Annotated in this window: 44 protein-coding genes (1 of these 44 cut by a window edge); 27 read left to right on the plus strand and 17 right to left on the minus strand. The window is 45.3% G+C overall.

The window, feature by feature from the left end:
• Nucleotides 1–329: 329 nt before the first annotated feature.
• Nucleotides 330–1,637 (plus strand): RNA polymerase factor sigma-54, encoded by a 1,308-nt coding sequence (gene rpoN, locus M3636_RS19285; protein WP_251383655.1) that lies wholly within the window; start codon nt 330–332, stop codon nt 1,635–1,637.
• A gap of 172 nt (nt 1,638–1,809) precedes the next feature.
• On the opposite strand, the gene M3636_RS19290 is transcribed toward rpoN, so the two are convergent.
• Nucleotides 1,810–3,231 carry an aspartate ammonia-lyase gene (locus M3636_RS19290; RefSeq protein WP_235540455.1) on the minus strand — a complete coding sequence of 474 codons (1,422 nt, stop codon included), beginning with the start codon at nt 3,229–3,231 and terminating at the stop codon, nt 1,810–1,812.
• A gap of 362 nt (nt 3,232–3,593) precedes the next feature.
• Here M3636_RS19290 and M3636_RS19295 point away from each other — a divergent pair, with 362 nt between their 5' ends.
• The 3 genes from M3636_RS19295 to M3636_RS19305 all read left to right on the plus strand — a co-directional run bounded on the left by M3636_RS19295 (nt 3,594) and on the right by M3636_RS19305 (nt 6,847).
• Nucleotides 3,594–4,871 (plus strand): methyl-accepting chemotaxis protein, encoded by a 1,278-nt coding sequence (locus tag M3636_RS19295; RefSeq protein WP_251383656.1) that lies wholly within the window; start codon nt 3,594–3,596, stop codon nt 4,869–4,871.
• Between the two features lie 201 nt (nt 4,872–5,072).
• Complete coding sequence (locus tag M3636_RS19300; protein WP_251383657.1) at nt 5,073–5,921, plus strand: hypothetical protein; 849 nt, start codon at nt 5,073–5,075, stop codon at nt 5,919–5,921.
• A gap of 218 nt (nt 5,922–6,139) precedes the next feature.
• Nucleotides 6,140–6,847, plus strand: coding sequence for a stalk domain-containing protein (locus M3636_RS19305; RefSeq protein WP_128100608.1), 708 nt, complete (start codon nt 6,140–6,142; stop codon nt 6,845–6,847).
• Nucleotides 6,848–6,999: 152 nt separating this feature from the next.
• On the opposite strand, the gene M3636_RS19310 is transcribed toward M3636_RS19305, so the two are convergent.
• Complete coding sequence (locus M3636_RS19310) at nt 7,000–7,974, minus strand: ring-cleaving dioxygenase (protein ID WP_251383658.1); 975 nt, start codon at nt 7,972–7,974, stop codon at nt 7,000–7,002.
• Between the two features lie 300 nt (nt 7,975–8,274).
• Between M3636_RS19310 and M3636_RS19315 the strand changes: the two genes are divergently transcribed.
• The gene (locus M3636_RS19315; protein WP_251383659.1) at nt 8,275–9,036 is read left to right on the plus strand and encodes a YwaF family protein; all 762 of its coding nucleotides are present in this window, start codon (nt 8,275–8,277) and stop codon (nt 9,034–9,036) included.
• Nucleotides 9,037–9,309: 273 nt separating this feature from the next.
• Here the strand turns inward: M3636_RS19315 and M3636_RS19320 are convergent, their stop codons facing one another.
• From M3636_RS19320 to M3636_RS19330, 3 genes are all read right to left on the minus strand, one after another.
• Complete coding sequence (locus M3636_RS19320) at nt 9,310–10,104, minus strand: SDR family oxidoreductase (protein WP_251383660.1); 795 nt, start codon at nt 10,102–10,104, stop codon at nt 9,310–9,312.
• A gap of 257 nt (nt 10,105–10,361) precedes the next feature.
• Nucleotides 10,362–10,619: a YqkE family protein gene (locus tag M3636_RS19325; protein WP_128104333.1), complete on the minus strand. Its 258-nt coding sequence runs from the start codon at nt 10,617–10,619 to the stop codon at nt 10,362–10,364.
• Nucleotides 10,620–11,140: 521 nt separating this feature from the next.
• Entirely contained in the window at nt 11,141–11,782 is a 642-nt protein-coding gene (locus M3636_RS19330; protein ID WP_145407305.1) for a peptidylprolyl isomerase, read from the minus strand.
• Between the two features lie 468 nt (nt 11,783–12,250).
• Between M3636_RS19330 and M3636_RS19335 the strand changes: the two genes are divergently transcribed.
• The gene (locus tag M3636_RS19335) at nt 12,251–13,471 is read left to right on the plus strand and encodes an MFS transporter (protein WP_251383661.1); all 1,221 of its coding nucleotides are present in this window, start codon (nt 12,251–12,253) and stop codon (nt 13,469–13,471) included.
• Between the two features lie 187 nt (nt 13,472–13,658).
• Here M3636_RS19335 and M3636_RS19340 read toward each other — a convergent pair whose 3' ends face one another.
• The 3 genes from M3636_RS19340 to M3636_RS19350 all read right to left on the minus strand — a co-directional run bounded on the left by M3636_RS19340 (nt 13,659) and on the right by M3636_RS19350 (nt 14,618).
• Nucleotides 13,659–13,847, minus strand: a complete 189-nt coding sequence (locus M3636_RS19340; RefSeq protein ID WP_251383662.1) for a hypothetical protein — start codon at nt 13,845–13,847, stop codon at nt 13,659–13,661.
• A gap of 67 nt (nt 13,848–13,914) precedes the next feature.
• Nucleotides 13,915–14,289 (minus strand): hypothetical protein, encoded by a 375-nt coding sequence (locus tag M3636_RS19345; RefSeq protein ID WP_251383663.1) that lies wholly within the window; start codon nt 14,287–14,289, stop codon nt 13,915–13,917.
• A 167-nt stretch (nt 14,290–14,456) separates the two neighbouring features.
• The gene (locus M3636_RS19350; RefSeq protein ID WP_186323339.1) at nt 14,457–14,618 is read right to left on the minus strand and encodes a hypothetical protein; all 162 of its coding nucleotides are present in this window, start codon (nt 14,616–14,618) and stop codon (nt 14,457–14,459) included.
• A gap of 145 nt (nt 14,619–14,763) precedes the next feature.
• Between M3636_RS19350 and M3636_RS19355 the strand changes: the two genes are divergently transcribed.
• From M3636_RS19355 to M3636_RS19365, 3 genes are all read left to right on the plus strand, one after another.
• Nucleotides 14,764–15,045 carry a hypothetical protein gene (locus M3636_RS19355; RefSeq protein ID WP_251383664.1) on the plus strand — a complete coding sequence of 94 codons (282 nt, stop codon included), beginning with the start codon at nt 14,764–14,766 and terminating at the stop codon, nt 15,043–15,045.
• A 174-nt stretch (nt 15,046–15,219) separates the two neighbouring features.
• Complete coding sequence (locus tag M3636_RS19360; protein WP_251383665.1) at nt 15,220–17,121, plus strand: sensor histidine kinase; 1,902 nt, start codon at nt 15,220–15,222, stop codon at nt 17,119–17,121.
• Between the two features lie 155 nt (nt 17,122–17,276).
• Nucleotides 17,277–18,011, plus strand: a complete 735-nt coding sequence (locus M3636_RS19365; RefSeq protein ID WP_128100617.1) for a hypothetical protein — start codon at nt 17,277–17,279, stop codon at nt 18,009–18,011.
• 125 nt (nt 18,012–18,136) lie between these two features.
• Here the strand turns inward: M3636_RS19365 and M3636_RS19370 are convergent, their stop codons facing one another.
• Together M3636_RS19370 and M3636_RS19375 are read right to left on the minus strand one after the other, a co-directional pair.
• Nucleotides 18,137–19,399, minus strand: coding sequence for an acyltransferase (locus M3636_RS19370; RefSeq protein WP_251383666.1), 1,263 nt, complete (start codon nt 19,397–19,399; stop codon nt 18,137–18,139).
• 127 nt (nt 19,400–19,526) lie between these two features.
• The gene (locus M3636_RS19375; RefSeq protein WP_251383667.1) at nt 19,527–20,531 is read right to left on the minus strand and encodes an LCP family protein; all 1,005 of its coding nucleotides are present in this window, start codon (nt 20,529–20,531) and stop codon (nt 19,527–19,529) included.
• A gap of 181 nt (nt 20,532–20,712) precedes the next feature.
• On the opposite strand from M3636_RS19375, the gene M3636_RS19380 reads away from it, so the two are divergent.
• The 12 genes from M3636_RS19380 to M3636_RS19435 all read left to right on the plus strand — a co-directional run bounded on the left by M3636_RS19380 (nt 20,713) and on the right by M3636_RS19435 (nt 41,428).
• Nucleotides 20,713–21,264 (plus strand): undecaprenyl-diphosphatase, encoded by a 552-nt coding sequence (locus tag M3636_RS19380; protein ID WP_251383668.1) that lies wholly within the window; start codon nt 20,713–20,715, stop codon nt 21,262–21,264.
• A gap of 252 nt (nt 21,265–21,516) precedes the next feature.
• Nucleotides 21,517–23,256 (plus strand): methyl-accepting chemotaxis protein, encoded by a 1,740-nt coding sequence (locus M3636_RS19385; protein ID WP_251383669.1) that lies wholly within the window; start codon nt 21,517–21,519, stop codon nt 23,254–23,256.
• Between the two features lie 332 nt (nt 23,257–23,588).
• Nucleotides 23,589–26,582 carry a glycoside hydrolase family 9 protein gene (locus tag M3636_RS19390; RefSeq protein ID WP_251383763.1) on the plus strand — a complete coding sequence of 998 codons (2,994 nt, stop codon included), beginning with the start codon at nt 23,589–23,591 and terminating at the stop codon, nt 26,580–26,582.
• A gap of 153 nt (nt 26,583–26,735) precedes the next feature.
• The gene (locus M3636_RS19395; protein WP_251383670.1) at nt 26,736–30,011 is read left to right on the plus strand and encodes a glycoside hydrolase family 48 protein; all 3,276 of its coding nucleotides are present in this window, start codon (nt 26,736–26,738) and stop codon (nt 30,009–30,011) included.
• Nucleotides 30,012–30,487: 476 nt separating this feature from the next.
• Entirely contained in the window at nt 30,488–31,282 is a 795-nt protein-coding gene (locus tag M3636_RS19400; protein WP_251383671.1) for a C40 family peptidase, read from the plus strand.
• 811 nt (nt 31,283–32,093) lie between these two features.
• Nucleotides 32,094–33,401 (plus strand): hypothetical protein, encoded by a 1,308-nt coding sequence (locus M3636_RS19405; protein ID WP_251383672.1) that lies wholly within the window; start codon nt 32,094–32,096, stop codon nt 33,399–33,401.
• 30 nt (nt 33,402–33,431) lie between these two features.
• Nucleotides 33,432–34,577: a hypothetical protein gene (locus M3636_RS19410; RefSeq protein WP_251383673.1), complete on the plus strand. Its 1,146-nt coding sequence runs from the start codon at nt 33,432–33,434 to the stop codon at nt 34,575–34,577.
• Nucleotides 34,578–34,593: 16 nt separating this feature from the next.
• The gene (locus M3636_RS19415) at nt 34,594–36,927 is read left to right on the plus strand and encodes a dynamin family protein (RefSeq protein ID WP_251383674.1); all 2,334 of its coding nucleotides are present in this window, start codon (nt 34,594–34,596) and stop codon (nt 36,925–36,927) included.
• Nucleotides 36,900–39,221 (plus strand): dynamin family protein, encoded by a 2,322-nt coding sequence (locus tag M3636_RS19420; protein WP_251383675.1) that lies wholly within the window; start codon nt 36,900–36,902, stop codon nt 39,219–39,221. The genes M3636_RS19415 and M3636_RS19420 overlap by 28 nt, the downstream gene beginning before the upstream one ends.
• Nucleotides 39,222–39,243: 22 nt before the next feature.
• Nucleotides 39,244–40,308, plus strand: a complete 1,065-nt coding sequence (locus tag M3636_RS19425) for a hypothetical protein (RefSeq protein WP_251383676.1) — start codon at nt 39,244–39,246, stop codon at nt 40,306–40,308.
• Complete coding sequence (locus M3636_RS19430; protein WP_251383677.1) at nt 40,305–41,138, plus strand: transcription initiation factor TFIID subunit 7 family protein; 834 nt, start codon at nt 40,305–40,307, stop codon at nt 41,136–41,138. The genes M3636_RS19425 and M3636_RS19430 overlap by 4 nt, the downstream gene beginning before the upstream one ends.
• Complete coding sequence (locus tag M3636_RS19435; protein WP_251383678.1) at nt 41,135–41,428, plus strand: hypothetical protein; 294 nt, start codon at nt 41,135–41,137, stop codon at nt 41,426–41,428. The genes M3636_RS19430 and M3636_RS19435 overlap by 4 nt, the downstream gene beginning before the upstream one ends.
• 588 nt (nt 41,429–42,016) lie before the next feature.
• Here M3636_RS19435 and M3636_RS19440 read toward each other — a convergent pair.
• Nucleotides 42,017–42,925, minus strand: a complete 909-nt coding sequence (locus M3636_RS19440) for an ArsR/SmtB family transcription factor (RefSeq protein ID WP_251383679.1) — start codon at nt 42,923–42,925, stop codon at nt 42,017–42,019.
• 178 nt (nt 42,926–43,103) lie between these two features.
• On the opposite strand from M3636_RS19440, the gene arfA reads away from it, so the two are divergent.
• Complete coding sequence (arfA, locus tag M3636_RS19445) at nt 43,104–44,609, plus strand: arabinosylfuranosidase ArfA (RefSeq protein ID WP_251383680.1); 1,506 nt, start codon at nt 43,104–43,106, stop codon at nt 44,607–44,609.
• Nucleotides 44,610–45,058: 449 nt separating this feature from the next.
• Here the strand turns inward: arfA and M3636_RS19450 are convergent, their stop codons facing one another.
• A complete protein-coding gene (locus M3636_RS19450) occupies nt 45,059–45,811 on the minus strand; it encodes an MBL fold metallo-hydrolase (protein ID WP_251383681.1) in 753 nt (250 codons plus the stop codon).
• A gap of 132 nt (nt 45,812–45,943) precedes the next feature.
• On the opposite strand from M3636_RS19450, the gene M3636_RS19455 reads away from it, so the two are divergent.
• The gene (locus M3636_RS19455; protein ID WP_251383682.1) at nt 45,944–46,369 is read left to right on the plus strand and encodes an Lrp/AsnC family transcriptional regulator; all 426 of its coding nucleotides are present in this window, start codon (nt 45,944–45,946) and stop codon (nt 46,367–46,369) included.
• Between the two features lie 71 nt (nt 46,370–46,440).
• On the opposite strand, the gene M3636_RS19460 is transcribed toward M3636_RS19455, so the two are convergent.
• The 3 genes from M3636_RS19460 to M3636_RS19470 form a co-directional block, all read right to left on the minus strand.
• Nucleotides 46,441–46,956, minus strand: a complete 516-nt coding sequence (locus tag M3636_RS19460; RefSeq protein ID WP_251383683.1) for a hypothetical protein — start codon at nt 46,954–46,956, stop codon at nt 46,441–46,443.
• Nucleotides 46,957–47,036: 80 nt separating this feature from the next.
• Nucleotides 47,037–48,785 carry an ABC transporter ATP-binding protein gene (locus M3636_RS19465; protein WP_251383764.1) on the minus strand — a complete coding sequence of 583 codons (1,749 nt, stop codon included), beginning with the start codon at nt 48,783–48,785 and terminating at the stop codon, nt 47,037–47,039.
• A gap of 85 nt (nt 48,786–48,870) precedes the next feature.
• Nucleotides 48,871–50,613, minus strand: coding sequence for an ABC transporter ATP-binding protein (locus tag M3636_RS19470; RefSeq protein ID WP_251383684.1), 1,743 nt, complete (start codon nt 50,611–50,613; stop codon nt 48,871–48,873).
• 383 nt (nt 50,614–50,996) lie between these two features.
• Here M3636_RS19470 and M3636_RS19475 point away from each other — a divergent pair, with 383 nt between their 5' ends.
• From M3636_RS19475 to M3636_RS19485, 3 genes are all read left to right on the plus strand, one after another.
• Complete coding sequence (locus M3636_RS19475) at nt 50,997–51,923, plus strand: S-layer homology domain-containing protein (RefSeq protein ID WP_251383685.1); 927 nt, start codon at nt 50,997–50,999, stop codon at nt 51,921–51,923.
• 202 nt (nt 51,924–52,125) lie between these two features.
• Nucleotides 52,126–52,455 carry an ArsR/SmtB family transcription factor gene (locus M3636_RS19480; protein ID WP_056694052.1) on the plus strand — a complete coding sequence of 110 codons (330 nt, stop codon included), beginning with the start codon at nt 52,126–52,128 and terminating at the stop codon, nt 52,453–52,455.
• A gap of 197 nt (nt 52,456–52,652) precedes the next feature.
• Nucleotides 52,653–54,428, plus strand: coding sequence for a SulP family inorganic anion transporter (locus M3636_RS19485; RefSeq protein WP_251383686.1), 1,776 nt, complete (start codon nt 52,653–52,655; stop codon nt 54,426–54,428).
• 110 nt (nt 54,429–54,538) lie between these two features.
• Here the strand turns inward: M3636_RS19485 and M3636_RS19490 are convergent, their stop codons facing one another.
• A complete protein-coding gene (locus M3636_RS19490; protein ID WP_251383687.1) occupies nt 54,539–56,059 on the minus strand; it encodes a glycoside hydrolase family 43 protein in 1,521 nt (506 codons plus the stop codon).
• 204 nt (nt 56,060–56,263) lie between these two features.
• Here M3636_RS19490 and M3636_RS19495 point away from each other — a divergent pair, with 204 nt between their 5' ends.
• On the plus strand, nt 56,264–57,130 hold the full coding sequence (locus M3636_RS19495) for a helix-turn-helix domain-containing protein (protein ID WP_251383688.1): 867 nt from the start codon (nt 56,264–56,266) through the stop codon (nt 57,128–57,130).
• A 76-nt stretch (nt 57,131–57,206) separates the two neighbouring features.
• Here M3636_RS19495 and M3636_RS19500 read toward each other — a convergent pair whose 3' ends face one another.
• On the minus strand, nt 57,207–57,671 hold the 3' portion of the coding sequence (locus M3636_RS19500; protein WP_251383689.1) for a YdeI/OmpD-associated family protein. The gene runs 138 nt beyond the window's last position; 465 of the gene's 603 nt are visible here — the last part of the coding sequence; its start codon lies off the right edge, out of view — the gene reads right to left on this strand; the stop codon is at nt 57,207–57,209.

A 57,671-nucleotide genomic window follows, 5' to 3' on the forward strand; every position in this document is an offset into this window, starting at 1 on the left:
TAAAGTGCGTGTTCAAAAAGGTCGGTTTTCAGTACCGAGAAGATGGGATGAAGATAGAAATGGAGTAGCGGAGCGTAGATTAAGCTACGTGAGCAACGGACATTTCGGCTGAATCCCATATTCGAAGCTAAGATGCCGTCAGGCATCCTTCGTAATCAAAAGCGGACTTTTTGAACAACCTCTTAAAGTTTAATGAAGAGCACACGCCCTAGATTGTTGTGTTATGATGTGCTCAAAATATGTACTCAATATGTACTCAATGTGTGTTCAACATGTATGTGTTCGTGCTTCGATACAAGTTCTCAGACTGCCGCTAAGGAGGGAGACGGATGCTTGGAATGCAGTTGGTGCAAGAGCAACGTGTACGACTGTCCATTACACCAGAGATGAAACAATCCATTCATGTATTAACGTTGTCCAGCCAGGATTTGGCTCGTTATCTTCAGGATGCAGCAGCAGACAATCCCGTTCTAGAGATTGAAGAAACCACGGCACAAGTAGCTCGGCTCCCTGCGCGGCAGAATCATGGTAGAGGAGGCTCCTTGTACGATCCGTTTCTCCGGATCAAAGGGGCTGAACCTACGCTTGAACAGTGGCTGGCGTCACAGATTCGTGTACTCGCACTGCCTTCACAGCGGAGAGCAATTGCTATTTATTTGGCTGGCTGTGTTAATGAAGATGGTTATCTCGCGGTTGATCTCACCGAGGTGCCTTCGTTACTCGGCATATCTATGGATGAGGCGATGGCAGGACTGGATGTACTGCAATCGCTCGAACCAGCGGGTGTTGGCGCACGTAGTTTATGCGAGTGTTTGCTCTTGCAGATGAAGCGTGACCCAGCGGCTGCTCCTTTTGCGGAACAGATGGTGGAGGCAGGGCTGGAAGCGTTAGTTCCGTTCCATCCAGGCCGAGCAGGTGCACGGTTAGCGATCACTTCTCAACAAGCGCAGAAGGCTTATGATTACATTTCGAGTTTGAACCCTAAGCCCTGTCGATCTATTGGCTCCAAGGAATCTCCACACTACATCATTCCCGATGTGGCTGTAGCTGTTCGAAACGGAGTGACTTGTATTCGACTGTGCTCAGCAGGTATCCCGCGAGTATCAATTAACGAAGAATACGCTCATTGGTTCAGAGATCCTTCTACGGATGAGTCTTGGCTGGCACGTACAGCAGAAGCTAGGGCGATCATTCGAAGTGTATACTTACGGCGGGGCACATTAATGCGTGTGGTGGCAGCGGTACTGGAGGAGCAGGAGCGGTTTATGTCTGAGGGGCCGTCTGGATTAAAATCCCTGAGCATGGCGGCCGTTGCTGACAAGATCGGCATGCATGAGTCAACCGTAAGTCGTGCCGTCCACGGGAAGTACGTTCAAACGCCGCATGGTGTATTGGAATTGAAGGCCTTCTTCACTTCAGGCATTGCAACAACACAGGGAGAGCAGATGTCGGCATCTGCAGTAAAGTTGAGGTTAAAAGCATTGATTGCTACGGAACGTGCGGATCGCCCGTTCTCCGACAGTGCCTTAGCCACATTGCTGCAAAAAGAAGGCATCATCCTTTCGCGTAGAACGGTCGCTAAGTACAGGGAAGAGCTTCAGATCTTATCATCGCTTGAACGCAAGCGGTGGGGATAAACAAGCAACAGACATTATTACAGTGATCCGTTATCTCTAACTGAATCATAACGATAAACAGCCCCCATGAACCGAGTGTTATCGGTCTAGAGGGGCTGTTATTTTTTTTGTTTTGTTATGTGTGGTGTGTCTGGATGGTGGTTCTTTTTAACGGTTATAGCGAAAAAGCGAATTATTGTTCCATGTTAAGCAGGAAACGCTCGCCAGCAATACCTGGCGTCGTCATCTGTTCTGGATGCAAAATTTCCTCAAGCTCTTCTGGTGTCAACAGACCACGCTCCAGAATGATTTCCTGCAGAGAAGCACCTGTCTTCAATGCCTCTTTCACGATTGAAGCGGCCACATCATAACCGAGATGTGGATTGAGAGCTGTGATGACACTGAAGCTCTGCTTCATAATGATTTCACAACGCTCCCGGTTTGCTTCCATCTCTTCGACGGCATAACGGGTAAATACGTCGATACCATTATTCATGATTTTCAACGATTGTAACAAGTTAAATGCAATGACAGGACCCATGACGTTCAGTTCGAATTGACCTGCTTCACAAGCCATGCAGATGGTATGGTCATTACCCATGACCTGGAAGGATACCTGGTTAATGACTTCCGCCATAACAGGATTCACTTTACCCGGCATAATGGATGAGCCTGGTTGACGCGGTGGTAGGCGCAATTCATTGAAGCCTGCACGCGGACCTGAAGCCATCATACGAATGTCGTTACAGATTTTGGAGAGATTCACTGCACATACTTTTAGCGCAGCGGACAGTTCCATGTAAGCATCTGTATTCTGAGTCGCATCTACGAGATCCTCTGCCGTTTGCAGCTTCAATCCCGTAATATCTGCCAGATGCTCTGTAACCTTAACGATGTATTCGGGCTTGGCATTCAGACCCGTACCTACAGCTGTAGCACCAAGGTTGATGGTCAACAGACGGCGATTAGCAAAATCGAGACGTTCCATGTCACGACCAAGCACCCGTGCATATGCGCCGAATTCTTGTCCAAGTCGAATGGGCACCGCATCCTGAAGGTGGGTACGTCCTACTTTGACGACATCGTCGAATTCCTGCTCCTTCTTACGGAAGGCATCCTGCAGTCGTTGCATCGTTTTCAGCAAGGTTTCCGACAGGTGATATGCTGCGATACGAAGGGCTGTAGGAATGACATCGTTCGTGGATTGGGACATATTCACATGATTGTTGGGATTACAGTGGAAGTAGTCTCCTTTGTTCTGCAGCAGTAGCTCCAGCCCACGATTGGCAAGAATTTCGTTCATATTCATATTCATGGAGGTGCCTGCACCACCTTGAATGGAGTCTACAATAAAATGATCAATATGATGGCCCTTCATCATTTCTTCAGCGGCCATGACGATGACATCGCCGATTTTGCGTGGCAGCATTTTGAGTTCCATATTCGTGACTGCCGCTGCTTTCTTAACAGCAGCCAGAGCCGTGATTAGTTCGCGGTGCACGGGAACGCCGGTAATGGGGAAGTTTTCTACTGCCCGTACCGTCTGTATTCCGTAGTACGCATAGTCAGGAATTTCTTTTTCACCGATAAAGTCTTTCTCAGTCCTTGTGGACATTTCGTTCGCCTCCAGTGGCATCCAAAAATAGGTCAACTCTGGCATAGCCAAAGCGCACTCAGTATATCATTTAAGCAAAATGGATGCCAAGCTAAATCATTTGACCCTAAATTCCGATAAATAATTTAAATTAGATATATTACCCGACGTTGAAGCCACCATGAGATGATTTTATTGTTATTAAAATTCGATACGGACGGATGTAACTGTTTTGTGCACGGAGTTGAAGGGGGAATCTTTTCTTATAAATTATGCGCTATAAGGTTGAGAAGGTATTCATAATAGCGTTTTCAGTGATGAATATCACATGTATTTTGGAAAAGTATTGGTAAAATAGGAAAAAAGGACTATGAGGTGCGAAGATGAAATGGACTTTAGGCGCAAAGACAGTCGCAGGTCTGGTATTGATTTCAATTATTACATATGGAACTAGCGGCTTTTTTATATTTTTTCTCCAGGATTGGTTCTCATTTGACATCCCAAGCTGGTTATACATTTCAATCGTTCTGGTGATGGGGGTATGCTGGAACGGGATCCTCGGTTATTTTGCATCACGGTGGTTAACGCGTCCAATCGTACGTCTGGCCAAAGCGGCTCAGCAAGTTTCATCGGGCGACCTGACTACGGAGATTCCACAGCGTCGTACCGCTGATGAGCTTACGGTTCTGTACGATGCATTTCGGGCGATGGTGACGAATCTACGTGGCATTGTGAATGATATCGCGGATAGCACCCGGACAACTTCGCAGAATGCCCAGTCCCTGAGTGAAGCCATTACCCAGGCAGCTGAGCAGATTGAGATGATGTCAGATGCAGTAGATCACATTGCTGTCGGCGTAGAGGAGCAGAAAGTGACATCACAGCATTCATTAGTGACTGCCGACGAGATGCTTGGTGATTTTCAACGGATGCAGAATCAGTCCATGGGCATGGCTGAAATGTCCGGGCAAATGGAACGTTCGGTAGAGCATACGAAGCAGACTTTCTCTTCCTTGATGAAAGGGATGGACGAGCTGGCGGTATCGCATAACCGTTCTCGTGACATTATGGTTCTGCTTGAGAAGGAAGCTTCGGATATCGAAGCAATCACACAATCCGTTAAGAATATCGCAGAAGAGACGGGACTGCTTGCCCTTAATGCATCCATAGAGGCTGCAAGGGCAGGGGAAGAAGGCGCTGGATTCGCTGTCGTTGCACAGCAGATTCGCAAACTCGCAGACGAGAGTAAAGATTCCGTACATCGGATCAATGAGTTAATTAGCCGAGTTCAGCAACGGATCAGAGACACGGCCCAATTGATTCATGAACAGCATGGGCTTGTCGTGAATGAATCTCAGCGGACGATTAATGTAGATCAGACGTTGCAGGAATTGACGGGATCTGTGGAAGTGTTCATGAAAGGTGCGCACGACATCGGCCTCAAAATTGCAGATCAGACGGGGCGCGTAGAACTGACACATGGTCATGTGAAGCAAATCCAAGGTAAGGCAGGCTCATTCTCGGATGAAGCCAAACGGATTATGAGTGCGGCACATGAAGAAACAGCGATTATGGAGGAGATCTCCTCTTCTGCTGAAGAGCTAAGACAACTAACGGATCGTTTGATGGACAAGACCAAAGCATTCCGGATGCAGCCTTGAGCTGTGTCTGGAGTGTTTTTTTACTTTATTTTCTAAAAATATCACTGGAATTTTGCTTATATTGGTTAAACCCGAACGTTCTTTCGCAAAATGAAAAGTTTGTAAAGATATTTTTATTAAACATTAACAAAAACGCAACGCTTGGGCGATAAATGACGGTATAATAGTCATATTCCATGAAATAAGAAGGAGCCCAGTATATTGAAAACGACTTGGACAGGTATCCTGCTGATGATTATTTTGGCGGTAGCTACAATTAGTACAACTTCCGCTGCCAAAACGACCAATGTACAACAAAAACAGCTTAACATAGATGAGCAATTCAGCCAGACCGAAGCGGTCGTGGCTTCTGATATCGAAACAACAAAGGAACATGCAATGAGCCTGGACACATCTGCTCCAATCAACAAGGAATATGTGTCGGTAGCTCCCGAAAATGATGCCATTCGATTATACCCGATGCAAGTGGAGGGTTCTGGATATATATATAAAGGCTTAGTGCTTGAAGCAAATGGTAAAACTCGCGAGTTCAGTGATTGGACAGCAGAGGGTGGAAGCAACAAACCGGAAATACATGAGATTGATCTGAACGGTGATGGGCAAAAAGAGATTGTTGTTATGTTTACGCAAGGTCATGGAACGGGAATTTATTTAGGTCAGGCATACATTATTCATCCTGAAACGTTGGAAGTCATGAAGATGCAGTCGTTAGAAGATATTGTGAAGCAGCATGTGGAATCAAAGATTGATGTTACGGCAGGTCAGGTGGGCATTGATGTGTCCATTGATGGGGTTAAGGGTGATCCCATTCGAATACAGGAAGATACGGAAGGAATGCAGTACTACGATCAACTTCTGTTTGGTGATGTCATTTATTATGGTTTGGAGAACGAACAGCTGGTTGTATCCGTATCGGGCGCCTACGGTTTTGCCGTGTATGGCGGTGAATTGAAGTTCGCTTATGGCTATGAGGATGGCGAGTGGAAAGCCGTGAACGTGCATTATACGAATGAAGAATACGAAGATGGATATGAAGAGTCCTTTGATTAAGTGGTGTAACAGAAGATTCGCGTGAACGGGTATATATAATATGAGCTATGCGAACAGTGGGGCTGAAAAAAAACCAGTAGGTTCAGCCTCATTTTGTGCTGTCTAAAAACAAATAAGACATAAAAAAATACCAGATAATTGTAATAAATGAATTGACATTTTTACTTTAGTGATTTAAATGTATAAAGGACAACTCATTTCTCAGGGAGGGATTAGTAGTGAAAAAGAAGGTTGTACTTGGATTGATGGTAGGCACACTAACGTTAGGGATCGGTACAGGAGCATTGGCAGCAACAGGACTGGAGCCAATCAAAGCATATCTCAACAGTAAGATTACGCTGAAGTTAAATGGGGAAACCGTGACAGCGAAGGACGCTAACGGTAAGAACGTATTGCCAATTACCTATAACGGAACGACGTATTTGCCGGTTCGTGCGGTGGGTACACTGCTTGGAACTGAAATATCATATGACGGGGCAACTTCTTCCGTCCTGATCGGTGGAACAAATGGGTCAACGCCAGTAACGGACAATAAATTAACATTAAGCTCTTTGGGAACATCGGTGCTCGGATCTATTGCATGGCATACCAAAGATCCTGCGGAGACATCATACAAAGGCAAGGATTACAAAGACGTGTATCTGCATAATGATCCTTCGACACAGGGAAGCGATATTCAGATTAACACGGGCAAAAAGTATACATCCCTTCATGTGGAACTGGCAGCTCTCCAAGGCAATCAGAAGATTCAGGTTGTTGACCAAGATCGCACTGTCCTGAAAACAGTGAATATTACGCCAGAAGACGGCTTGATAAGTCTGGACGTGGATGTTAAAGGCACAGAGGCTGTCTATGTCGAGATCGTAGCTGAAGATCCGGGTTCAGCGCTGTTTGTACCGCTCACAACATCTTATCTAACGAAGTAAAATGGAACATTTGCATGGGTGCACCAACTAAGGTGACTTCATAAAAAAACGATTATTCACGATGCATCCCCGCTTTCTATTTAGAGGATGCATCATCGTGATAATCGTTTTTTTTGCAGAAAGCAGTATGATGTGAATGCTGTTCGTCTCTTTTAACGAATCACAGTATCCAGCGGTTTGAGTTGTGCTTCAATCTCTTTGCGGCGGCCTTCTAAGAATGGAGGCAGGGCTAGAGATTCACCGAGAAATTCAAGTTCTTCGTCTGTATCGAAACCAGGGCCGTCCGTGGCAAGCTCGAACAGAATGCCATTGGCTTCTCGGAAATACAGGGAACGGAAGTAGAAGCGATCTACAAAACCTGAGTTCGGGAATTTGAAGTTACTTACACGGTCTACCCATTGCTTCAGTTCCTCTTCGTTGTCTACGCGGAAGGCAACATGGTGAACACTTCCGCGACCAGGACGTTCGATCGGCAAGTCGTTTCGTTCTTCGACATGCACTTCAGTACCACTTCCGCCGTCACCGGATTCAAAGACCAGAATGTCTGGCTGGCCTGCAACCAGAGCAGGGTATGAACCTTTAGAGCGGAAGCCGAGCAGATCCGTAAGAACAGGGGTTGTCAGCGACGCATCTTGAACGGTCAGATGAATTGGGCCAAGACCAATAATGCCGAATTCAGCAGGCACTGGGCTTCGATCCCACGGTTTTCCACCAGGGACACCTGTATTGTGTTCATCTGAAACCAGAATCAAACGCTGGTTCTCAAAGTCGGTAAAGGAAAGGGTCAAGCGGCCACCCCGCTCCGTAATTTCACCGTGAGGTACTTCGTACTCATCGAAACGTTGTAGCCAGTACGTGAGTGCTGCGTCGCTCGGAACACGTAGGGATGTCGCTGAGATGCTATTCACGCCTTCGCGTGTCTCACCAGCCATCGGAATCTCGAAGAACGTAAGCTCTGTGCCAGGATTCCCTTTTTCGTCACCATAGAACAGGTGGTATACAGATACGTCATCCTGATTGACCGTCTTTTTGATAAGGCGAAGACCCAAGACATTGGTATAGAACTGATAATTATTCGCTGCGCGTGCAGTTAAAGCAGATACGTGGTGAAGTCCTTTGATTAACATATGAATTCCTCCTAAGTAGTGTGGATGTAATACAGTGCTCGGTGTTATAGATGAAAATGGCTTGTCATTTTATTTTATCGTGAATTAATTTAAGTTACTAACTTTTAGTTTGTTTTGTTCTTGGATTTATCTTAACATAAAGATAATGACAAAGCAACAGGTAAGTTGATGACGGGTATTCATCTTATTGTCAGCCCCTATGAACTGGAAAAGAGATAATGGACAATCGGATAGAACGATGGCAAAATGAAAAATATCCCAGGATGATCTTCGTTCATTCAGGAGTGAAAGGAGAGACGTATGGCATTTCCCTCATGGCTCGACCCGTATGACGCGGAACCCTTTATCTTTTTTTCCAAATCACATCTGTGGGCAATGGCATATATAGCTGTTGGACTCTTACTAGTATATCTATTTCGAAATACATTCATAGCAACGTCGGATCGCACAAGGCGGAACATACGTATTTCTCTAGCTCTGTTCATGTTCGGTTGTGAGATTGTGCTGCAGGCCTGGTACATCTATGGAGGTGTGTGGAGCCTGCAAACCTCGTTACCCCTTGAATTGTGCAGTCTTTCGTTGCTGCTGTCTGGCGTTGTATTATTAACTCGCAGTCGCTTGTTGCATAGTGCGCTGCTCTTTGCTGGTATTGCAGGAGCTCTTATGGCGATTGTGACACCGAATTTGGGATATGGCTATCCGCATTTTCGTTTTATTCAATTTTTTACTGCACATGCCTGTATTATTCTTGCTTTACTCTACATGACTTGGGTTGAGCAGCTTCGTCCAACCTGGCGATCTGTTGTCGCTTCCATGGTATTCGTTAATGTGGCGGCATTGGTTGTATATATAATGGATGTGATCCTTGACGCGAATTATATGTTTCTTCGACACAAGCCTGATACTGCTTCAGTGCTTGATCTGTTAGGACCGTATCCTGTCTATATTATAGGGGAAGAGATTCTTGCTCTGGTGATGTTCTCGCTGATGTATGGTTTATTCTTTGCCATTCCTAACCGAGTAAGAAGCCGGATGAAGAGAGGTAGAGGTACGACAATCTGAGAAGCGGCATGATATATGTATAACATAATCCCGTAGCAACCTGTCACAGGTGCTAGCGGGATTATTAAGTTTGCGATTAGAACAACCTTTTAGCGCGTGTTCAAAAAGGGTGGTTTTCAGTACCGAGAAGATGGGATGAAGATAGAAATGGAGTAGCGGAGCGTAGGCAAACCTACGTGAGCAACGGACATTTCGGCTGAATTCCATCTTCGATGCTGAGATGCTGCTCGCGCATCCTTCGTAATCAAAAGCGAACTTTTTGAACAACCTCTTTTAGCCGCGTAGCAGGGATTCTGCTCCATCGACATAGATGCGCGTACCTGTTACATGGGAAGACTCATCCGAAGCGAGGAAGAGCACCACGTTGGCTACCTGCTTAGAAGTACCGGCTTCATCCTTTAATGGATGCTCATGCCCTTCAGGAAACTCGACAGGAATCTGAACTTCCTTGAGGTCATCGGAGGGATAGGTGTTATCGTCAATATTGGTATCAATGGCTCCCGGACAGACTGCGTTTACACGGATTTTATATTGTGCCAGTTCGAGTGCGGCCATTTTCGTAAATGCGGTTTGACCTGCTTTGCTGGAAGCGTATGCAGAAAAGCCGATATTGGAGAACACCCGATTACCATTGATTGAACTTGTGATGATCATGCTACCGCCACGTTCCTTCATGTGAGGGATCGCATATTTAATCGTTGCAAAGGTACCACGCATATTGATCTCCATGGTCTGATCCCAGTCTTCGATTTCCATCGTTTCGATGGGTGCCATCGATCCATTAATACCTGCATTGGCAAAGACGATATCCAGTTGGCCTGCAGTTTCTGTAACCTGATTGATAGCTTGCTGCACCTGGTCTGGCTTGGATATATCACATTCGATAACGTGTGCTTCACCACCGACGCGTTCAATGGAGCTTTTTGTTTCTTCCGCATTCTCAGGTGTCCGATCGAGCATATACACTTTAGCGCCATGCTCGGCAAACCGGATGGCAGTCGCTTGGCCTATACCTGATCCACCTCCTGTAACAATGGCTACTTTACCTGCTAAACGTTGTTCAGTCATCCTGATCCCTCCGTTTATAATAGAGATGCATATTAAGTATCTTCTCTACTTCTACATACCCGACCCATAGCTGATGAATCAGAAGAGGGAAACGCTTCGGCGCCGTAGCTCGTTATACAGGAATAAGATATGCGATATGAATTTCTCCAAATTAAAAAGACCCGGAACCGCAGTGCGATTCCAAGTCTGTGCGTAGGATTGTAGACCAGTAAAGTCGTAATCGATCTGGCTTAAACGCATCAATGAAAGCAACTTACTTATTTATGCTTCTTCCAGTCGAGAGAACTGTTGTTTAACAAATATTCAAAATCATTATCCCGGCGCTTCTGCTCTGCCTTGCGTGCTTCGTCTGCCTTGATACGCTCTTGTTCTTTGCGTTCAGCTTCTGCGGCTTTGGCTTCATCTGCCTGAGCCTTTAACTTCTCAAGCACATCACTGCTGAGCAGATCCTTCAGGGTTGTTGGTTTATCCTGAGCTGCCTTGGGAGCAGGTGTGTGTTTTTTCGATTTGGCCATCATAAAATCTCCTTTCATGCGGTAAATCAGGTTCCCTGTAATAATCAGTAGTCATAGTATATCAGGTTACCAAGTCCCATTCCATGAATGTGCGGAAGAAAAGCAGGAAATGAATACTCTTGTGACGAATGAAAATGGGTATCAATTCATATGATAATACCGATACTGCGACTATCCCCCTGAGAAAGGAGTCGTTGTTCGTGGAAATGAATCGGAGTTTATTGAAAGGGCTTGCATGGGGCATTGCCTTTAGCTGCCCACTGTGGATTGCCATCATCGGTTGGTTGCGATTGTTAGGTGGGCTTCTTTGAATGAAGCAGCGCAAGAGACGAGTGCATTTAATGATATTATTTATGCAAGCGCTACCAATAGTTAAAGCTCTGCCTTGCGATCTTCGCATAGGACAGAGCTTTTGTTTGTTTATGGCTGAAACACTTCCGAAGGAAACAAACTTCATAAGTATTTACTTCGTTCATCTGAATTCCCTATTGGACGCTGAGATGCTGCCCTATTCGATGGAATTAAGGCATTTTCACCGGTTCTGGAAACTCCAGTCCGTGCGTGTCCACCGTTACTTTTTTCATCACTTGGTTAGTAAGAGGTTTATCTTGGTCATCACGTTCCTGAGCTGCAATCGCGTCAACGACTTCCATACCTTCTGTCACTTTGCCAAACGAAGCGTAGGCGTTATCCAGATGCTCCGCGTCTGCCAGCATAATGAAAAATTGTGATCCCGCTGAATCCAATGCGTTGCTCCGTGCCATAGAGATGACTCCACGTGTGTGCAACAGGGTGTTTTTGTGACCGTTCGATGTAAATTCACCTTTGATGCTATACCCTGGGCCACCTGTACCATTACCGTCTGGGTCGCCACCTTGGATCATGAAGCCTGGAATAACGCGGTGAAAGATCGTGCCGTCGTAGAAGCCTTTGTTCGCGAGTGAAATAAAGTTATTCACCGTATTCGGAGCGACATCCGGGTATAGCTCAATAACGATTTTTTGCCCATCTTCCATTTCAATGGTAGCGACAGGGTTAGGGCCTTCAGGCTCTACTGGAGCCGGTGCAGCACTATTAGTAGGTCGCCCGCAACCGCTAATTACAATAAGCAGTAACGCCATAATCAGCGATGCGGCTATTGATTTTTTTCGACGATTAATCATGAACAAGTTCCCCCTTGGTTCTTCTGCTATCGTAATATTAATTCTCTGATTACGATAAGATAATCCATCAACTATCATACCTGTTTTGTATACTCTATAGCAATCTATGACACCCTTTATTCCTTATAGAGGATGTTCAAAAAGTCCGCTTTTGATTACGCAGGATGCCTAAAGGCATCATCAACGTCGAATATGGAATTCAGCCGAAATGTCCGTTGCTCACGTAGTTTTGCCTACGCTCCGCTACTCCATTTCTATCTTCATCCCATCTTCTCGGTACTGAAAACCGACCTTTTTGAACACGCACTTATAGTGGTTTTCACAAATGTACTTATAGGGATGGTCTTCAATAAAGTATGGGTGTAAAATAAGGAAAATGCTTCCTCAGACAGGGACGTACGGGTCTGTTCCGTTCGCTCCAATACACGGCAGTCCCGGCGTCATTGATGGAAAGGGCGTGCGGGGAATATGAACTTCTCGTGGAAGCGTAATCTGGCGATTTTGTGGATCGGTGTATTTTTTTGCAGTACGGCATACTCTATATCTATTCCGTTCCTCCCGCTGTTTCTGAGCAGCGATCTCGGTGTTCAGAATCATTTGGAGTTGTGGTCAGGCCTTGCATTTGGCATTACCTTTCTGGCGAGTGCGCTGGTGTCTCCGTTCTGGGGATCGCTAGCGGACAAATACGGACGAAAGCCGATGCTGATTCGGTCAGGATACAGCCTTGCGGTATTGTATTTGATTAATTATTTTGTGCAAGATCCATATTCTCTCATTGTGGTGCGTTTGTTCCAAGGGTTGCTGGCTGGCTTCGTTCCGGCAGCAATTGCTCTCGTAGGTACTAATACACCCGAAGAAAAGACAGGCTATGCCCTTGGAGTAATGTCCACGGCAGGGGCTACTGGTGGAATTATTGGACCTTTAATCGGCGGAATCGTCAGTCATTACTATGGTAACCGCAGTGCTTTCTTATTTTCCGCGATTGTTGTCCTGGTCTCGGCACTAATCGCAACGTTCTGGGTAAGGGAAGAGAATTTTAATCGGAATAAACCACGCTCCCATGTGATGGATGATATTCGAGAAGCCAGAGCAAATCGTGTGTTTATTACAGTGCTCGGCATGATGGGCATATGTACTTTCTCGGTTATGATCTTAGAGCCTTTGCTGACGGTATACGTTATGGAGATGGGCATTCAGCCAGATCGAGCCTCGTTAAGCTCAGGCATTATTTTCTCTGCGGTGGGTGTTGCTACAGTTATTATGGCACCTCGATGGGGCAAAATCGGTTCACGAATCGGATTCGGCAAAGTGTTAATCATCGGATTGGTTGGCGGTGCTGTGGGTAATTTGTTGCAATTCTTCACAACAGGTTATATCGGTTTTGGCATACTTCGGTTTGTCTATGGACTGTTCTTCGCAGCGGTCTTCCCGGCGATCAATGCGATGATTGTACAAGTGACGGATTCGAGCTTTCGGGGCAGAGCGTTCAGCCTCAATCAGTCTGCTGCTCAGATTGGCACAATGGCGGGACCGATCATTGGGGGTATTCTCGGTGGCTGGCTACCGATTCGCTGGATCTTTATCATTAATGGTGTCGCGTTGTTAATGACCGCCATCGTTGCTAAGTGGTCTGGTCTGGAACATAAGCTGGCAGGTGCGAGTCAAGCTCCAACGAAAAGTAAAACGTAATGTTGCTGTAAGAGACAGAATGAGTGATGACAAAGGGGGCACTGCATGCGGGATGTAGTTCCCCTTTGTTTCTCATCAACAGGGCAGATGTTCATTCATCTTGCTTGCTGTACGTCAAGAAACCTCTTCCAATGAAAGAAGAGGTTTCAACTATAATAAGATACTTTTATTTGTATAACATTAGCTATCAATTAGAAGCATCCTTCGAATTTGCTCTTTCTTTAGGAATGGCATGCTCCACTGCATCACGCTGTTCTTCATCCTCAAGTGCATCTGGGAATGAGTCTTCCGTGAACAGTCCGAAGTCTGGATCAATATCTCGTTCCGTAACCAGATTATCCGGTTCTGATTTAGTTCGAGTGTGCTCGTCCTTCATGAGTCTCAGCCTCCTTCAATTCAGATATGAAGCTCAGTTGCGCAAGAGGATCAATCATTGCTTGCAATTATCGCCCTGGGAGGATATCATCCTGAGGTTTGGCATTTGCTCCAAAGCCATTCAACAAGTCTGTGCCATGAAGTGCATCTGGATCAGGTGCAGCTGGGTCGACAGGGCTATCCGGCTGAACAAGGTCAGCATCTGGAACGGATTCCAGCGAAGGTTCTGCTGTTCTGGACTCCAGTTCTGGCTCCCCATCCGCCGTTGCAGCTACGGGATATGCTTCTGAATCTTCTTCTATTTCGATCCGCCTGCCGGAAACTTCATCAAATGTATCCATGTCTCCGACAGGAACCTCAGTCTCTGGCGGAATATCCCGTGACCTTTGATAACGATCGAAGTAACGGTCGCTTTCTCCATTGCTAATTGGTTTATCTGACATGCCTAGCAACTCCCTTCAGTCCTATTTATTCATTTAAGTTTGGAACGTAATCTGTGATCGTGTGTGTGAAGTCATCTTACTTCGTAGTTACCCAAAGGGTCGGTATTGTAATCTTACTCGCACACCTATATTGTCCCCCTTAGGCTCTTTGAGTATGAATGAGTAATTTAGAATTTAGGAAATACATATTTGACCAGAAAGTACAGAAAACCGAAGAAAATTAGAACATATGCTGCATATTTAATAAATGTGGCTGCAACCATACTAGAATCTGATTTTTGCTGGATATCTTTGTGCTCAACCTCAACCGTTTTATGTGGCTCATTCATTCGAATCATCTCCTCATGGATGTTTGGTTTACTTTGAGGAACCATTACACCAGGGAGGTCGGATTGAATCGCAAGTGCCGTTTTTACAGCATTTCTTGATTTGACTATGGTATGATGGAGTATGAACACATAGGAGGGATACCCCTTGGAATGGTACACACTTGGTCATATGATTACGCGTATTCGCATTGGACAAAAGGCTTCTACACCAGGATTATCCCGTACGGTGATTCGTCGCCCGGATGGTTTGTTCTGGGTTGGAGGAATATGGGCTGGACAAGTCGTGCAGCTGAGAGATTTTTTGTTCTCGGACATTTGGACCATATACGAGGATGAGGATACGGAGCAGTGGTTAGCGTTTCGAGACTCGTATGAACGCAAGGAACGAGAGATGATAGTGAACCAGTTTGAAGATTTGCGAGACTAGAATAGCGGTTTTAATTGATTTCTTAACAGTTAATTGGAAAAAAATATAAACTTAAACTAAAATGTGATTTTTCATTTAAATTTAGAAGGTGACACGTGAAACCTTGGCGAAAATAGATGGTAGAGTTAACGGGGACAAGGTAACGGAGAAAATAAGAACTTTGAGGTGCTGTGAATGAAAAATGTGCCCAAAGCTATCATCGTCTTATGGATTGGTTTATTGTTTCTCCTGTACTGGCCTTTAGAGGTTCGTGCCGCGGCTATACAAGAGAACGAGGAACCTGTTCCGATCATGACGTGGGAAGTCAAGTGGGGGAATATACACGATCGGGGATTTATAAGTGAAGCGAAGCATCAGGATGAAGTGTGGGAACGGCAAGGGGTAGAAAAATTAGAGAATAGTATGATTAATCCGCCTGCCGGATCACTTTGGACTCGTTTGACCATTCCTTCGATACAAGAGGATTATTATGCAATTCGGTTCGAGAATATCAAAGGTCAGCATATTGTCATTTACTTGGAAGACCAGAAGGTATACGAGAACTATCATTATAATTACGATAGCAATGCAGTGTTATTGCCGTTGAAGATGGAGAATTCTAATCAGCAGCTGTATGTGTGGGCCGAGAATACGGACGGTCGAATGGGTATTTATGGAACGGTAGAGGTAGGGCCATACAGCATCCTGCAGGAAGAGTTCATGCGCAGCGGCTTATTGGATGTGATATTGGGGGCAACGTTCCTATTCACAGCCCTTGCAATGTTAAGCTGTAACTTCTTTCTCGGCAAATTTTATACCGGATTATGGACTTCATTAGTCATTGTCATAAGCTCTGTAGGCATCATGATTATTACGTACTCGCCATTTCTGTACACGTTCTACAAGGTACATGGGGATTTGTATTCCGTCTTATTTGATCTGTCTATGTTAGCAGGCATGCCTGCATTATGTTATTTCTTTGAACAAGTTACTGGAAGTGGGCCTTATCGAATCTTCACCAAACTACGCAAATTTCAACTCATGTACTCTATGGTTGCGATCCTGGCGTTAATTCTATATTTTGTTTCTAGCGGTGAATGGGATCTGTTCTATGTGCTGTTGGTTCAAAAGGGAAGCGGCATAATTCTCGTCATTTTATTAACTTTATTAATGATTGGTACAGTTGCCAAGGCGCTTCAGCGAAATCGGGAAGGGATATTACTTGCGGCAGGTTATGGGACATTTGCGCTGGTCAGCATTGCAGAATTAGTATTCTATTATCAACGTAATGGGATGTATCAGCTGTTCTGGTGGAAGTGGGCCATCGTTGTATTCATCGTATCGCTTATTGCGATTCTCGGTAATCGATTCGCGGAGAAACATGCAGAAGTCATTGAATATTCCAGGGAATTGGAGTTGTTTAATAACGAATTGCAGCGCTCTGAGAAGATGGAGATTATTAGTGAACTCGCTGCTTCTGTGGCTCACGAGGTTCGGAATCCGCTACAGGTTACGAGAGGGTTTCTACAGCTCATGACAGAGCAGGAGGATAATAAAAACAAAGGTTATGTGCGAATTGCACTGGAAGAGCTTGATCGGGCATCAGGGATCATAACGGACTTTCTCACATTTGCCAAACCGGAGTTTGATCATATCATCTCTCTGAATATTGCAGATGAATTCAATCATATTGAAGGCATTCTCGTGCCGATGGCTAATCTGGAGGGTGGTAAGATTACAACAGATATTCCTCCAGATTTATGGATTAGAGGCAATTCTTCTAAATTCAAACAAGCCTTTATTAATATTATTAAAAATAGCATTGAGGCTCTGCAAGGAAGCGGTCAGATTGATATTTGGGCATATGCTCAGGATGGCACCGTCAAAGTTCACGTGCGGGATAACGGGGAGGGAATGGACGAGGAAGCATTAGTTCGTCTTGGAGAACCTTACTTCTCGAATAAAATCAAAGGCACGGGGCTTGGCATGATGGTGACATTCAGAATCGTGGAAGCCATGCATGGTGAAATTATGTTTACAAGCACCAAAGGGGTAGGAACAGAAGCCGTTGTAACTTTTGCCGAGTTCGTCGAGTGACGAACCGGTAGAAGGATGCAGCGGCTCTTTTGGCTGTAGTTTTTTATCTGGTCATGCAAACATTTATCGAATGATGCAAAATCTTGGAATAAAAAAGCAAGGATTAGGTTCACACTAGAGAAAACGAACCTTGATATAGGAAAGGCGGTACAGAAATGAATTTCAGATGGAAAACATGGTTGGCTAGCGGGATCTTAGCTATATTCGTAGTAGCCTCCAATGGAAATATGGTGTCTGCTCACACGTTCTCCGAACAGAATAGCACGCCGAAGGAGGACTCATCCTCCACGTCTACCGAGAATAAACTCCCTTGCATTCAAGCAGGACATGGGCTGTTTATGATTGGCGAGACAGCAGATCTACTGGGGATTGGCCTTCGAGACCTGAAGGAGCAGATGGAGCTTGGCAAAACGTTGTCTCAGATTGCAAAGGAAAGAAAAGGTCTAAGCGAGGAGCAGTTGCTTCAGAAGTTGAAGCCTTCTCTTACGAAACGCTTGGATCAAGCAACAGCCGATGGCTGTTTGACAAAGGAACAAGCCGCTGCTGCCAAGGCAAGTATGGATGAGAAGTTGAAGAAGGTTATCAACACGCCACTGAGGGAGTTACGACGGGAATTCGCAGGTCATGGAAGAAAACATGCTGCACTGAATCAGAAGACAATTGCGAAGTTTATCGGCATTACTCCGGATCAGCTTGAAGAGCAGCTACGGCAGGGAAAGTCACTCGCCCAGATTGCCGAAGCTCATGGCATTAGTGAAACACAACTGATCAACAAGATGAAAGAGGAATTGACGGGTGATCTGAAACGTTTGGTTCATCGAAAAGGAGGAGCACATGCTGCTCCCCATAAGCATGCCCCGGGACATCCGGCTGCCACTGAACCAGAATAAGAATGATCTCAAGAGATAGATCAGGGCATCCATGTTATTCAATGGATGCCCTAATCAATGTATAATCAAGTTTTTATAAGACTAACATTCCATAAAGCATCTGAAATATGAACATCATTGGCGAGTTACCGAACGTCATGTTCAGCTAACGCTTGCTGCTTAGTTGATAGGGTTGTGCTGTATCCTGCTTTTTGCTTCGAAAATGATTCGTCATTGCTACGCACAGTTGAATTGGGACGTTTCCGCCGTTGCAATCCAACGGTAAACCGGGAGCCGGGCAACTTGGATAGACCCCAGCTGATCGCAAGTGAGATCGACACGGTCACCAGGAAGGAAAGCAGCGTGACAGGTAAATGCCAGCCAGTTAGCAACAATGGTCTAGTCATATAGGCAATGCAATAGATAATTAAGGCGTGTACCAAGTATCCGCCGAACGAATAACGGCCAATCCACGTAAAGAGCCGCTGGAAGCGGGTATTTTTGTTACGTAGCAACACAAGAAATCCATATAACATAAGCATCTGCGCCATAATAATGACAAACGTTGTTGGCTTCAGATAGGTGGAAATATTCAGATTCACAACATCCCTAGAACCTCTAAGCACATCGTAACCAAGCCAGATATACATACCGATGAAGAGACATACCAACCAAGGTAACGCCCGCACCGTCCACTGCCTCCAATGTTCTATGCCCCAGGCGCATACAGCTCCAAGTAAGAAATAAAACCAATACATCACCCAGGAGAAGGAACGGTACTCCAGCAACGTTGACCAAGGCGGAGAGAGAGTCGCCGTCCAGCCTGCCATATCATAATAGGACCATTTCATCAGCCATGTGTATAATGCTGCCGCAATCAGAACAAGTGCGATAATAGATTGTGTTCCCGTCAATCTAGTCATTTTACCAATCTTCCTCTGTACGAACTGAGCACCTCGAAGGAACAGTGGGAACAATACGTAGAACTGGAACACCATAAGCACAAACCAGAGATGGTATCCCGTCTGAGGAATGAACAGCTCATGGATGAAGCTTCGCACATCAAGTGTACCTGATTGCCAGAATTCAGGCGTGAAGATACGGATGGCGAGCCAATAAATGAGGGTCCACAGCACAAAGGGCACATAAATATCCCCAAACCGTTTACGGATAAAACGTGGGTAGTCGGGCTTCTTATGACTGTGATGATAAAATAACAGCACGCCAGACAGAAATACAAATGTAGGTGTACCAAAACGAGTCAAATGATAAATCATCGTTAACATAATGGAGTCCGGCTGTGCAATATCTGCGCGATAGATATATTCCGCTATATTGTGTTGCATGACGATGGCAAGAAACGCCATACCTCGTAGCTGTGTCCATTCTTCAATACGCGGTTTGCTCATATGTCATCGCCTCCTTACCACTAAACATTCACCTCTAAGGGTACCTTTTGAACATTAAGAGGGCATTAAATGGCGAGAATTGGATAAAAAAAAGATGGCAGATCGCCACCTTAACGGAATGTGTATGCTAATTGAGTTCTTTATCTTGCTCTGGATTCGCTGCATTATCCGCTGTCGTTTCTGCATCTTGTGCGAATAGGTCTTGAATATAGGTTTGGAGCTTACCTTCATTCACACCAAGTACCTGAGCGGAGCCTACAAGCTCATTCGTCAGCAATTTATTTGGAGGAATCTGCTGTTTGTCAATTTCATTGGCATTGATGTCGAAGCCGAGTGCTGCCAGTTTGAGCATCTGGGTTGGACTGAGATCTGTCTCGATATAAGGAGCGACCGCTTCCAGAATGTCTGGCATCTTGAAGAGTGAAGTAGTGCTCTGCATCTTCTTGGCAAGCTCCGTCATGAAGATCCGCTGACGCTCTGTTCGAGTGAAATCGGAGGTTGCGTCATGTCTGAAACGGACATATTGGAGGGCTGTTTTCCCATCCATATGCTGTAATCCTTTTTTTAAGTCGATGTCATACATATGCTTGTCTGCTTTGCTGGTATAATACATGTCTTTCTCCACGTCGATATCCAGACCGCCGACTGCGTCTACAAGAGCCATAAAGCCAGTGAAATCCGTGTAAACGTAATGCTGAATCGGAATGCCGAGCAAGTTGCTGACCGTCTCCTTCGTCAGTTCGGCACCCCCGTATGAGAAGGCGGCATTTAATCTGCTTTTGCCATGTCCAGGAATGCTGACGTAGGTGTCCCGCAGAACAGAGAAGAGATGCGCCTTCTTCGTGACAGGATCGATCGAAGCGATCATAACCGAGTCTGAACGCCCCGCGTCATCTCCTCTGGAGTCTCCCCCGAGTAACAAGATGTTGACGCGTTCTTTGCCATCCCATTTGGGAATCGTTGTGGTTGGTGTTTCGTTCGTTTCTGTGTCGGATGAGGATTCGGATGAAGAGCCTGCTGCTGTCGAGATACTATTAGCAAAATGTACGATGGAATATCCGTAGTATACAATGACGCCTGTAACCATGAGCGCCAAGGTCAGGGCTGTCCCCCATAACCATTTCTTGTGCATAATCTTCACCTTTCTTAACATTTGTATCATAACCCAACTCATTTTAACAAAAAGTAAGGCAAATGTCCTGTTTGATTTCGAAAGTTCGGTTGAATTGCAGTTTGTTTGACAAATAGTTAGTGTATATTTAATATGTAAAAAATAATCTAGGTTTATGTAATGGGGGTATTAAGCTTCGAATATGAATCAATCTATTTTTAACTGGATTAATCAGTTCGCGGATCGCATTCCGCTGCTTGACTGGTTTATGATTACCTCGGCTGAGTATGCCGTATGGGTCATGATTGCTCTGCTTGTTCTGGTATGGTTTGTTGGGGATGCCGACAAGCAGCGCATCGTGTTCTATGCGTGCGTGTCTTCTATAGTGGCACTTGTGTTAGCAAAATGGGGCATTTCACCTGTCGTAGGCCATCCTAGGCCTTTTATGGAAGGTGCTGTGAACCAGCTCGTTCCGCATGTGCCTGATCCGTCTTTTCCAAGTAAGCATGCATCCTTTGTATTTGCGCTTGCTGCGGCATCATTTTTCATTGCACGGCGCTTCGGATATTGGATGTTATTACTCGCTGTGCTAACAGGTGTATCACGCGTCTATGTTGGAGTGCATTACCCAGGAGATATTGTAGGTGGATTCATTCTGGGAAGTCTGGTCAGTGTAATACTGATTGTAACACGTCAATATACGAAGTCGGTTCCTGACTTTTTCATTCAGATTCATCGACGTATTTTTCGCTAATTCATCCGTTTAAGAAATTTACTTCAACTATAGTAAAAGCAATAATAATAAGAGCCTCATTTTTTGGCGTTGCCAGGAAAATGAGGTTTTTTGAGCTGTGAATTTTCAAACATATTCTGAGCATTCTCTAAAACGATTGTAAATTTTTCATTGTTAAATGAAATTTGTGAAAGTTGGATGGCATATATCTACAATTTACGACGAAATCTGTCGATATAGTATTGATATGTACAATGCTAAGGAGTGGGAACGATGAAGAACACGTGGGGAAACGTGGCGGGGAAATTCAGGTTAACGATTCGTATGAAATTATTACTTGGTTTTGCAATCGTGGTGGCATTGCTTGCCTTTGTAAGTGTCTATTCGGCGATGCAGATCAAGGATATGTCGAACAAGGCAAATGCCATTGATGAGACATGGATGCCTAGTGTAAGTCTCCTAGGTATGATGAATGGTGATGTATCCGATGTGGAGCGCCTTGCTCTGGCGGTGATTGTGGAAACGAGCCAAGAGGAGATTACCAAGCTCAATGAATCTATGCAGTTTCTCTTAAACAAGATCGAGGGTGAGCGTAAACAGCTGGTTGAGCTGATTGGTAACAATGAAGAAGCCATGAAGCTATACAATGAGAGCTTTAGTCCAAACTACGATGGCTATTTGGAAAAGATGCCTGCATTCATTGAGTTCGGCAAAGATAACAATTATGGTGAGGCAAGTAGACTTCATAGTGAAGCATACCCGCTATGGTACACAGCCAATGACACGATTGCCAAGTTAATTGATATCGGCAATACAGGATCAGACGCTGCTACGAATTCATCGGTTGAATCGGCCGAAAGAGCCTTCTTGGTTATTGTGGTGCTGAGTATTACAGCTATATTGCTCGCATTGTTTATTGCATTCTTTATCTCGATTATCATCTCCAGACCAATTCAAAAAATGAATGCAGCAGCGATGCTTATTGCGAACGGAGATCTGACAGGAGAGAGAATTGTTCTTAAGAACAAGGATGAGCTGGGAACACTTGCAGAATCCTTCAACGTCATGACAGGTAATTTGCGCAATATGATTCAATCTGTATCTATGACATCACAGCAGGTAGCAGCTTCATCGGAAGAATTGCTGGCTAGTGCGGAGCAAAATACAAGTGCGTCCAAACAAATCTCGGAAACGGTGGAAGAGCTGGCGGTAGGTACATCCGATCAGGTAAGCATCGTTAAGCGTTCCTCCCAGGCGATGAGCGAGATGGCACTTGGTTCAGAACAAATTGCAGAGCTTGCTCAAAGTGTATCTGTATCGGCCGTTGATGCAGCTAATCAGTCTTCTGAAGGAAACATGATCATCAAACAGGCTGTAGAACAAATGGGTTCTGTACGTAATTCCATTGCCTCCTTATCGTCACTCGTTACAGGATTGGGAGAGCGTTCTACAGAGATTGGTAATATCACAGAGGTTATCAACAATATTGCTCGTCAAACGAACCTGCTTGCATTGAATGCAGCGATTGAAGCAGCTCGTGCAGGTGAGCATGGCAAAGGCTTCGCTGTCGTTGCTGGTGAAGTGCGTAAGCTGGCAGAGGAATCTTCGATCTCTGCACAGCGAATTACTGACCTGGTGCAATTGATTCAAAATGATACAGGACATGCGGTAGAAGCAGTGAAAGTGAACAGCAGCGAAACCGAAGCTGGAATCGAGATGGTAACTGCAGCAGGCCAAGCCTTCGAACAGATCTCAGATGCGGTGAACAAGGTAGCGGGTGAGATTCAGGAAGTATCCGCAGGCTCGGAAGAAATGTCAGCGAGTACGAATGAAGTCGTGGGATATGTAGACCAAATCTCCAACATTGCTGAGGAAGCTGCGGGTGGAGCACATAACGTATCTGCCGCAACGGAGGAGCAGTTAGCTTCCATGGAAGAGATTGCATCATCAGCGAGTTCATTGTCCCAAATGGCAGAGGAACTCCAAGAACAGATCAATAAATTCAAGGTATAGTCTACGCCAACATTTCGCTGCTTATTGGAAGGAGCATTGCGATAATGTAGTGGGCTTACAGTAATGCTAAGTATGTTAGAAGTCGTTATCTGATGGGATATATTCCGTTAGATAACGGCTTCTTTGGTATTGGTGCAAATAGAAGCTGAATATGTCACAACAATGTTATTTTAGAAGTCACCAATGCTTATATTGCAAGTTAGACAAAAGACTATAATGGAAATTAATGGTGGAATTAACAGGGAGTCACACCATAGAGAGGAGCGGGTTTGAATCGTTTTACACTAGGCATTATGCAAGAGAATTGATGAAGAGGAGATGAATGATTGGACATGAAACGAAGCTGGTGGAGGCGAATCGCGATCATTGCGTTGTCGGCAGGACTACTGGCAGGGAGTTTACCGGTGGGTACAGGATTGATAGGTAAGGCGGATGCGGCCGCTGGCACTCACAATTATGCAGAAGCTCTACAGAAAGCCATCTATTTCTATGAAACTCAGCGATCAGGTAAACTACCGGCGAATAATCGAGTGGAATGGCGGGGAGATTCGGGGCTACGTGATGGAGCTGATGTTGGCGTTGATCTGACAGGTGGATGGTACGATGCTGGAGATCATGTGAAATTTGGCTTACCGATGGCTTATTCGGCTACGATGCTGGCTTGGTCTGTAGTGGAATATCGCGACGGTTACGAGAATGCGGGACAACTGGAAGAGATCAAGGAGAATATTAAGTGGGCTACAGACTATTTTATGAAAGCGCATACGAAACCCAATGAATTATGGGGACAAGTTGGAGCAGGGAATACGGATCATGCTTGGTGGGGGCCAGCAGAAGTGATGCAGATGAATCGCCCATCATTCAAGATTGACGCTTCTTGCCCGGGTAGTGATCTCGCAGGAGAGACGGCAGCGGCGCTTGCGGCAGCTTCCATTGTATTTGCAGACGATGATCCTGACTATTCGGCGAGGCTGCTTCGACATGCGAAGGAGCTGTATAACTTCGCAGATACGTACCGTGGTAAATACTCGGACTGTATCACAGACGCACAGACCTTTTATAATTCATGGTCAGGATATTACGATGAACTGGCTTGGGGTGGAGCGTGGCTTTATTTAGCAACTAATGATAGCGCTTACTTGTCCAAAGCAATTGCTGCTACCGACCAATGGGCTTCCGGAGGTTCTACCAATTGGCCTTATACCTGGACGCAGGGATGGGATAACAAAAACTATGGTGCACAGATTCTGCTGGCTCGCATCACTTCCAGCTTGAACATGCCAGAGGCGACAAAGTTTATTCAGTCGACGGAGCGCAATCTGGATTATTGGTCAGTCGGTACGAATGGGAACAGAGTGAGGTATACACCAGGAGGTCTCGCCTGGTTGGATCAGTGGGGTTCGCTCCGCTATGCAGCGAATGCATCCTTTATTGCTTTTGTTTATTCGGATTGGGTCAGTGATCCTGTGAAAAAAGCAAGATATCAGGACTTTGCTGTTTCACAAATGAACTACATCTTAGGGGACAATCCACGCCAGAGCAGCTATGTGGTTGGTTATGGACAGAATGCTCCGCAGCACCCACATCATCGCACAGCTCACGGTTCATGGGCTAATAGCGAAGGTATCCCGGCGAGCCACCGTCATATTTTGTATGGCGCTATGGTTGGAGGCCCGGATGCATCGGATCAATACACGGATGATATTGGGGACTACGTTAGTAACGAGGTTGCAACGGATTATAACGCAGGATTCACCGGAGCACTTGCGAAGATGAATCTATTGTTTGGTCAGGGGCATCAGCCGCTTGCAAACTTTCCCGCACCTGAAGTAAAGGGAGATGAATTTTTCGTTGAGGCAGCCATTAAGGCATCCGGTTCAAACTATACGGAGATTAGAGCAATGCTGAACAATCGCTCGGCCTGGCCTGCACGGATGGGGGATCAACTCTCATTTAAATACTTCCTTGATCTAAGTGAGGTCTACGCGGCAGGACGTACAGTCTCGGATGTCAATGTCACTGCGTCTTATGCGGAAGGTGCAACGATCTCACAACCTGTAGTCGTAGATGCAAACCAGCATATTTATGCAATTACCGCTGACTTCAGTGGAACCAAAATCTATCCTGGTGGAGAGGGGCACTATCGAAAAGAAATACAATTCCGCATTTCCGGCCCTCAAGGGGCATGGAATTCGAGTAATGACCACTCCTTTCAAAATTTAGGTACTGGAAATGTGGCGAAGAGTGTTTATCTACCAGTCTATGATGCTGGTGTACGTGTATATGGTCAGGAGCCGGGAATAGCTCCTGTAACGGTGCCAAGTGCACCTGCTAACGTGCAGGCTGCAGCAGGAAGCGCGCAAGTAGCGCTCAACTGGACGGCAGTGCCGGGCGCCACATCCTACTCGGTGAAGCGTTCTGAGACAGCAGGTGGAACGTACACCTCTGTAGCCACCGGGATCAACGGGTTAACACATACAGATACCGGCTTAGCGAACGGAACAACCTATTACTATGTCGTTACTGCGGTGAACTCTGCAGGAGAATCAGGAAACTCAGTTCAAGTTTCGGCAACACCTCAGGCTGCTTCAGTCGTACCTGGTGCATTGACGCTAACTGGAACGGCGGGTAACGCTCAAACGATACTATCTTGGACATCATCCACTGGAGCCGCAAGTTATAAGGTACAGCGTGCGATCGCAGGAGGAGCCTACACGGATGTAGCAACAGGTGTAACTGCGCTTACCTATACCGATGCAACGGCACTGAATGGGACGACATACAGCTATCGCATTGTGGCTGTTAACGCAGCGGGACAGACGTTGTCCAATGTTGTGACGCTGACACCAAGTGCGCCGCCAGCAACGACGGGTACATTGGAGATTCAGTATCGGAGCACGGGATCTGGAGCGTCCAGTAATGCAGTGACGCCACAATTCAATGTGAAGAATACGGGAACTCAGGCGGTTGATCTGAGTACAGTGAAGCTGCGTTATTATTTTACGAAGGATGGTTCAGCGGATCTGAGCTTCTGGTGTGACTATGCACAGGTGGGCGCTGCCAATATTGAAGGTCGATTTGTAAACGTGAATCCGGCGAAGGGAACCGCAGACACCTATCTAGAGATCGGTTTTAAATCCGGTGCAGGCAGTCTAGCTCCTGGGGCGGAGACAGGTGTCATTCAGGCACGCTTCTCCAAGACCAACTGGAGCAATTTTGATCAGAGTAACGACTACTCTTATGATGCAACGAAGACAGCTTTTACCGCATGGAGTCAAGTGACTGGGTATCAGGGCAACACGCAAGTGTGGGGGATTGAACCATAATGACCCGAGTTGCCACCGTATATTCCAAGCGTAATGGATTGTAATCCTGATAACAGCATGGGCAGACCAACAGTGAGTTCAATTAAACTTTCTACACGAGAACGGAGAGGACAGTATATATCTTTTATTCTACTAATTTAGGGAGGTAAGTATATGTTGAAATCAGCCGCGAAGAAAAGTTTGACGGCCATGCTGGCAGGAACGATGATGTTGACCGGATATACCGGATTGTGGGCGGGGCCAGGTCAGGCACATGCTGCGGATTCAGCGATTGAGCTTCAAGCAGAGAGTATGAATGAACAGCGGTTTCTGCAATTGTATGATCAATTGAAAGACCCGGCGAATGGGTATTTTTCACCAGAGGGTATTCCTTATCATTCTATTGAAACGTTGCTGAGCGAAGCGCCTGACTATGGGCATATGACAACTTCGGAGGCGTACAGCTACTGGCTATGGCTGGAGACGATGTACGGTCACTACACGGGTGATTGGTCGAAACTCGAAGCAGCTTGGGACAACATGGAGAAATACATTATCCCAGTCAATGAAGGTGATGGCAAGGAAGAGCAGCCTACGATGAGTTATTATAATCCGAATAGCCCAGCCACGTACGCTGCGGAAAAACCGTTCCCGGATCAGTATCCTTCAGCAATTAATGGACAATATGCGGCAGGCAAAGATCCACTCGACGCCGAGCTTAAGGCTTCATATGGCAATAACCAGACCTATCTGATGCACTGGCTGCTTGATGTAGATAATTGGTACGGATACGGGAATTTGCTGAATCCCTCACACACCGCTGCTTATGTGAACACGTTCCAGCGTGGTGAACAAGAGTCTGTATGGGAGGCGATCCCACATCCATCTCAGGATAATAAAACATTTGGCAAAGCCAATGAAGGCTTCATGAGTCTGTTCACAAAAGAAAATCAGGCACCTGCAGCCCAGTGGCGCTATACCAATGCAACCGATGCTGATGCGCGTGCGGTACAAGTGCTGTATTGGGCCAAGGAAATGGGTTATACCAATACGAAGTATCTGGATAAAGCGAAGAAGATGGGGGACTATCTGCGGTATGGTATGCATGATAAGTACTTCCAGAAGATCGGTAGTGCGAAGAACGGGACACCGACTCCGGGTACAGGTAAGGATTCCAATATGTACCTGATGGCGTGGTACACCTCATGGGGAGGTGGCTTAGGGCAAGGTGGGGAATGGGCATGGCGCATTGGAGCGAGCCATACGCACCAGGCTTATCAGAATCCGGTTGCAGCCTATGCGTTGTCCGATCCGGCTGGCGGCTTGATTCCGAAATCGGCTACAGCGAAGGACGACTGGAATGCATCCTTGAAGCGTCAACTGGAGTTCTACACTTGGCTGCAATCGCATGAAGGTGCCATTGGTGGAGGGGCAACTAACAGTCTGGATGGCTCCTACAAAGCTTATCCGGCAGGGGTGAGCACATTTTACGATATGGCATATCAGGAAGCACCCGTATATCGTGACCCAGACTCCAACACATGGTTTGGATTCCAGGCTTGGTCGCTCGAACGTGTGGCGGAGATGTACTATATTCTTGCCGAGAGTGGCGATTTGAGCTCCGAGAACTTCCAGATGGCCAAAAAAGTCATTACCAAATGGATTGATTGGACGAAGGATTATGTATTTGTGGATGAACGCCCGGTAACGGATGCTCAAGGTTATTACCTGAATGCAGCCGGTCAGCGCGTACTTGGTGGAACCAATGTGCAAGTAGCGACAACACCAGCTCCAGGAGAGTTCTGGATTCCAGGTGGTCAGGAGTGGCAGGGTCAACCTGATAAATGGAATGGATTCAGCTCTTTTACAGAGAATCCGAATTTCCATGTTGTCACGAAAGATCCAGCACAGGATACAGGTGTATTGGGTAGTTACATCAAGGCTCTTACCTTCTTCGCAGCAGGTACTCAGGCAGAGGAAGGTGTGTTAAGTACTGATGGGCAGGAAGCCAAGGATCTCGCAGAGAAGCTGCTGGACACAGCATGGGACTATAATGACGGCGTGGGAATTGTAACGGAGGAAGTGCGTAAGGATTATTTCCGCTTCTTCGCTAAAGAAATCTACATTCCTGCAAACTGGACGGGAACGTTTGGTCAAGGTAATACCATTCCTGGGACAGCAGGTATTCCTTCTGATCCAGCGAAAGGCGGAAATGGTGTGTACATCGGGTACTCCGATCTTCGTCCGGCCATCAAGCAAGATCCAGCGTGGGCATACTTGGATAATTTGTACAAAACGTCATATAATCCAACAACGAAAACATGGGAAAAAGGTGCACCAACCTTCACATACCACCGTTTCTGGTCACAGGTTGATATGGCGACCGCATACGGCGAATATGATCGACTTCTTGGAGATGCTGAGACTCCAGCGGTTGAAGTGCCGGCAGCACCTGCTGGTGTAACCGCGACAGGGGCTAGTGAACAAGTCGTGTTGAAATGGAACACAGCTCCAGGTGCAGCTTCATACACAGTAAAGCGTGCTGAAGTAGATGGCGGGCCGTACACTTCGGTTGCAACAGGAGTCACAGGCACAACCTTTACAGATGTGGGTCTGACCAATGGCATAACCTATTATTACACCGTCACGGCGGTCAATGCTGTAGGTGAATCTACACTATCTTTACAGGTATCCGCAACGCCACAGGCGGGCGTAGTTGTACCAGATGTACTGACGCTTACAGGCACGGCAGGCAATGCCCAGACGGCATTAACATGGACCGCATCCACAGGGGCGGACAGTTATACCGTGCAGCGTTCTGTTAATGGAGCACCGTACACAGACGTGGCGGCCAATATAACAGAGTTGACGTACACGGATAGCACGGTAGTCAACGGAACAACATACAGTTACCGGATCGCAGCCGTGAATGCCAGCGGACAGACATTATCGAACGTGGTGGCATTGACGCCTACAGCGCCTCCTGCTACAACGGGAAGTATAGAGGTGCAATATCGTAACGGGAGTTCGGCGGCTTCAAGCAATGCCATTACGCCACAGTTTAACGTGAAGAACACAGGCACAACCGAAGTGGATCTGAGCAAGGTGAAGCTGCGGTATTACTTCACGAAGGATAGTGCATCAGATCTGAGCTTCTGGTGTGATTATGCTCAGATTGGTAGCAGCAATGTGGAGGCACACTTTGTCACAGTAGATCCAGCGACAGGAACGGCAGACACGTATCTGGAGATTGGATTCAAAGCCGGAGCAGGAACCTTGGCAGCAGGTGCTGAGACAGGGGTCATCCAAGGTCGCTTCTCGAAGACCAACTGGAGCAATTTTGATCAGACGAATGATTACTCATTTGATGCAACGAAGACTGCGTTTGGCGCTTGGAGCAAAGTGACCGCTTATCAAGATGGTGTGAAGGTATGGGGAATTGAGCCTTAATCGAGGCGAGCTAAATGATAGTTAATGAAAAAGCGAGGCCGGGGAGCAATCCCCGGTTTATTCGTTTTTACGTTCACGGATACCCAGATTGATATTGAATTAAACATATTTATGTATAATTGTGGGTATTTATAACTTTTATTGGTGTAGTAATGTTTTCCACTTATGGAATGAGGTTGATTTGTAGTAGTTCTTAAGAACTACTAATTGGATGGGCTAAAGTATACACGTACTTATTAAGATAAAGTGTGTGACACCAAATGGTTACAATAATTTAACCTTTGTGGAATGCGACGTATTGAAGCCGTTTTTTGCGTTTATGGTATGTGTACCCCTGATTCTTATTGCTCAAATCGCATGATTCGAATACAGGACTTTGGTCTGATGATCGTTATGGAAAGCCCGTTTACAATGGGGCAAGCCCGGGAGAAGCAAGCCAGGTTAAAATTCTGTAACATCAGGGGGAACTCGACATCATGAACTGGAAAAGCAAAATGATTACTGCAACACTAACAGCAACGATGCTGATGGGAAGTCTGACGACAGGAGCACTTACAGCACCGGTATCAGCGGCTGCGGTTCAAAATTCGAAATTAGAAGTTATCTGGGGCGTTAACATGCGTACTTCAGCATCTTCAAGTGCAAGTGTTGTTCGCATGGTACCAAAAGGTGAGCAAATCACTGTACTTGGGCAGTCTGGATCAAGCTGGTACAAAGTACAAGATGCTAACAATCGCACAGGGTACATATCTTCTTCATCCAAATATACAAAAGCTGTGAGCGGAAGTGCGAACACGTCGACTTCTGGCAACAGCGCATCGAATACCAACCAAGCGGCAGTCGAGAAGGTGATCGCTGCAGGTATGAAGTATTGGGGGACTCCGTATGAGTTCGGAGCAAGTCGTAATAGTACGGCTACCTTTGATTGCTCCAGCTTCATCCGCCAAGCTTTCATTGATGCACTTGGAATCAAGCTGCCAGCCGACTCTCGCCAGCAAGGTGCTTATGTTAAAGCAAAAGGCACTGTTCAGACCAATTGGAAAAATCTAAAACGCGGCGATCTGATGTATTTCATGTCTTATAAAGGGACTAAATCGTCCTCTTATGCGGGTGTGAACAAGTCCACAGCAAGAATTACGCACACCGGTATTTATCTAGGTGACGGTAAAGTATTGCATACGTATTCCAACGCTGGTGGCGGTGTAACAATCAGTGATATCGCAGGTAAGCATTGGGAATATCGCTTCTTGTTCGGTGGAAGTGCACTGTAAGAGCCCTCTTTCTCGCAAAGGATTTCTCTAGGCATTTTTTTCTGATTTCTAAGCGGAATTGTTGAATGAGTGTAAGTTGATAGATTCGTATAATTGCAAGCTCAAAAAAAGGCACAAGAAGAACCTTCCGGCTCAATGTCATTAAGTTTAGCGCAAATTAAAATTTAGAATAAAAATGAAATCTGAAACGGTATGGATAAAGTCCAGTGCCGTTTCTTTTTTTGCTCAAATATGAAAAAGGGTACAGCAAAACAAAGCGGATGGAATCTCCATTTTAAAGAATATTCATGAGGTAGAATTTATGCTACTCTGTATACGAAGCTAACCACTGATTTCTACCTGATTGTTTTTTACCCCAATCAATACAATGAGCCGAGATATTTTCGAATAGACAGAATCAAAAAAATTGTAGAACACCGCAACAGCTTTGATATATCGAGCTTCCCAACCTTTGACGAAGAGCTGCTACGGCAATAAAGCCAGTTTATGTTTTTTGGTTCGAGTTATGGGAAGGTACGATTTCAATATATGGTCCGTCTGTCCAAGCGATCCTTGATCGCCTTCCTACAGCAAAGGTCTTGGAATCCAGAGAAAGTACATATCTCATAGAAGCTGAAGCCAATGGCGATGGCATCAAGTTGTTCCTACTCAGTCAGGGATCTTGGGTGAAAGTCTTGCATCCGCCGAAATTCGTAGAAGAAATGAAACGAGAATTTGATACGATGCAAAAGTTGTATGAAAGTTAACAATAATATATCTGTAATGAGTGCACAGGTGATGACTGATTTTAGTAAGCGATGGAGGTTTTTTAATGAGCTTGAGCAGTACTGTAACGTTTCAGCAAGACGATGCGAAGCTGTTTTTCCATGACAAATGCGACAGATACGATTATCTAATCGCTGTAGGCTGTGGTGCACTCGCAGGATTAGTTGATGTTTTTTTAGTTGGGGCACCTTCGAAGAGCGTCATAGGTAATTGGACTGATGCTCAAGCTGATAAATTCGTCAAATTTTTTGCGGAGAAACAGGGATGGAAGCCAAGGGAAGGGAAGGAGGATAGTATTGGTAGCGCTATAGGTTTTCTTGAGAAAGAATTCCCAGTAAATTACGATCATAGGCATAGTGGTGATGTGAATAATTTGTTTACAATGTCGACAACTAATCACCATCTAAAGTCTCTCGCTCATTCGCCCAGTGTGGTTGGCCTGTTCTTCTCCATTTTAAATCAATTTACGTCTACTGCATCTTTTGCCAGCGGTGGAATGCTTATCACAATTAAGACTGAAACCTTTGAACTTCAAGGAAGTAACTTCATTAGCAGGTTATTCTGTGGATGTGTGAACTGGTTCGGACATATTATTTCTGATATGGCGGGTAGTTCTGGCAGTCGCGGCAATTCGGGGGGGAGAGGGAGTGGGGTGGCAATCCCGTTCTTTGAACTCTTTCAGTTTTGCAACTTTGGCAGTTTTCAAGTTGGAAAAGATAGACAAGACCTTGCAACTTTGGCAACTCGAGTTTTCCAGGAGGGGTATGATTTAAGATTTGGTGCAGCCATGGCGATCCCCGTGGTGCTAAATGAATTGCTGATTAGAACTATTTGGGCTCTAAAGCGTTACTTTTATCATAAAGCTCCCTTGAAGGATTGTCTTCCAATTCTAAAGCATGACAATTTAAGAATTATGCTTATTGTAGGTCATGGTACGCTTTGCGTCATAGATGGGATGGACGCAGGAATTCGCTCTGGTGGTAACGCAGTGAGCTTAGTGTTACGACTTAACTTGATAGCCTGGTATCGGTTGACGTGGTTGGTTCTGAAAGAGGTGTTTATTCGATTAAGGATTGCTGCTGATGTCCAGCAACAGTTGGATTCCTATAAAATCATCAATGAAGAATTCCGTATGTATCTGGCTAAACTTGAAAAAATAGATTTTAAACGGTTTACTATAGAAACGAGCCGTTACAATCAAATGATATATGCGCTAGAACAGGCAAACGATGCAGAAGCATTAAACACAGTATTGCGCGAAAAATTAGCTGAACTTGGAGTTGCCCTACCGTGGGAGGGAGAATTCGATGAATTCATGCAGGACAAAAGCAGTCGCTTGACATTTGGAGGATAGCAGTTATCACTAGGATAGGGGGAGACAGATATGCCATTGCCATTGGTAGTACTGATACCGGCCGTTCTTGCAGGTGTTGGTGGAGTTGGTGCAGGTACCCACGGAGCGTTAAGAATGAAAAGTGCGAAGGAACTTATGGTTGATACCGCAGCATTACATGAGAGGAACTTGATGCGTTTCAAACTGCAAAGTGATGCGACGAGTCGAGAGATGGATGCTCTGGGCCAACTTGAAATGTCCATATTAAGGAGTTTCAACGAATTTTCTAAGCTATTTGAGAGGATTCATAGTAAACCAGAGTTTCGGGGGCAATGCAGTGAAGGCGTTACTCTCCCAGTGTTTGATCCAAGCGAAATTAAGGAGGTGTCGATAGGTGCGAATGTGTTACTAAATATATTAAGTGGTGGTGCGCTCGGGGTTGCTGGAGGGTTCGCAGCGGCAGGTGCAACAACTGCCGCAGTAATGGCGTTAGGCACAGCGTCAACTGGTACAGCAATCGCCTCGTTGAGTGGCGCAGCTGCAATAAATGCTACGTTGGCGTCACTCGGTGGTGGTGCTCTGGCTGCAGGAGGCGGCGGAATAGCACTCGGAACAACAGTGTTGGGTACCGCTACCTTCGGTACTGGCTTACTAATTGGTGGTGTGATCTTTAGTTTCACTGGTGCTTCTCTCTCGAATAAAGTTGATGAAGCGTGGTTCCAAGTCAAGCAAGAGGAAGTTTCTGTTACGCAGATATGTAACTACCTCCAAGAACTGTACGAAGTAGGGAGAAGGTATTATGGCACGTTGTCCAAGGTTAATAAGTTATACAAAAGTCATTTGCATGAGTTGAGATACATAGTTAATGCACTAGAGAAGATCGACTACCACTGCTTTTCCGACGAGGAGAAGCTGAAGCTTCAAAATACAGTGCTTTTGGTAGGGGTGTTACATGAGATGTGCAAGGTTAATCTGGTTATTCACTCAGAGCATAATGAGGATATTAATCAGGTCAACCATACGGAGGTGGACAAAAGTCTCAACAGTACGGAAGTGATGGTGCGGAATCTGCAGACTACCTTGCTAACAAGAGAGAAGTCCACCGATAATGAAAGGGAAAGGCGCTATGATGAGCGCCTGAAACAATTGGTGGCGGAAGGCAATGCTAAGATCAACAAGCATATGACTATTTTGTAGTGACAGGAGAAAACTTATGGTGTATCAACAACTGATGCCTGCTGATTCTGAGAATTTGTCGTTCGGAGAAAAATTGTTGAATGTACTCATCCAAACGCCCTATATCCAAAACAGTAAAACGATTAGCCAAGAGGCAGCGCATATTATGGATAGATTGCGGGACAAGTCCTTCAAGGTAGCGGTGGTGGGTGAATTCAGTTCAGGCAAATCTACCTTCCTCAATGCGTTAATGGGAAAAGACCATTTGGCACATGGGGTAAAGGAAACGACAGCTGCTGTAACTATGCTGGTTAACACGCACGGAGCACAGCAGGGAACTTGCCGTGTTACATTAAACGATGGTGTAACCAAACTGTTAAATGATTATAGTGAACTACACAAAGTAACAACTACAGAAAGCAGTGTCTATCAGGTGAGTCATCAAGTTAAATCGGTCGAACTGTTCGTTCCGATCATGGAAACGAATGTCCCTGTAATCTTTGTGGATACACCCGGACTGAACGGCGTCGCTGAGATGCATCGAGAGCGCACGATTGATTTGATTCAAAGCGCACATGCCTGTATCTATATGTTGCAGTCTCGAGGGTTGGGCACAACCGACATTGAAACATTGAAATGGATAGGACAGTATCAACATGATTTCATTTTTGTGCAAAACTTTATTGACGAGATTAACACGTTAGAAGGGGAGACGCTGAAGAGCAAGTTGGAAGAACAACATGAAATTCTATCAAAAAAAGTGTTTTCTGGACGAAATGATGTGTCTTTTGAACTCTGTGGTGTCTCGGCCATGAAAGCCCTTGCAGCGAAGGATACCTCGATTTCGCGTTTATACAATACGGATACTTCCACCTTGACACTGAAAGACAGAGAAAGACTGTATGAAGAGTCCAATTTTGAACAGGTGATGGGTTGCATCAGCCGTTTTATGGAAAGTAGTTATCAGCGAGTGAGTTTTTCGGCGTTATGTGCTGCGCATAGATTCGCTGCGCGAATTGCCGAGCTATTAGTCGGGCAGTTCGAAGTGCAAAATGCGCTTTGGTCAAAAGGCGATGATGCGCAAATCGTCGAACGTACACAACAGTTGCTGAATAATTGGGATGCAAGAAGTACAGACCATATGAAAAATTTGGATAATTTTATTGTCAGCCGGATGAACGAGGGAAGACGCTTCATGGAAAGCGCGTTAACGGAACATCTAGAAACGTTCAAAAATCGGATTCCTGAAATATTCAGCGAGATTGATACACCGGATGATTGGGATACCTTCAACGCAAACAAGGTCATGGAAATAGCGGTCGCTAATGATTCGCATCATCTCACACATCGTCTTGGTGAGTTGCTTTCGAAATATTGTGAGAACACACACAATCTTGCGATGCGACGAATTCAGGAATATGTGGGACTAGTCGATGAGTTTTCAGAACAGGAGTTACCTCGTTATCAGGCGATGATGAGCGACGATGGATTAAAGGGGTTTGTCCAAGAGGAAAATAACATTAAGAAAGAAGAAAGTGAGTTGATTGAACGACAAGCCAGAAAACGGAAGGTGGAAACCGAACAGAGTCGACTACGCGCAATGGAGCAAAACCTGATGGCTGATCTCAGTCTCACCCAGGAGAGACAACAGCAGGCTCAAAATTCGTTTGAAAGTAGGAAGCGAAATCTTGGTGAGATGCCAGAACCTAGATCCTACTATGAAACTGTAACGCGATACGAGTACAGAGGCGGTCTCGGTATCCTTGATGCACTTCTTGGTCCGAAGGAAGTGACACACAGCGAGAAAAGATGGGACTACTCTGCCCAAAACAAATGGAAGGAAGAAGAAAGAAAACTTCGTAACACATTCCAGCGTGAGGAAACTGCCTTTGGAGCTCAATTGAGCAATTTACGGGAAAAGATAAGAAACGCCAAAGAAAATGCGATCAGGCAAAAACAAACCGCAGCAGCAGAGGCAGCAAAAATTAATCGTCAAAAAAAAATAGTAGATGAACTAATGAAAAGTTTGCAGGACAAGAAAAATCTGGCTGAAAAGGAATACCTGCATAGACAAAAAATGAACCTAGAGACCAATGTGTGCGATTACCTGTTCGGCACATTAAGGGAAGCAATAATAGACAACATTGAGAAATCTATTATAAATGTGAGGGAAAGCCTTGTTGAGGAAGTACAAGAACTTTACATAGTCATTTCTAACAGTCAGCGGGAGAACCTTCAGCAAATGCTTAGTAATAAGCAAGAACATGGCGGTATACAGTTGGAACAACTTCGGATGGATCTGGAAGCGATTCTCAAAGTGAAAAATGATTTGGGGGAATATCTATGCAAACAGCAGACGCAGTTCGCTTAAGAGAAGAACACGGCAAGCGGGCGGAGAACATCCAAAAGCTACTGAACGACATCACAGTTTGGTATCAGGTGGATGCAGATAAGGAAGCAGAGGTCAAGGTCAGGGCATTTATGGAACTGGCGGAGAGCTTGCGTACCGGCGAATATAGTATCGTTATGGTAGGAGAATTTAGCGCGGGCAAGTCCACTCTTCTCAATGCGATGATGGGTGAACGGTTGTTACCATCATTTAAAACTGAAACTACGGCAACGGTCAATTTTCTTCGTCATGTCGAACGATCGAAGCAGGAAGAAAAAGGATGCGTTTTTTATACGGATGGAAGCACTAAAATTCTGGAGAGTACAGAGCTTGATATTGTACAACGGTATATTAGCACACGAGGAGATGATGTTGCCAACAAAGTCGCACACCTAGATTTATATCTCGACTCCGAATATCTGCGAGATAATGTTACCTTAGTGGATAGTCCCGGACTGAATGGAGTGGCTGAGGGGCACAAAGATATTACCCAGGAGCAGATTCTTAAATCTCATGCTTGTATTTTTGTGTTCAGTAGTGATCATCCTGGTTCGAAGTCGGACTTTGAGTTTTTATCCGACCTGAAGAGTAACGTCAGCACGATACTATTTGTGTTGAACAAAATTGACGAAATTAAAGCCGATGAGGATGAAACTGCAGAAACTGTTGTACGTGTCATAAAGGATAACTTTCAGAAAGTGTTTCCCAATGATGAATGTCCGGAAATTTGGCCGCTGGCAGCGTTGCCGGCTTTAGCAGCTAGGAGTAGTGTTCCGACGGAATACCGTGGTGCGCAAGAGTTTAACGAAGAAGAGAAAAAAGTTATGTTGGAGAATTCCCGAATTCAGGAGTTTGAAGCACGTCTGATGGAATTCTTGACGAAAGGTGAAAAAACAAAACGCCAATGGTTGGAACCTGTTAATCGGGTGTTTGAAGTAGGAAATCGGAGTAAAGCGAATTTAGAACGTGAGATTCGCTTGCTGCAACAGGCGGAGGATACAGGAGAGATTGAACTCAGTATTACAGTTGTTCAAGAGGCAATTAGAGGTTTAGAGGTAGAGATGCAACGTTGTTACACTGAAGTTTCGAAGAACGTAAAATCGGGACTACGCGATGTAACTGAAGCGTTAGATGCTGATATTAATCGCTATACCGAGCAGTTACTGAGAAGAATTGATTCATTTGATAGTTTGGACGATATGAATGAATACATTCGCAGTATGGAAACCAAGTTTAATACTTATGTACATAATATACTCACCAAGTATGATGACACCCTGCGTGAAAGAGTGATAGAACAGGTTTATACTAGCTATCATGCTGTTGCAGAGCGAATTGAGGAGGAACTCAATGGCATTGAAGGAGGATTAATTGGTACCATCGAACTGAGATCGAAAGAGTATGTGTTTAATGCGGGTCTTGCAGCTATGGAGCAGCAAGAAGACGAACTCAAACAACAATTGGAGCGGTTTCGTCAGCGTGAAGAGGATGCAAGCAAGAGTGCATTGGTCGCGCAAAGCGAGATGCGCCAAAAATCAAAGCTGGAGGAGAAAATCAGGTATTTAGAGGCGCAAAAGTCCGAAATTAGTGGTCGTATTATGCCGTCTATTACACAAACAACAGAGCGAAGAACACGTGATAAAGATTTTAAGGATTTGGGTATTTTGGGTGGATTGGGAAGTTTATTATTCGGTAAGAAACAGATATCTTATGAAGTGGCTGTCACAGAAGACACGGCATACAAGATTGAAAGTGCCAAGAGGGAACAGGCACTGCAAGAGGTAAAAAACAATATGGAAAATATTTCTGGGCAGATTAACAATCGTGCAGAAAGTAACTTGATGTTGTCCGATGATGCACTTACTCGCGCACAGGCAGCGTTGGAGCGAACAGAACAAGAGTATCTGCGATTAGTTCAAGATAACAGAGAAAAACTTCACAGCAAGTACGGAAATCAAATACGTCGTGCCTGCCGTGAGCAACGAGAATTGTTGGACGATACAACTGCTCAAGTGATTAGTGAAGTGAAAAAAATATTACGTAGTCAAGAGAAACAATACTCGGGAGTTGTGACATCCGTGATTATGGCAAATCTAACACAAGCATTGGAGGAGGAACGAAGAAAGCAGGAACTGCTTCGTGCCCAACTCCATACTTCTGAAACTGAACGAGACGAGCGGGTTGCTGTTTTGGGCAATCGTCTTGAAGAACTTGATGCTATTCTTACACACGCAGCATTATTGCAGACTGAACTCGAATGTTTGCATATAAGATAGAGCAGAAGGTGAGAGCGATCCTATGAATCGAACGATAGATCCTTGCATCAGGTTGTTTTTGATAGGTAATGCCGTGTATGATCGCTTTATGCCGCAGATGATCGAGGCGCATCTGCCAGTTAGTAGAGACAACGGTATTGTTGTGGTGCGAGACGAGAAAGATAGCAACGGCGTCCCAAGTACTTTCGACGTATTGAAGAGTAGTCGCATTCCATCCCATACCAAGCTTATTGCTTTACCACAAGGCATGGGCATGGAAACTTTACTCCCTAGTGTTCGTGACAGCATTTTGATTATAGATGATTGGACGTTTTATAACAGCGAGAGCTTGGAAACCGCGAGAAAATATAGGAGCGAGTATCCATACTGTGAGCTAACGATTGTCTTATGTCCATCCAACAGAAGAACGCTATCTACCGATGTGACTGATTTGCAGAGGGCGATGGATGACGCCGTCACTGCATATCAGAACGAGGGATTTTCAACCGTTATACTTAACCCAAAATCTTCAGAGATTTCTGCTCTGCTTTACTGGAAAGGGCGTAGTTACACGGATATACTAAAACAAGACTTCAGAAGGCATCTGCAAGAAGCGAAGGAATTCCTAGAGTTTAACTTTGATCTGGAGTACAGTTTGCTTTATTCAGAACTGGAAGACGAGACGCTGCAACAGCATGTACTGAATGGACTAATATGTTATGATGCTATGTTGGAGGGGGCGATCCCCTCTAAACACCTTATTAATACTTCTGTCTATGCTTTTTTTAGTGCGGAAGGAATGTTTTTTCTCGAAATGAAAAAGCTTTTTCAAAGATGTACCAAGCAAATATGTTTGTGGGATGAAGAGAAGATACATGCGAATTTACTTTCTTTGTTGACAAAGCGATTTCGTAATGATTTGAAAGAGGAATTACCGCAAGTTCCTTTTCTAGGGGGAGGACGGATAGCATATGTCGAGTTTATGCATGAAACGAAGCTCGAAGTTAAATTTCAGCAAAGTTGTTATCTTTTTTTTGAACAAACAGCAAAACACATCATTAAAACGTATATCGAATCGGTGATTTCTAACTTGGAGGGATTTTTGTGAACAAAATCGCTATTTCTGCTGCGGTGGCGATTGGATTGCTTGGTATGGCATTCGTAACTCGAACAGATATTTCAATTTTATTGCCTATTGGTGTTGTGTTAATAACTGCTTCAGGGGGATTGGTGTACCTTTCCTTTTATACTTGGGAGAGGAAGGCTGGGAAAGAGCGTAATGCGCTTCTTATGGCACTTTCACCAGGTGAGATGAAAAGTATACTTGCCTTAATGGCTGACAATTTGCAAGCTGTTGGGAATACTGTTGTTGCTCACAATAACCTCACCATAGAACAATTGGATAGGAGTCGCATCATATTATTGCAGATTCAAGACTTGTTGCAACAAGTACCTCAGCATTTTGATCAGAATTCGGATAAGATGCGTCAAGCACTGGAGAGTGCGATAGATAGGATGAGTCAGGGAGTGGAGACGGCATTTTCCCAGATAACCATATCCATAAAATTGGTGTCAGAAACATTGATCCAGCAACATCAGAGCAATATTGAAGTAGCAGCCTCAAAGCAAGAAGAAATTGCGGCTACATTAATTAGTGAGTTGGAAGATGTCCGCAATTCGTTACGAGAGTCTTCCGAAATGCAGTCCAACAGTGCGGAAGACGCGGCTGACAATATAAAGCGAACCATGAAATTAACAAATGACGCAATCCAGGATTTACAATCTTCAATTAGCCGTTTTGGTGTTAAAAATGCCGAGACTATGCAGAAGGCATCGGATGGGTACAAGCAATTTGAAATTCTATTGAAGACGACCTTGGAGCAACTAACGAGTATCTCCAAACAAGATTATGATCTACTGAAGGAGTTTATAGAATGAATGAACAGATTATATATAAACTTATTCAGGATGCATTTGTAGTAGTGAATGAGGTGCCAAGTCATTCAGATAGCTATATGTTGGGCATCTTAATGAATGATTTGGATACATTGCAACATATTAAAGTGATGGAGCATATGCAGGCGATTGTTATGCAATCTTTGCAAGTAAACCACTCCAAACGTGCTTTGTGGTACCTTGTAGCAATTAGGAAAATGAGAAAGAAATACGGAAAACAAAGCACTCAGTTAAGAGATTCACTTACTGAAAAATTGCAATTGTTGCTTTAAAAGTTTCTTGTATTTATTTTAAGAAATGGGGGAGTAGGTGTAACTGCAACCTGCGATTTTCATTGCTCCACCAAATTTTGTAGATGGCAATGGGGCAGGTAACTTGAATTTCAATCTCCCTGAGTTCTCTAAATCATCTAATTATCGGCATTTTTTGATGCTTTGCCTAGGTGCCTTATGGCTCTAGGAAAAGGTGATGAGCGCGGCTGGAATCCCTTGATTCTACAGGGGATTCACGGTTTTTCAATTCCTCCAAAGGAACATGATTTCCGCCCCCGTACCCTTTAGCGTGCGCGATTCAGGTTCATGTGTATTTTTTTAAAATAGTGGTTTGCTGGCCGTTATAGTGTTATAAAGTGGCTTTTGCTGTTCGTATCGGACTGGAAAGAAATAAAACTTCTCCATGCCAACTAATTTTTTCTGATAAATGAATAGGCTAATTAGGGACTGCTGAACGATTAATTAACAGATATTCAAGGTTTGGCGCTGGCGAGGCAGCAGCGTGAGAACAAAGTAAAAGAGAAAGCGGAACTTGCGCTCCTTCCGGCTATGCCACAACTGGCATACGGAAGGTTCTTTCGCATATAATCACTCCTGATAATAGAGACGGAACAGGATATCCTGGTTATAGTTTCCGAATCCTTCACCATACAAGGTCATACCCCCGACATGCTGCGCGTCTTCTTCAACCGATAAACGCAACGTCCACTGATTACGCTCCACTGGAATGTCCGAAAGCTTCACGTCAGACAAACGCTGTCCGTCGATAAATGTCCCCTCATCGGTGATCCGCAGCACTTTTAACATGCCATATTGATTGACACTCTCGCTCCACCATTCAGGGGTGAACACACCGCGTCCGTTGCCCGAATCACCGGGACTTGTCCATTCCCCGAGTCTGATCCCATTCAGCGTAAATGTAATATCAGAGGGCCAGTTTGGATTGACGGACGGAGCTTCTGAACCGATCTCCAGAGACAGCTCAATTGCGTTAATCTGTTGCCCGGATAAAATGTAGTTTGGAATTTTATATTCCACAAATCCTCGCCCCATCCAGAGAATTAAAGCATGCATCCGCTCTGGGTCTAAAAAGTAGCGCGGATCATCGTACTGACCGATCACATGAGTAGAGGTAGCTAATCCACAGGTTGGATATACGTCAAAATGAGTGTAATGTCCAACTGGAATCGCAACCTCATGAACTTTATTGGATGAGCCGGTGTCCTGGGGCATAGAGATTCCAATCCAGTCCACTGCTAAACTGTTCATTTTATGGGTACCGCCGTCTTTGCGAACCATTTTCGATTGAATAATGCCTACGTCCTGAAGTTTGCGAACATGCATCGTTACAATAGCACTGCTGAGACCAAGCGAAGCAGCGATATCTTTGACGTTCATGGGGGTGTCCGCGACGAGGCGAATAATTTGCAGACGAACTTCACTGGCTAGCGCCTCATAGAGGGGCAGCCATTCTGCATCGGTAGTTGCTCTAATCACATGTGTTCCTCCAAGCCATAAATTATAGAATTAAGTTAAACATAAATCCAAAGGAAAGAGTAACATTTTTCGAAATTCGGGTTGAAATTATTGTTATAATCGATTTTAATATAAATATAAACGTTTATCCATACATTTTGAATTAATTTTAATATTAATCTTAAGGAGTGTTACCTCAATGGAAAAAGCGAAAATGACGGTGGACAAAGATTTTAAAATTGGTGAAGTTGATAAGCGCTTGTACGGATCTTTTATTGAGCACTTAGGACGCGCTGTATACGGTGGAATTTACGAACCGGGACATCCTTCAGCGAATGAGCAAGGTTTCCGTACCGATGTGCTGGAGATGGTGAAAGAGCTACAGGTACCGATTGTACGTTATCCAGGGGGGAATTTTGTATCCGGTTACAATTGGGAGGATTCCGTTGGACCTGTGTCTGAACGCAAGCGTAGATTGGAACTGGCATGGAGAACGATCGAGACGAATGAATTTGGTTTCAACGAATTCGTAGACTGGACGAAGCAGGCTAATTCTGAAGTGATGATGGCGGTCAATCTTGGAACAAGAGGAGCAGATGCTGCCCGTAATATCGTGGAGTATAGCAACCATCCGGAAGGTTCGTATTATAGTGATCTTCGGATCAAGCATGGATACAAAGAGCCGCATGCGGTCAAAACATGGTGTCTAGGTAACGAGATGGACGGCCCGTGGCAAATTGGTCACAAAACAGCTGAGGAGTATGGACGTGCTGCTGTAGAAGCGGCAAAAGTGATGAAGTGGACGGATCCAACAATCGAGCTGGTAGCTTGCGGAAGCTCTAGCTTGAACATGGCAACGTTCCCGGATTGGGAAGCAACAGTGCTGGATCATACGTATGATCACGTTGAGTACCTTTCCCTTCACCAATACTATGGCAATCAGGAGAATGATACGCCGACATTCCTTGCTCGTTCGCTTGAAATGGATCGTTTCATCGACACGGTGAAGGCAACTTGTGATTATATCAAAGCGAAGAAACGCAGCAAGAAGACGATGTATCTCTCCTTTGACGAATGGAACGTATGGTATCACTCCCATGAAAATGATTCGAAAATGGATCCATGGCAGGTTGCTCCGCCACAACTAGAAGATATTTATAACCATGAGGATGCACTTCTCGTAGGCTGTATGCTGATCAGCATGCTCAAACATGCGGATCGGGTCAAAATGGCATGTTTGGCACAGCTCGTTAACGTAATCGCGCCAATTATGACAGATACAGGCGGGGGTTCATGGAGACAGACCATCTTCTATCCGTTTATGCACGCTTCCGTGTACGGGCGTGGAACAGCATTGGTGCCATTGATTCAATCTCCGAAATATGACACTAAACAAATTACGGATGTTCCTTATCTGGAAGGGATTGCGGTGCATAACGAAGAGCGCGGAGAAGTGACTGTGTTTGCAGTGAACCGTCATCTGGAAGAATCTCTTCCGCTTGAAGTGGATTTGCGTAGCTTCGGGAAGTGCACCTTGATCGAGCATATCGTGCTGGAGAATGATGATCTCAAAGCGACCAATACCCTCGCACAGCCAAACCGTGTTGTTCCGCATAACCGCGGGGGAGCAGAGGTGTCGGATACGTTGATTACAGCAAGTCTTGCCAAAGCATCTTGGAACGTGATTCGATTAAAAGTTCAGTAATGGCACAGACATTAACGGGATAAGGCACAGTTAACTCTTGTGGTTAATTAAATCTCCGAGAGGGAAATAAGAGGGATATCGGCGTGTTGGTGTCTTCCTTGAATCCCCGCTTGCTCAGCCGCACGGCTGAGATCGTCAAATGCCACCTTCATAACACCGCGCACTAGGAGAAGAACATGGTGCGAATCAAAAAGCTGGTTGCGATGAACTCGCACCCAGCTTTTTTCGTGAGTCGTATATAGGCCGAAGACGATTGAACAATGATGGAGAAGGTGGAATGGGATAATCCGCAAGGTTGCATGTAAGGTAAGATGTAGGTATCAACGAAACAGGCTAGTAAGCAGTAGGCGCAGGATTCATTGAAATTTTTGATTAGCTGAGATCTGCTAGATAGCGTGTGCTGAGTTCGTTAACTCAAGCCTCAAGTCTCAAGTCTCAAAACTCAAAACTCAAAACTCAAAACTCTCACCATCACGCGGGATGAGTACCTGACCATCCAACTGCTCAGATGCCAGGTGGCTGGCGAGATCGGCGCGGGATACTACACAATGGTTAATGGCATCCATATGCACAGCGATCACATGAGCAGATGGCGCATGTTGCTTCACAGCAACAACGTCATGCTCGTCCATCGTAATGGGATCCCCCTCGTTGAAGCGTGCACCCCCGGCATTCACAACAATAACGTCTGGAGTATACTGACGAATTGCCTCAGCAGGCTCCTCGCACCAGATCGTATCACCAGCAATATACGTGACGGGTTCACCATCTGCTTCCAGGACGAAGCCGGATACGTTACCCATACGTTTACCAATCTCACCAGTACCATGATGACCAGTGGTACGAGCGAATCGTACCGAATGATGCTCATGTTTATCCTCTACAGCAGTAACATTGGTGAATCCCGCATTGGTAAATACATGCTCATCTCCAGGTTGGCATAACAGCGGGATATCCTTACGGAGCTGCTTCGCGGCAGCTTCATCCCAATGATCTGGATGGGTGTGAGTGACAATCAACAGATCGGGATGAAGATAATCAGTTTCGGTTTCCGGGAGACTCACTCTCGGGTTGCGCAACTCATTCGGTGTATTTGGAAATCCGGGCATGGACTCCGGATCCATCAACATCGGATCAACCAGGATGTTCAGACCTCCATATTCCAGCCACAGTGTAGCATTACGGATCAATTGAATTTTCATTATATTTGCACTCCTTCGGATTGTTGAATAGTATATATCCTATATGTTATACAACCCGATTAACGTCGTACATAACCTGATGAACGGAAATAGATCGAACTCATTTCAAGATGAAAGGATTGCTACAGCCAGATGAATGAAACGATAGATGACACAGACCTGCATATTTTGCAGATCCTCATTAAGGATGCCAAACGTTCTAACAAAGAAATCGGAGAAGACGTTCACCTGACTGGACAGGCCGTAGGCGCGAGAGTACGCAAGATGCAGGATCTGGGCGTGATAGAAGGATACACAATCAAATGGAACCCGGAGCGCCTTGGCCTCGGACTTCAGGCATTTGTTACGGTATTCTTGAACTCCGGCGATCGCCACGCCGCTTTTCGGGCATTTATTGCTACGCGTGAAGATATCGTTGAAGTGCATCGTATTAGCGGGGAAGGTTGTTACCTGATGCGTGTTCGCACCGGAACGACAGAACAATTGAACCATTTACTTGAGGAACTTTTACCCTATGGAAACTATAGGATGAACTTGTCTCTCCATGTGGAGAAATGAAGTTGCGGCAGACTACCCTTGTCATGGAAGTGAGGCACCGCGTGGCGGGAGCTGCACACGCGATGTGCAGGTCATAACGATGACGTATACTCATCTTCCCGCGGATGCTTATCACGTAATGTTTGCTGAAGCAGGTTGACCGCTTGATCTCGATCCTTTTTGCTAAGTAAATGATCTGTTGCAACGTGGTGTCGTGTGCCATCATTTAGGAATAGTACGATCATCGGTGAAGATGACAAGATCCACTTGCTAAAGTGATACGAGGACAATTCAATTTTGCGAATCTGATCCCAACGGATATGTCGCTTGCCGCACAGGATGGCTTCATCATTCCAAGACAATAACACAGGTGGCTGCTTGATGAATCGAGATCCGAACATCAGGCATAACGGGCCGATGAACCATATGCCCAGAACCGCTGCGACTGAGTAATATAATGTTTCCAGTTTGCTAGATAGCCCATCGTATATAAACCACAACAGTAGAATGCATAGGATGATGAACAATAGACACAGTGTTCCCTTCCAGAAAGCTGTGAATCGTCGGTACCGAATGTGCTGTATATTCGAAGTAGGTGCTGATTCCATGTTCAATTCAATCCTCCTTTATAACCATCATATAACGAAATATGCCGCTCTGCGAGGCAGGCGGCATATTTATTATTCGTTTATCCCGAGACAGCTGTAGTATCTTCTCCAGCTTCTCGAGCATGTGTATACAGATCCGCATATACGCCTTTGGCGGCGATCAGCTTCTGATGTGATCCTTCCTCAACAATCTCGCCATTCTCCATGACGAGAATTCGATCAGCGTGCATGACCGTGGAGAGTCGGTGTGCAATGACAATCGTTGTTCGTCCCTGAGATACAGTTTCCAGAGCCTGCTGTACCAGTTGCTCGGTATGGGAGTCCAGATTAGCGGTCGCTTCATCCAGGATGAGCACACGAGGTTCAAATACCACAATTCTTGCAAACGATATGAGCTGTCGCTGCCCAGCCGACAATCCGCTTCCTCGTTCAGATAGACGTGTATCGTATCCTTCAGGCAAACGCTCAATCATCGCTGCTGCCCCGACAAAACGGCAGGCTTCCATTGCCTTTTCCCGAGAAATATCCTCGCGGAACATACGCACATTATCGATAATCGTTCCCGAGAACAGAAAGGGCTCCTGCTGAATCAAACCAACGATTCGATGAAGATTGGCTTGGGGGATTCGCCGAATATCTGTACCATCAATCTCAATACGACCTGCCTGAACATCATAGAAGCGATTCAGTAGAGAGATCAGTGTACTTTTGCCTGCTCCCGTTGTGCCCACAATGCCAACCATTTCGCCTGGATACAAGTGCAGATTCAAATGCTCTATTAATGGACGATCTGGTCGGTATCCGAACGAAACATCATTAAAATCAACCTGACCCATCACGTGTTGTGGCTCAAGTGTGTGAGCATCTTGCGGCTTGGGATCAGCGACCTCTGGGCGCGTACTTAGAATTTTCCAGATGCGATCCATGGATACCGTAGTGGATTGGAACGTGTTCCATTGCATCGTAATCTGGTTGATCGGCTGAAAGAACTGGCGAATGTAGCTGATAAAGGCATAGAGCACACCTACCTGTAGTGACTCCCCAAGAACTGCGCGACCTCCCAGCCAAACCATCATGACGAGTGCGGCATTGCCCAGAATATCAAATGTACGGTTGAAGATGACATTGGAACGAGCCTGAGTAATATTGGCTTCCAGATGATCCTGGTTTTTCTCCGAAAACCGTTTCTTCTGTTCTTCTTCCTGATGAAAAGCTTGAATAAGGAACATGCCGGACAAGTTCTCTGCAGTAAAAGCGATTAGACGAGAGAGACGTGTGCGTGCGTTCTGATAAGCCTTTCGTAGTCTACTCCGAAATAACACGGCAACGATAGCGATAATTGGTAACACCAGAAGTGAATATCCTGCCAGTACAGGGTCTAGTTGGAACATGAAAAAGATAATGAGAACGAGCATCATGCCATCTCGAATCAGACTAAGCAGCACTTGGGTGAAGAAACTGCTGATCGTTTCTGTATCACTGGATACATTTGTAACCAGGCTACCGATATGAAATCGATCAAAAAATGACATCGACATTTTGGAGATGTAACGGAATAAGTCTTTGCGAATGCGAGAGACGATGTTCTGACCGACATGTTGCAACAGGTTATTTTGTACATAAGTAAAAACAAAGCTAATGACGGCTAAGCCTAGATAAATGGCTGCGAGTTGAACCAGAAATGCAACACTTGTTTGACCTATCGCAAGATGGTCATCAATCGCGATTTTGACTAAATAAGGCTGAAGTAAATCAGCAGAAATGCCGAGCAGTGAGCACAAAAAGATTCCCAGAAAGGTAAGTCTATGCGGTTTGGCATATGCCATCATAGCTTTGAAGGAAGTGCGCTTACTCTGATCTGGCTCCGTTACTGTTGTTGTCGTTGTTGTGGTGGTATCTGCATCAGGTTTATGGTCACTCAAGATGTAATCCCTCCTCCTGCAAACGAAACGTTGCGGCATACAACCCATTCGCCGCCATCAACTGGGAGTGGGTGCCTTGTTCTGCGATACGCCCCTGGTCAAGCACAATGATGTCATCTGCATGACGAACCGCGCTAATCCGATGCGAAATAATCAATGTTGTTTTGCCCTTACCGATCTCACGCAAGCTTCGAAGAATGCCGCTTTCGGTAACAGCATCCACAGCACTCATACTGTCGTCGAGAATGAGTAACTGGGCTTTCTTAATTAATCCTCGAGCCAAGCTGGTACGTTGCCGCTGTCCACCAGACAAGGTAAGTCCACGTTCGCCGAGTAGAGTATCGAAGCGGTCTGGGAAACGTGTGATGTTATCGTAGATCATCGCTTGCTTCGCGCTGTGTTCTACTGTACCGAGCGACGCATTACGGTCACTGAAGGCAATATTGTCTCGAATGGTGGTACTGAATAAGAAGCCATCTTGCGGAACATAGGCAATGCGGGATCGCAGGCTCTCCAGCGATAAAGCACGAATATCTGTACCGTTTATGCGAATCGTGCCCTCTGGTGGTTCGTATGTACGAAGTAACAGCTTGACCAAGGTGCTCTTACCTGAACCAGTTCTGCCTACGATGCCAACCGTACGACCTGCACGAATGTTTAGCCGGATATCACGAAGTGAAGGAGAAGAACTTCCTGGGTACGTAAACGTCAGACGATCAATGGTGATGTCACTCACCTCATTGAGCGCTTTAGCTCCTGAACGTTCTCGGACATCAGGTGCCTCCAGAAGCAGATCGTTGACTCTCTCCAGGGAAGCTCCCGAGCGTTGCATGGTATTGATCACATTACCAATCTGCTGCAGCGGCCCCATAATAATACGCAAATATAATGTTAGTGCTACAAAACTGCCGAGCGTGATGGAATTCTGCATCGTTAATATGCCACCAACGAGCAGCGATACAACGAGTGAGATGGCACCCAGTAGCGGAAGTAGAGCCTGAAACAGGGAAGATAGACGTACTAAGCGCAGTTGTTTTGCTTTGATTGCATCAACGGTTGTGCCAAACCGCTCCTGAGCAACGTCTTCAATCGCAAACGTTTTGGTAACCCGGATGCCACCCAGCTGTTCTTCCGCAGCTTCAGTCATACTCGCCAGCGCCTCCTGCACGTCGCGGGAACGCTTTCGAATACGCGGACCAAAAAAAACGACCAGAAATGGGATGGCCAACAGCGGAATCACGCTAATCAGAATGAGGTTCAAGGGTATTCCACTGAGCAGCATCATGACCACACAAGACAACAACAGGAATGTTGCATTTGTCATCAGTGTCACGCCATTGGAGATCGCTTCACGTACTGACGTTACGTCGTTCATTACATAGCTGAGCAGCTTGCCATTACCTTGTTTGGAAAAATAGTGCTCACTTAGTTCGGAGAATTTGCTAAATATTCGCTCACGTGTCATGAACTCAAACCGACGGCCAAGCTTCATAATCATGAATTGTCCTGTACCAAACAGCAAATTATAAGCGATGGCAATAGCTAGAAGGGAAAGACTGTAATGAACGACGGTGTTCATCTGAAATGTATGTTGCATTAACTGATCCGTGAAGCTGCCCAGAATTCGGGGTAAAGATGCCTGACCTACATTGGAGGCAATGATTAGAAGGATCGCGACCAGATATACAGGCCAGTTGGCGATTACATAGCCTCGTAATAATCCTGTCTTGGACATAAAATGGGTTCTCCTTTGTTTGTTCAGCTAAAAAAGTGGATTCGGAAGCGAAGTCAGCAAAAGGGCCGACACCTGATATTAGCGCGCCGTGCCCTCTTACTGTATGCAATCCGGTTTATAATTTATCCGTCATTCGCTCATTTTCTCTATACTTATTTTTGCTCTAATCCGTATGAATGTCAACGAAGCAAGCAAGCATGGACTCAGGGGAATCAGTCGACATCGAGCAAATAGAAAACGAATACGGAAAGGATTGAGGGAAGTTGTGTCTCTATCATTATTCATCCTAATGTCGATTTAGTGAAACATTTTTGAAGAGTATCCCGTCTGTAGGATTGAACAGGTAAAAAATAGGGTTTACTAATCATAGGAGGTGCCAAGGCATGAAACATAAAAAAGGATTGGCGGCAACGCTCGCACTATGCGTGTCATTAACGGCAGGAGGTGCTTCGGTACTCGCTTTTTCAGATGTGAAGGATGAAGGGCAAAAAACAGTGGTGGATACGTTGAAATCGAAAGGTATTGTAAACGGTGTGACCTCAGATCTATTCCGTCCAGATCAGGCATTGTCAGAGCCACAAGGTGTGCAGTTGATTGTAAAGGCATTTGGTTTGAAAAATGAATATGCTGCTGTTTCTGCGGCTCCAAATAAAATTAGTCCAGACACATGGTATGCTGATGCTGTACAGGCTGCAACGCAGAATGGTCTGTCCATTCCGGTAGAGTTGAATCCGCAAGGGGAGATGACGCGTGAACAGTTTGTCATTTTACTCCACGAAGGTATTAACACAACGGGTAACTATCCAGTGATCATGAAGTATAATCTTGTTAATGACGAAGATAAAATTGGTAAGGACGCCAAATCTGCGGTCCAGAACCTGCTGAATATGAACATCATTGAACTGGATAAGGACGGTAACTTCCGTCCAGATCAGTCGCTTACCCGTATGGAGGCTGCAAGCATGATCTTCAGTGCACTTGAATTTGTGGATTCGCATGGGGATGACGGTTCTGCTGAACCCGCTCCAACCGATCCGGGCGAGGGTCAACAAGGAATCGTACCAAGCGTGACAACGACGAAGGTCGATGATAAAACGACGAAAGTTAAGCTGACGGCTGAAATGCCGCATCCTGGCTATGGCTTGAAGATTGATGATGTGAAGCTGGAGAAGGATGGACGTGCAATCGTGCTCTACACCATTGTTCAGCCTGATCCTGACATGATGTATCCAATGGTTATTACGAATGTGACTGCTGAAACAGACATTCCAACAGGCTACACAGCAGAAGCACAGCCATCAGGTAAATAAAAAAAAGAATGTTACTATTCTTTAGTTCAACTTGGTTGAATGAGGAACTAAAAACGAAGCAATTTGTTGAAGCTGCTGTCTGTATTATACAGGCGGCAGCTTTTGTTTTGTTCATTTTGTGTTAATTGTACTGTGAAACTTATCTTCCCATCTATGTTATGATCTTTATATATTCAAAAGTTTGAATGAAGGGGTATAACGTATGAATCAGAGCATACAACAGTTTAAATCGGATTTTTTCAAAGCCTTGGCTCATCCTATGCGGATTCAGATTCTGGAGTTGCTGAGCGAAGGAGCGAAGAACGTCAACGAGCTGCAAAGTATCCTGGGATCAGAAGGTTCCGCCGTTTCCCAACAGCTGGCTGTATTACGTAGTAAAAATGTTGTGCAGGGTCTGAAAGAGGGGACTACGGTCATATACTCTCTGCGGGATCCTTTGATCAAAGACTTACTAGAGGTTGCCAAACAGATTTTTGACAATCATTTGGTGGATGCCATTTCGATGCTGGAAGATATCCGCAAAGAAACATAAACGTGTTAGGGCATGTTTTCAGACACGTCTTAAACAAGAGGAACCTGAAGTTGAAGTAAGTTCGGGAACTTCTTGTTTTTCTGTATGTAATCAATGTCTCAGGTGTGAGCATTACGATTGACAGCGTACTCGCAGCGGCGTAGTCTTCTTATTATATTCAAATATTCAAATATATAAAGAAAAGAAGGTTAAGTCAGATGAAATGGATGGGGAGATATGCAGGGTATAATGGATCTTCTTTTCGCAAGGATCTGTTATCGGGACTAATTGTAGGTATTATTGCAATTCCACTTGGTATGGCGTTTGCTATCGCTTCCGGAGTCAAACCGGAGTATGGCTTGTACACAACAGTGATCGCAGGGATTCTTATTTCGTTGCTGGGTGGATCTAAGTTCCAGATTGGCGGGCCAACCGGGGCATTTATCCCGATCCTCTTCGCCATTGTGATGCAGTATGGATATGAAAATTTATTGATTGCTGGAATCATGGCCGGATTAATGCTTGTACTAATGGGGTTGTTTAAACTTGGGGCGTTAATCAAGTTCATCCCACGACCAGTGACTATTGGATTTACGGCGGGTATTGCCGTCATTATTTTCAGTGGGCAGATTGCTAATTTTCTGGGACTGCGCGGGATTGAGAAACATGAAGATTTTTGGTCTAATATGAAAGAAATCGGGATGCATATTTCAACTGTTAATATATATAGTTTGCTGACAGCAGGCAGTTGTCTAGCTGTTATTCTGCTTGTGCCGAGATTTGCGCCGAAGGTGCCTGCGTCACTGGTTGGTCTGGTTCTATCGACAGTAGTTGCAGCGTTGTTTTTTGAAGGGCAGGTGACTACGATTGGATCGTCCTTTGGTGCGATACCAAGCGCCTTGCCTCAATTTCATGTGCCTGAGATGACTTGGGAGCGAATCGTAAACTTGCTGCAACCGGCTTTGGTCATCGCCATGTTGGGCGGAATCGAATCGTTGTTGTCTGCTGTTGTTGCCGATGGCATGACCGGAAGTCGACATAACAGCAATCGAGAGCTTATTGGGCAAGGGATTGCTAATATGGTGACGCCATTATTTGGTGGTATTCCTGCAACTGGCGCGATTGCACGTACGGCAACGAATATTAAGTCTGGAGCTGTGTCACCATTATCTGGGGTTATTCATGGCGTAGTAGTCCTACTGGTAATTGTTATGTTCGCACCCTATGCTTCCCATATTCCACTTGCCAGTATGGCTCCAGTCCTGATGATGGTTGCCTGGAATATGAGTGAACGGAGATCGTTCATGCATGTCATGAAAACCAAAACGAGTGATTCGCTCGTTCTGCTCATTACCTTTTTATTGACCGTATTTACAAGTTTAACGACGGCTGTAGAGGTTGGGTTGATTATGGCTGTCCTTTTATTTGTTAAACGGATGAGTGAGATGTTGAAGGTTGCCAAAGTGCTACCTGATCCCAATCATAAACATGAGAAAGTCATGGACTACATGGTTCGCGAAGGACATGATTGTCCACAGATAAACCTGTATACGATTGAAGGGCCATTATTCTTTGGTGCAGCAGATCGATTTGAGAAGTCGGTCATGGATTCGATTCATCGGCGACCAGGTATTTTGCTGTTACGCATGGGCAAGGTGCCCTTTATGGATACGACGGGTGAATCCAATCTGGCTCATGTTGTTAAACATATGGAGAGATCTAGGGGAATGGTTTTACTTTCCGGTATTCAGGCGCAACCATTGGAGATGCTGAAGAAAACAGGCTTGATAGAACGGATTAATCCTGATCATATGTTTGAGCACACGGGTGAAGCCATCAATTATGCATTAGCACATCTGGATGATCAGAAATGTAAGGGATGCAAACATTTTGCCTTTCGTGAATGTGCTGCATTATCAGGCGCTGGAACCGATTCAGAACGTATAAGTATGCTGAAATCAGGAAAGCGAATGGAAGCAAATAGCCCCGTGTAAACCACTGAAGCTAGAGGAAGCTATGACAAGTTGAAGCTGCTGTCTGTATTGTACAGACGGCAGCTTTTTTGAATTGAAATTGTGCACTTGAGTAACAAATCTAACGGATATTATACTTCCTCCAATGGTTCATAATCGAACCAATCAAACTGTGCAGGTGAACCATTTCCTGATGGACTAGTAGCATACATCGCAGCGATAACTCCTGTGAAACCGCCTGCTATTTCGGTGGAGAGCAGATGTGTCTCACCTGAGCCAACCTCCAGTTCTGGAGATGAATTTTGCTGAATGGAGAAAAGGAATTGGTCAGACTGTGTGTGAATCTTTAAGATTACTGGGCCAGCTTCACAAGCTACCCATTGCTCGGTTTTTAGGGAGCCAACGGTGCGTCGAAGTAGGATCTTTTTCTGCCCGTTCACCTGTTTGATCGCCAGATCGTAATGATATTTGGGATTCATATACAGGGTTAAGCCGGCTTCTTCGCCGTCCTCCTGTGGTTCAAATGTTAATTCAGTTGCGATATGGGATGTAAAATGTGCCAACCGACGACCAACAAAAGCCGGATTACTTACCTCATCCAGGGAAACGGAGGTTCCACGCAGCACGAGCTGACCCGGCTGTTCTTCTAACGACCAGCTTGCCGGTGCAGGGTTACGCAAGAACATCCATTCCAAACCAAGTGTCGGTTCGTCAAAATGGTCCCGCACGCTTGGTGTTGTCCATTGGACTTGAGGTAGCTCGGGCGCATCCATAACAGGTTTGATGTTTCCGTTGTCTCCAATGATCGGCCAGCCTTCATCTGTCCAAGTTACAGGTGCGAGAAATGTTTCTCGTCCCAGGTGATGGCGCATCGGATAAGAAGGAGGACGAATGCCAAGACAGACAGCCCACCATGTTCCATCTTGAGCTTGAACCAGATCTGCGTGCCCAGCGGCGTGAATACTGCTCTTCATACTGCGATTCGATAGAATTGGGTTGTGAGGACATGCATCAAACGGCCCGTATGGGTTCGTGCTCCGTGCGATGGTTTCCATATGTCCGTATTCGGTGCCACCTTCGGCAATCATGAGATAATACAGATCGTTAATTTTGTACAGATGGGGCGCCTCTGGGGCAGCTCCGCCTGTTCCGCGCCAGATGAGTCGGCTATCTGTAAGCTGCTTCCCGGTAGTGATATCGATCTCGCATTGATATATTCCTTCACCTTCATTACCATTTTGAGCGGATTGGAAATAGACACGACCATCATCATCAAAGAGTAGAGAAGGATCTATGCCCCCCTGTGCGACAAAAATCGGATCAGACCATGAACCTGCTGGATCTTGGGTGCGCACAATCAAGTTTCCGCCCGCGCCGATATTGGTCGTTGTCATGTAGAACCAGCCCTCATGGTAACGGATGGTCGGTGCATATATACCGCCGGAAACCCACGCTTTACTTAGCGGGAGCTGTGTTAACGAGGTTAGACAATGTCCAATTTGTTGCCAGTGAACGAGATCCTTGCTATGGAAAACAGGCACACCCGGAGAGTATTCAAACGTACTTGTTACCAGATAATAATCTTCGTTTACACGGCAGACACTCGGATCGGGGTAAAAACCTGAAATCACTGGGTTCGTATATTTCGTCATGTTAGGCTCCTATTCATATGAGAGTTAGAGATAAATTGCGGCACATTGGCGAATCTGAGCTACCGTCTGGCTTGAATGTCTCATTCGCATGCCTTGTTATATAGGGAGAGTATAGCGGTTACAACCGCCCTTTACCTTGATTTTTCGGACGTGGAATAGCATGATATAGACATACGAGCCTAACATTGTTCGGAGGGAATGCTTTTGAGTAATGCATATCTGAGATGGTTTACGTCAGATAAGGAGTTTCCGTTTTTCATTCAATATGGTGGGCATGAGACAGATATGGAGCTTCACAATCATATGGATTTCACGGAGCTTGTAATTGTCTTGAATGGTCATGCGACCCATGTTGTGAATAACGAGGAGTTTTTTATCAAAAAGGGAAATGTATTCGTCATCAATGGCGAGACACATCATGCGTATATCGACCCTCATGATTTTAAAATATGTAATATTATGTTCAGACCTGACATGCTCTCTTCAACCGGACCTGATTTGAGGAGATCGAATGGATTTCAAGCGTTGTTTGTGTTGGAACCGTTCTATCGTCATATCCACTCGTTCACGAGTGTGCTCTCCTTGCCTATTTCTAGCCTGGAATATATTGAAGCGCTAATTTCGTTCATGGTTGAGGAATATGAGACGAAGCAGCAAGGATACCAAACGATGCTGATTGCACGTCTCACGGAGATGGCGGTATATCTGTCGAGGCAGTATGATACGCAGGAGAAGGGCGGTAGGGGCAATAATTTGATGCACCTGGCCAATGCCATTTCCTATATTGAAGATCAGTATTTGAAGCCATTATCGCTGGAGGATATTGCGGGAAAATCAAACATATCGATTAGGCATCTCAATCGGATCTTTCGTTCCTATTATCAGATGACGCCTATCTCATATGTGCATAAGCTGCGTCTGGAAAAGGCATGTCATCTACTGAAAAATAGCAATCTATCCATTACCCAAATCTCGTATGATTGTGGATTCAATGATAGCAATTATTTTACTCGTCAGTTTAAGAAAGCCTATGGCATGTCGCCCAAGAATTACAGGCTGAATCTGAACTGATTAATTAAGAGGATCTCCCATATCGTGCGTGTTCAAAAGCAAATTTCTGAACAACCTCGTATCGGAGATCCTCTTTTTATACTTTCGTTATATTGGTGGAGTGTTCATCGTTATAAACTAAGAGTCGTCCATGATCATGCCACTGACCGTACATCTGATTTGCCTCGGTGTGAGTTATCAATTTGTCCAATCTGTGCTGGAATAATGCTGGTTGATGCTTCACGCTTTGGATGGTGTCGATGCGAACCCGCTGGTAGAGAGCCGGAAATGCCAGGAAATTAGCATAGATCATCGGATTATCTTTGAGTCTTCGTTCAATCACATCATCAATGATGAAAGCATTTGGATCCATTATAGGTAGAACCTGTCTACCTTCGTCATGCATGAGTCCCAGCGTTTCAAGACGGCGAACACGTTCTTTGTTTAGTTCAGTCCACGAGCTCTGTTTGCTTCGAGGGGATAAACGTTGCATTAGCTGGTTCTCGGATATCTTTTTCTTTATTCCATCAATCCAGCCATAACATAGGGACTCTTCTACGGC

This window comes from Paenibacillus sp. MER 99-2, from assembly GCF_023714095.1.
In the GTDB taxonomy this organism is placed as follows: Bacteria; Bacillota; Bacilli; order Paenibacillales; family Paenibacillaceae; genus Paenibacillus.

Coding starts and splice junctions, on each gene's coding strand:
- M3636_RS19465 (WP_251383764.1), bottom strand. CDS start 48,785: ATGATGGCATATGCCAAACCGCATAGACTTACCTTTCTGGGAATCTTT.
- M3636_RS19375 (WP_251383667.1), bottom strand. CDS start 20,531: ATGCACAAGAAATGGTTATGGGGGACAGCCCTGACCTTGGCGCTCATG.
- M3636_RS19450 (WP_251383681.1), bottom strand. CDS start 45,811: ATGAAAATTCAATTGATCCGTAATGCTACACTGTGGCTGGAATATGGA.
- M3636_RS19345 (WP_251383663.1), bottom strand. CDS start 14,289: ATGTCAGATAAACCAATTAGCAATGGAGAAAGCGACCGTTACTTCGAT.
- M3636_RS19485 (WP_251383686.1), top strand. CDS start 52,653: ATGAAATGGATGGGGAGATATGCAGGGTATAATGGATCTTCTTTTCGC.
- M3636_RS19360 (WP_251383665.1), top strand. CDS start 15,220: ATGAAAAATGTGCCCAAAGCTATCATCGTCTTATGGATTGGTTTATTG.
- M3636_RS19370 (WP_251383666.1), bottom strand. CDS start 19,399: ATGAGCAAACCGCGTATTGAAGAATGGACACAGCTACGAGGTATGGCG.
- M3636_RS19405 (WP_251383672.1), top strand. CDS start 32,094: ATGAGCTTGAGCAGTACTGTAACGTTTCAGCAAGACGATGCGAAGCTG.
- M3636_RS19415 (WP_251383674.1), top strand. CDS start 34,594: ATGGTGTATCAACAACTGATGCCTGCTGATTCTGAGAATTTGTCGTTC.
- M3636_RS19320 (WP_251383660.1), bottom strand. CDS start 10,104: ATGACTGAACAACGTTTAGCAGGTAAAGTAGCCATTGTTACAGGAGGT.
- M3636_RS19315 (WP_251383659.1), top strand. CDS start 8,275: ATGGCATTTCCCTCATGGCTCGACCCGTATGACGCGGAACCCTTTATC.
- M3636_RS19435 (WP_251383678.1), top strand. CDS start 41,135: ATGAATGAACAGATTATATATAAACTTATTCAGGATGCATTTGTAGTA.
- M3636_RS19425 (WP_251383676.1), top strand. CDS start 39,244: ATGAATCGAACGATAGATCCTTGCATCAGGTTGTTTTTGATAGGTAAT.
- M3636_RS19365 (WP_128100617.1), top strand. CDS start 17,277: ATGAATTTCAGATGGAAAACATGGTTGGCTAGCGGGATCTTAGCTATA.
- M3636_RS19390 (WP_251383763.1), top strand. CDS start 23,589: ATGAAACGAAGCTGGTGGAGGCGAATCGCGATCATTGCGTTGTCGGCA.
- rpoN (WP_251383655.1), top strand. CDS start 330: ATGCTTGGAATGCAGTTGGTGCAAGAGCAACGTGTACGACTGTCCATT.
- M3636_RS19410 (WP_251383673.1), top strand. CDS start 33,432: ATGCCATTGCCATTGGTAGTACTGATACCGGCCGTTCTTGCAGGTGTT.
- M3636_RS19380 (WP_251383668.1), top strand. CDS start 20,713: ATGAATCAATCTATTTTTAACTGGATTAATCAGTTCGCGGATCGCATT.
- M3636_RS19395 (WP_251383670.1), top strand. CDS start 26,736: ATGTTGAAATCAGCCGCGAAGAAAAGTTTGACGGCCATGCTGGCAGGA.
- M3636_RS19340 (WP_251383662.1), bottom strand. CDS start 13,847: ATGAAGGACGAGCACACTCGAACTAAATCAGAACCGGATAATCTGGTT.
- M3636_RS19475 (WP_251383685.1), top strand. CDS start 50,997: ATGAAACATAAAAAAGGATTGGCGGCAACGCTCGCACTATGCGTGTCA.
- M3636_RS19420 (WP_251383675.1), top strand. CDS start 36,900: ATGCAAACAGCAGACGCAGTTCGCTTAAGAGAAGAACACGGCAAGCGG.
- M3636_RS19470 (WP_251383684.1), bottom strand. CDS start 50,613: ATGTCCAAGACAGGATTATTACGAGGCTATGTAATCGCCAACTGGCCT.
- M3636_RS19385 (WP_251383669.1), top strand. CDS start 21,517: ATGAAGAACACGTGGGGAAACGTGGCGGGGAAATTCAGGTTAACGATT.
- M3636_RS19290 (WP_235540455.1), bottom strand. CDS start 3,231: ATGTCCACAAGGACTGAGAAAGACTTTATCGGTGAAAAAGAAATTCCT.
- M3636_RS19480 (WP_056694052.1), top strand. CDS start 52,126: ATGAATCAGAGCATACAACAGTTTAAATCGGATTTTTTCAAAGCCTTG.
- M3636_RS19460 (WP_251383683.1), bottom strand. CDS start 46,956: ATGGAATCAGCACCTACTTCGAATATACAGCACATTCGGTACCGACGA.
- M3636_RS19350 (WP_186323339.1), bottom strand. CDS start 14,618: ATGAATGAGCCACATAAAACGGTTGAGGTTGAGCACAAAGATATCCAG.
- M3636_RS19335 (WP_251383661.1), top strand. CDS start 12,251: ATGAACTTCTCGTGGAAGCGTAATCTGGCGATTTTGTGGATCGGTGTA.
- arfA (WP_251383680.1), top strand. CDS start 43,104: ATGGAAAAAGCGAAAATGACGGTGGACAAAGATTTTAAAATTGGTGAA.
- M3636_RS19330 (WP_145407305.1), bottom strand. CDS start 11,782: ATGATTAATCGTCGAAAAAAATCAATAGCCGCATCGCTGATTATGGCG.
- M3636_RS19295 (WP_251383656.1), top strand. CDS start 3,594: ATGAAATGGACTTTAGGCGCAAAGACAGTCGCAGGTCTGGTATTGATT.
- M3636_RS19400 (WP_251383671.1), top strand. CDS start 30,488: ATGAACTGGAAAAGCAAAATGATTACTGCAACACTAACAGCAACGATG.
- M3636_RS19325 (WP_128104333.1), bottom strand. CDS start 10,619: ATGGCCAAATCGAAAAAACACACACCTGCTCCCAAGGCAGCTCAGGAT.
- M3636_RS19455 (WP_251383682.1), top strand. CDS start 45,944: ATGAATGAAACGATAGATGACACAGACCTGCATATTTTGCAGATCCTC.
- M3636_RS19310 (WP_251383658.1), bottom strand. CDS start 7,974: ATGTTAATCAAAGGACTTCACCACGTATCTGCTTTAACTGCACGCGCA.
- M3636_RS19490 (WP_251383687.1), bottom strand. CDS start 56,059: ATGACGAAATATACGAACCCAGTGATTTCAGGTTTTTACCCCGATCCG.